Source organism: Yersinia vastinensis, assembly GCF_044905075.1.
In the GTDB taxonomy this organism is placed as follows: Bacteria; Pseudomonadota; Gammaproteobacteria; order Enterobacterales; family Enterobacteriaceae; genus Yersinia; species Yersinia vastinensis.
The window spans coordinates 3,338,442-3,396,112 of record NZ_CP173260.1; the positions used below are offsets into that span (position 1 = coordinate 3,338,442).

Below are 57,671 nucleotides of genomic sequence, written 5' to 3' on the forward strand. Positions count from 1 at the left end.
CCGTTCTCGTGACGAACTTCCGCGATTGCCTGAGCAATAGCCAAAATATGGGCTTCATTAAAACTGTGACGTGCCGCGCTGCCGCGGTGACCTGAAGTGCCAAACTTAACCGCATGGGCTGGGTTTTCAGCCTCAGGTTGCAATACATAATATTGCGATGTGAGCTGAGCAACATTAATCAAATCGCTTTGCTGAGCAGCTTGCCCAGCACGAGGGTGATTAGCCAAAGTCACGACTCCCTATATGCTTGCACTTTTACCCTTGATGGTGCAAAAAACCATCAAAGATAAAAGAGGATAGTTAAATGAAATCAGATAGTTCCGCACACTTTCTCAGCCAAATCCGGCGGGAACTGCATTGTCAGCATAATATGTTGCACCATGCTGCGTTTACGCTCGGTATTGGTATTGGTGATAACCCAGTATGGCGTACCAGGAACGTGTTTGGGCTTAGTATGCGTCCCGTTTTGTAACAAGGTCTGTTGGTCACCGGCAAAATATACCCGAGTACGGCCATGTAATGATTCAGTTGCCTCAGCAAATGCCTGTGCATCCAAGGTATATAATGTTGACAGCACTAACATAAAGCGGTTAACCGCCCTATTTTGCTCCGCATATTCATCAGACAGTAATAATTCGCGAACAGCACGGACCTTATCTCGCGGTGCTGGCGCGGTGACTGTTTTCGCAGCCTCATTATTGGTAGGTAAATTCGGTACCGGCTGACCAGCCGTAAACTTCAGCATGCGCCGTAAAATATCGGACGCGCTCTCACCAATGTGTTGCGTATGGCTGGCAATATAGCGATAAAGTTCTTCGTCGAGTTCAATAGTTTTCATCTTTATCCAGTACGGTTTTCTACTTTCTTATGCATATCTTAGGATTATAAAGTCAAAGCGCGCTGACGAGTACCTTTATCATGGCCTTATTAGGATAAATCCCCCATTGCAGCAGTAATGACGCAATAATCTACATATACCTGACAAGGCAAATAATGATGGAGCAGCACACCGTTGCTCAGTCATGATACCCTAACCAGAATATCTCTCAGTATGAACTTCGCCATGAAATTAAACTTCCGCATACAAAACGCACTTTCTCCCACCCCATCTCTACCCATTATTCTGATTCATGGGTTATTTGGTAATCTTGATAATCTTGGTGTATTAGCGCGTGATTTGCATCAAGACCATAACGTTATTCAAGTGGATTTGCGCGACCACGGTTTATCCCCACGTTCGCCACAGGTAAGTTACCCGGATATGGCGCAAGATGTACTGGAATTAATGGATCAGCTCGCCATAGAAAAAGCGATCATTATCGGTCATTCGATGGGCGGAAAAGTGGCGATGGCGATGACAGCCATAGCACCAAACCGCATTGAAAAGCTGGTCGCCATTGATATCGCGCCAGTGAATTATCAAGTACGCCGCCATGATCAAATTTTTGCTGCAATTAATGCTGTCAGTGTCGCGGGCATCACCCAGCGTCAGCAGGCCGCCCAATTAATGCGCGAGTTAATAAGGGATGAAGGAGTTATTCAGTTCTTATTAAAATCATTTCACAATGGTGAGTGGCGTTTTGATGTACCAGCATTGTGGAATCAATATGAAAATATTGTTGGCTGGCAACCCATCCCCCCTTGGCCACACCCTATTTTGTTTATTCGTGGTGAATTATCACCCTATATTCAAGACGGCTACCGTGATGAAATAGCACGTCAGTTCCCGCAAGCGCGTGCTCATGTAGTAGCGGGGACCGGTCATTGGGTTCATGCGGAAAAACCAGATTCAGTATTGCGCGCGATTCACCGCTTTATTGATAACGATTAAAGAGGCCGCCACTGGGATTGTTTAAAAAAACATCTTCTGGGGAAAAGAAATGTATTACCTGTGGAAAAATTGTGCAAAAAAGAATGAATTAGCCCAATCTAATCACAGTAAAGCATTGTCGTTGCTCGGTTGGCTGAGGTATTATGGCGCGCTATAAATTTGCTGCGGCGTTTAGTGGCAAATACAAATTCAGGCTGCTGGTCTATAGGTAACTCAATGCTCTCTATCTATGTTCTCAACCTGAAACGTGTAAACCGAATCATCAAGCTTTTTGATGTCAATCCCTTGTAGTACCGCTACCTATGGCAAAAGAACAAACGGATCGCACGACGCTGGATCTGTTCGCAGATGAACGCCGTCCGGGGCGCCCGAAAACAAACCCATTATCCCGTGATGAGCAGCTTAGAATTAATAAGCGAAATCAACTACGGCGCGATAAAGTACGTGGCTTACGACGCGTGGAACTGAAGATTAATGCCGATGCCGTCGATGCTCTCAATAGCCTTGCAGAGCAACGTAACATCAGCCGCAGTGAACTGATTGAACAGATGTTGCTTGCTCAATTAGAGCACTCGCAAGAGGGGTTTTAACCTTTTCGGTGACCACGACGGCGTGGCGTAAGTTATTACGCCACGCCGTTATCCCTTAATATCCTATCGACTTAGAATGTTTCCCAATTGGCGTTGCTGTCTACCTTGCTAACAACAGGTGTAGCAGCGAGTACTTTTACCCGAGATTTCACCGCCGGTTTTGCTTGCTCATCATCTGACCGCAGTTTAAACACCGCGACAGCCCGATTTAATTGTGTCGCTTGCTCCTCAAGTGATGTCGCTGCACGGGACGCTTCTTGCACCAGCGCTGCATTTTGCTGAGTCACGCTGTCCATTTCAGCCACCGCCTGCCCAACCTGACTAATACCTTTACTTTGTTCATCAGAAGCAGAGGCAATCTCGCCCATTAAATCTGTCACATTAGTGATAGAACGAACAATCTCATCCATCGTGACACCGGCACTTTCCACCAAAGTAGAACCGCTGCTGACCCGACCGACGGACTCATTAATTAAACCATCAATCTCCTTCGCAGCCTGAGCACTGCGTTGAGCCAAATTACGAACCTCACTGGCAACCACGGCAAAACCGCGACCTTGCTCGCCTGCACGGGCTGCCTCAACTGCCGCATTCAGTGCCAAAATATTGGTCTGGAAAGCAATGCTGTTAATCACCGTCGTAATGTCAGCTATTTTCCGCGAACTGGCTGAAATCTCGTTCATGGTGTTCACCACATCGGCAACCAGCGCCCCTCCCTTTTTCGCTGTTGCAGAAGCATTAGCCGCCAGTTGGCTGGCATGATGCGCATTATCCGCATTATGTTTCACCGTTGCGGTTAGCTGCTCCATGCTGGCTGCCGTTTCTTCAAGAGCAGCTGCCTGCTGTTCGGTACGAGAAGATAAGTCAGTATTACCGGCAGAAATTTCGGCAGCACCATGATAAATCCCATCAGTACTACTGCGAATCGCTTGTACCGTGTTTACCAGACTGGTTTGTACGTCCCGTAATAGTGGGAACAGTTGTCCAACGCAGTTACGACCAAAATCGACGATAGGTTGCCCAAGTTGCCCTGAAGCAATAACCCGGAAATGTGCGCGAATATCGTCCAATGGACGTACCAAATTGGCAACCAGATAACGATCGGTTACCAGCAAAATCACCAGACCCGCAACTAAAGCAGAGATCAATGTAATGCTGCTCACTTTGGTTAACTGAGAGAATTGATCTTTGGCCACACCAATGGCTTTCGAAGCAGCCTGATTAAAGGCTTCAGCCACGGAGCCATACTGGCGACTCAATGCGGGTACTGTTTTTTTCGCTAAATCTTGATAGGTGGCACTATTGTTATCCATTGCCGCCTGATAAAGCGGCATTACACCCTGTTCAATTAATCCACTCCACCCATCAATCACTCCAGTAACTAAAGCAGGATCAATCTGTGCATGATCGATAGCCTTAAACTCTGCGAGTTTTTTCTTCAGATTCTCCAGCGCGACATTGGATGATTTTAGCTCTTTATCTGCGTCTGCAATGTTACCGCTTTGGCGATAATCCACTGCACGGGCGAGACGAGTTACCATTCGGAAGTATTGATCTGTCCCCTGATTGACCAAATTCATGTTTTCAACCAGCACGCTATTGGCGTTAGAGGATTGGGTGAGTTGGTTCAGTGACAGCAACGTATAAGTGGATACGCCGCCCCAAAGCAGACAAAAGGCGCCAAGCACCCAAAGTAATGCAACTCTGATGGTGATATTTTTTAAAAACTGCATGTTCGTTCCCCTTATATATCGGATAGTTACCGATAGAGACTCTGGTGTTATTTGATGACCTAAAAGCAATAAAGGACGTTCCATACAGCTAACGACAACTCCTTTCCCGACAAACTTTCATCTGGCGGTTTTCCCCCTGGCACCGCAAATTGCAACCATTCAGTTACACAAAGGTTATCGGCAATAGCGTTATAAGATTGAGCGGCTCACAAAAATTTAATATCGCATGAACTTGATATGAGCCTGACGGCGTTTTCTGGCATGATGTCGCCCTATGAAATGTGTTATATTGTTGGGCAGCGTGCTCAGTAATTGGCATAACTATTTGAATTTAAAAGGTATTAAGTTATATGGCAACTGTAGGCATTTTCTTTGGCAGCGATACTGGCAATACCGAAAACATTGCCAAGATGATCCAAAAGCAACTGGGCAAAGAGGTTGCTGAGGTTCACGACATTGCCAAAAGTAGTAAAGAAGATTTAGAAGGTTTCGATATCCTGCTGCTTGGTATCCCTACCTGGTACTACGGCGAAGCACAGTGTGACTGGGATGATTTTTTCCCAACACTGGAAGAGATCGATTTCAATGGCAAATTGGTTGCTTTGTTCGGTTGTGGTGATCAGGAAGACTACGCAGAATATTTCTGTGATGCGATGGGGACCGTGCGCGACATCATCGAACCACGCGGTGCCGCAATCGTCGGTCACTGGCCGACTGCGGGTTACCACTTCGAAGCATCTAAAGGTCTGGCTGATGATGATCATTTCATTGGATTAGCTATCGATGAAGACCGCCAGCCAGAATTGACCAATGAACGTGTTGAAGCTTGGGTTAAACAGATCAGTGAAGAGCTGAATCTGGCCGAGATCACTGGCTAAATTTGTCAGATAGGAAACGCTTGGTGGATGATGTACTCCGCTAAGCGTTTCCATAAATTTCAATCCCTTTTGGCGCTCTTTTTTTTGCCCCTCACAGACTCTTAATCTCATTAAGCTCGGCTTATAGTCACAAATTTCACATGGTTTTATTTGTGGTCAGAATGCGCTTTGTTAAGCAGCCCACAGATCAGCATTATCATCTGTGCAAAATGAAAATAAACCGCTACAAATGTGTAACGTTCGGCGTAGCCGCTTTATACTTGAAGCATGCAACAATCCCATTCATCAATACATTGCATGATTAATCTGACAAAGTGTGCAATTATATCTTTGTTAACAACCACGGTTTTCATTTGGGGCTAGCAGTTCTATAATGAGACGCAATTGTAATTATTGCGCCACGGATGTCATAGGCTGAACAGCCTTAATTTGAATCGATAGTAACAGGACTGAATCCGCATGACTGACAACAATAAAGCCTTAAAAAACGCTGGACTTAAAGTAACACTGCCCCGGCTTAAGATTCTGGAAGTGTTGCAGGATCCGGCGTGCCATCACGTCAGCGCGGAAGATCTTTATAAAAAGCTGATCGATATCGGTGAAGAAATTGGTTTAGCCACGGTTTACCGTGTACTCAACCAGTTTGACGATGCCGGTATTGTGACCCGCCACAATTTCGAAGGCGGTAAATCAGTCTTTGAGCTGACGCAGCAGCACCATCATGATCACCTAATTTGCCTTGATTGCGGCAAAGTGATCGAGTTTAGTAATGAATCCATTGAATCGCTTCAACGTGAAATTGCTAAACAGCATGGTATCAAACTGACCAATCACAGTCTGTATTTGTACGGCCACTGTGAGACCGGCGATTGCCGCGAAAATGAGTCTGCGCACGATAAAAGATAAAGTATGTCCATCATCTTTCACACTGCAGGTGTGTTGGCTGCTCTCACTCACCCGAATCACTTACTGATGTAAGCTCATCGGGATTCCATTGATTGCCGCCGTCCTGCAATTTGAAATCTATTGGGCATTATGTTATCGCATTGATTTTATAAAGACTTTAAGCGTTGAAATTTTAAGTACCGAATAATGTTAGGGTTTATTTTTATCCAGAGATTATCTGGTGAACATAAACCCATCAGCAAGATGGCCACCTTTCCCGTTCAATCATCCGAGTTCAGCTCGGCCGGGACTCAGGTGGTCTTTCTTATTGAGACCTCGCCCTCCTTCCCTATCTAATTTTGAACATTTCTGTCTACCTCAAACAATCAAACCGCCCTTACCACCGCCCAAACCGACTGCCCATCACGATATTTCTGGCAAAAAAAGCCCCGGACATGCCGGGGGAAAACCATCAACTCAACTTCACTTAATATTGTTTACCTCAAAAACCAAGCAAACAGGAATAACATCAGACACAGCACTTTGAAAAAACCATCAGATTTTAACCGGTTCCGCACGACTACTGCGTTTACCATCCGGGCTGGTCGAGCGGATAAATACATCACCACTGACTGTAGGTTGTGCTTTGGCATCATACTTCTGCCATTGCTGACCACCATCGGTGGAATACTCAATAATCAAGCCCGGTAAGGAAATATTTGCTTCCAATACACCAGAGACAACTCGTGCGCCGGGTACTGGCAAGCGGTAGGCAATACCGGCTTTATCCAGTTTTGCCAACTCACGCTGGCCCATAATATTGGCAAAACGTTGCCAATCAGTGTGTAACGCTTGGGTATCCACCTGTTGCGTCTCACCACCTTTGTACTCGCGGCCTGCTTTATAATCTTGTTCCCAAGATGCACGGTGCCAAGCGCGCTCCGCCAACGGTAATACGCGAGGAAAAATCATGTACTCCATCTGTTCATCAGTACGCACGGTTTCATTCCACGATTGACCGGAAATTCCGTGTACACCCGGCCAAGGTTTATCACTTTTCGCACTGAAGTAATTACCATCGCGGTCCACAGACGTTTCAGCATTTTGCGGCATGTTATTTGGTGCAAAGCTAAAGACTTTGGCTTCGTCGGTAAAGCGAGTTGCCCAGTAGTAACCGCGTTCATTGGGGTTAACTTCATAGGGCATGTCGAAGTAGACATAATCGGGATTAGAAGCAACCACTTCGTAGCCTTTATTGGCCCAGTCATTGATTGAGTCAGCACCGCCCCAGAAGAGAGTATCCCAGAAGTTAACGCCAACACGTTGAGTGGCGAAGGCTTTCGAATCTTTCGCGTCTTTCAATCCATCTTGCCAAGCCTGCATTTTTTCGATGCCGTGAGCCTTCACTAATTCACTGACTTCAATGGCAAAGTGGCTGGAAAGATGTTCAACATCCTGAACTTTGCCTTGCTTAACCATATCCTGACAAACTTGTGACTTGGCCCAAGGTTTATCTTCAACGCTCTTATCAATAATGCCTTTGCCCGGCTCAATGGTGCCATTTTTATCTTGGAAACCGGCCCCCAGACGAATATTTTTCGCCTCATCACCACCAAAATGCCAAGTGGTCAGCGCCATGCCAGCTTCTTTGTGCATCTGGGCCATTTCGCCAATCACTTTATCAACGAAACGCTTCGATGAATCCAGACATGGGTTCAGATAGCTTTTGCGATCATAGAACTGCACTGAAGTCGTGTTAGAGTCATCTGTCGGGTCAACCAAACGGAATTCGTTGGCCTCTTTCTCTTTGCCCTGCTTCATCAGATTGTTGTAACGCGCTTCCATCGACACCACCGCAGCTCGAGCATGTGCTGGCATGTCAATTTCAGGAATAACATCAATTTGACGAGCTTTCGCGTATTTCAGAATTTCGATGTAATCGTCACGGGTAAAGTGACCAGAACCCAGATTATTGCTCTCCGGGCCTGAACCTAATTGCGGCAGTAAGCAGGTGTTCTCAGTTAAATCGTGGCAACGTTTACTCCCAACATCCGTCAGTTCTGGCAGACCGGGGATCTCAATACGCCAACCTTCATCATCACTCAGGTGGAAGTGGAATTTGTTTAACTTGTAAGCTGCCATCTGATCCAACAGGCGCAGCACCGCATCTTTGGTTTTAAAATTACGCCCAACATCTAGGAAAACACCACGATATTCAAAACGCGGTGCATCTTTCGCATCAAGAGTCGCTATCTTCTTGCTGCCATCCGTCGGGACTAATGAAAGGATCGATTGCAAGCCATAGAAGACGCCTGCGGGATCAAAGCCAATAACTTGCGCGCCTTTCTCACCGATCGTCAGCTCGTAAGCGCCGGAAACCGCTAAATCACCTGCAAAGTGAGTAGGTTGGATCGCTGTTTTAATTGGAAAGCCGGTTGAGTTCTCTGTCAGACCGAGTAACTCGAAACGCTGTTGGGCAACTTGAGCGGCGGGTTTTGACAGTACGCTGAGATCCAGCTTAACCCCTTTACTCAGGTCGGCATCTTGCTGATGAACCGTCACTTGCATTGGCGTTGGGATAATCTGCCCACGCAGATCAGCTGCCGCTAATGTTTTCACCGCCTCATTTTTAGTGAAACGAGACTCTGGCGTCATCAACACATTATTATCGTCTTTGGTCCGCTTCCACTGATCGCCAGTAAACTGTGTCAGATATTCGCTGATATCCTCAGTATCGGTACTTTTCAGTACTTTTGGTTTGGCATCGCCAGAAGTCGCATACCAGCGCGGCATAAAGTCAGTAGCAAACAACTGCCAATATTCACCAATCATCGGGATTTCAACTGACTGGTTAGCTGGGAAACGGGTAAATTTAGCGGTTGGCTCAATTTTATGCAGATCACCCGTCAGATGAGTAATCTTGAATTGGTCGTTATCTACAGCCAGAATCTGACGGATGCTGTGGAAGTAAATGGCCCATTCTTGACCTTTGATCTCATCCCCGGTGTTGGTCAGAGTAATCATTACTTTGTTACATGATGCCCAATCAGCGCCCAACTTGGCACAATCAACACCATTCTCAGCCGCGCGGTTATCCACTATTTTATAGTTAACTTTTAAGGTACTGAGCTGGTCAACAATCTGTTGATTGATGGTGTTCGCGCTGGCGTATCCCATCAAGCCAAAGGTTGCGGTCATTGCCGCTAACGCATTTAATTTGAATTTGTTCATCACTAACCTCATCCGTAATTAATAATTACTGCCAGCATTGTGACTTGAAGTATTGTTGCTGGCAGAATTATTGTTAGTTTCAATTGCTATTGCGTATTGATTTTTACATCCCCGGCAGTATCGCCGGGGATGGCACTCAAAAAATTAGAAAATAGTAAATGGTGCAATAACAATGAACTTAACGTCTTTTTCATCCTGGAATATATTGCCGAAACCACCGCCATAGCTTGGAATATTGGTATGGTTGTCATACAGGGTGTAATGCAGTTTGAATAAGGTGCCCTTCGCCCGGCCTTCTTGCAGTGTATAAAGAATGTCAAAGTTCCATGCAGACTCTTTCAGACGTACATTCTGGTCATAAATTGGGTTGGTACTTGGTTTCGCATCCCAACCATATGCATAGGAAGTTCCGACAGACCAGCCAGCCATATTCCAGTTTTTCAGGTCATACATCACGCCACCGAACAACGCTTTTTCGCCGTTGGCGTTGAAGTCAGAGCGCGAATCCCACCAAACATCCAAGCGGCCATTTGAGGTCGCGTAACCAGGAGTCATACGTTGCAGGAAGTAACCTTGGTTGCCATCAGCCTTGGCCCAAGTCCCCTCTAAACGCCAATCAAATGGGCCGGTGGTGTAGCCCAATGTCAGTGCTTGTAACCAAGCCAGCCCATCATAAACGTCATTAACATCTTTGAAACCGCCGTCAACTTTGTCTTTTGCACCGTAGAACTGGTAGGAAGTACGCAGCTCATTACCCGCAACCGGGAAGGCATAAGATGCCTTAGCAAAGTACTGATCCATATAGTCTTTGGCTTGACCGAAAGCAGCTTCCAATACCAACTTATTTTTAAAGTCGTATTTGGCACCGAATGAATGCAGGTAGCTCACACCGGTTTTACCGTCGGCCTGACGGAAGTTGTACATATTCTGATACCACGGTGCTTTATATTCATCAGTCCACATGTAAGACATGGACAGAGCACCGGCGGTATCGAAATCAAATTTTGCACCACCTTCAGCACCACGATATGTCCCCGGCATGAAGCTCCAATGTGGGGCTAACAAAGTCTGTCCGGTGGGTTGGATATAACCACCTCGAGCCCAGAAATCACCCAATTTGAATTTGGCTGCCGCTTTGTAAACACTGACGCCACTCTTATCGCCAGTCCATTTTTCATCCCAACGGGTTTTAGCATCACTGAAGCCAATTTCATTTGGCGCTGCCGGGCCACTGTTGGTCATCTCAACTGCGCCAAAAGCCGCTAAGTCGATACCGAACATATCTGCGGCATAGCCGGAGGAGAAATCCAGATTGGCGTTAAAGGTGGAGTGATGCAGGTTAGCGACATACTTACCGTATTCAGCACTACCTGGAGTTAAGTCTTTACGGTCACGTTGACGCTGCCAATAGTAAATACCGCCGGTCAGTGACGAATCATCAATAAAACCTTCAGCTTTGGCCTCTGGAGCTACCATAAAGCCAGTTCCTAACAGTGCGCCCGCGACTGCGAGCGCTAACGTTTTACGTTTAGCACCGTGCATAACCATATAAAAAAATTCCTCTTTGACATCACATTTAAAGTGCATTGCCTGTGTTCACCACTGCCCGCAAGCTTTGCCTCAAAAAAACCCTAAGTGGGTAAAATTTTGCTGGGGAGGAAAGCCCCCACCAGCAATTGCTCTTTCGGAAAACAAACTCTTTGAAGATTGCTGCTGGAGTACAGACTATTTTTCGCGACGCGAATTATCAATCAAAAAAGAAGCTAATTATTCAAAGTATGACAACGAGCACATAACTATGAAAAAATATTACAGAGGTCACAAAAGCTTTAAAAACAATGCATAAGGGCAACTCATCAAGTGAAAATAGTCTCTCATTGACATCTTGAATGGTTTCAGCAAACTGAATAAAACATGTCTTTTTGTGGAAAAAATAGCGATATTTATTCAGTTAATTCGTAAAGCGAATATTTAAGAAAGACTTACAGGCAGGTGCTCTCAAGAGAGAACGGAAAACAATCTTTCGAGATTGACCAAGGGGTAAAGCGAAACGAGAGGATAAAAAGAGGGGTAACCATCGGTGTTTAGTAAAAGAAACTATTTCATCAATTCCATAAAAAAGGCGCGGCCTTAGCCACGCCTTTTCTGGAAGCTAAAAATTAATTAGCTGCTTTGAGCGCCCAAGTATCACGCAGGCCTACAGTGCGGTTAAACACCAAAGCCTCTGGACGTGAATAACGGCTATCAGCACAGAAATAGCCTTCACGTTCAAACTGATAGGTTTTTTCTGGCACGGCATCAGCCAAGCTTGGTTCAACAAAGCCATGGCGGATAACCAATGACTCAGGGTTGATGGTCGATAGGAAGTCATCCGCTGCTGCTGGGTTTGGTACGCTAAACAAACGGTCATACAAACGAATTTCCGCAGGCAATGCGTGATTAACAGAAACCCAATGGATAACGCCTTTAACTTTACGTCCATCGGCGGGATCTTTATTCAAGGTTTCTGGGTCATAGCTGCAATAAAGCGTAGTGACATTGCCTTCTGCATCTTTCTCAACACGCTCAGCTTTGAGAACATATGCATTACGCAGGCGCACTTCTTTGCCCAGCACTAAACGCTTGTATTGCTTATTAGCTTCTTCGCGGAAGTCAGCACGATCGATATAAATTTCACTATCGAATGGGACTTGACGGGTACCCATGTCCGGATTATTTGGGTGATTTGGCATGGTCAGCCACTCTTCCCCAGCCGCACGGTTTTCGATAACCACTTTGATTGGGTCGAGAACGGCCATAGCGCGTGGTGCATTTTCGTTCAGATCATCACGAATACAAGATTCCAGTGACATCATCTCAACGTTGTTATCTTGTTTGGTTACACCAATACGACGACAGAATTCACGAATGGAAGCCGCAGTATAACCACGACGGCGTAAGCCTGAAATGGTTGGCATACGCGGGTCATCCCAGCCTTCCACAACCTTCTCGGTCACCAATTGGTTCAGCTTGCGCTTAGACATGATGGTGTATTCAAGATTCAGGCGTGAAAACTCATACTGACGTGGGTGACATTCAATAGAGATATTATCCAGCACCCAATCATACAAGCGACGGTTATCCTGAAACTCCAGAGTACAAAGCGAGTGGGTGATCCCTTCGATCGCATCGGAAATGCAGTGGGTAAAGTCATACATCGGGTAGATGCACCACTTGTTACCAGACTGATGATGCTCGGCAAATTTAATGCGATACAACACCGGGTCACGCATGACGATAAACGGCGACGCCATGTCGATTTTGGCACGCAGACACGCAGTGCCTTCAGCAAAACCACCCGCACGCATTTTTTCAAACAGCGCCAGATTCTCTTCCACACTGCGATCACGGTATGGACTGTTTTTACCCGGTGACGTCAATGTGCCACGGTATTCGCGCATCTGTTCAGCGCTTAACTCATCCACATAGGCCAAGCCCTTGTTAATAAGCTCTACCGCGTACTGGTACAGTTGATCAAAATAGTCTGAGGAGTAACGTATATCACCGCTCCAGGTGAAGCCCAGCCACTCTACGTCGTGTTTAATTGACTCGACAAACTCCACGTCTTCTTTCACGGGGTTAGTGTCGTCAAAACGCAGGTTACATTGACCTTGATAGTCTTGTGCAATACCAAAGTTCAGGCAAATAGACTTCGCGTGGCCGATATGCAGATAACCATTCGGCTCTGGCGGGAAGCGGGTATGAACCGACGTGTGTTTGCCGCTGGCTAAGTCTTCGTCAATAATCTGACGGATAAAATTACTTGGGCGGGCTTCTGCCTCACTCATTGTTCTATTCCTCAATGCAAACGCAACAAATATAACCGCATATAATCCAACAAGCCCGGCCCGGAAACAACCGTTTGTTACAGTAAATAAAACAAAAAAACGGGAAGAGATCGCTCTCTTCCCGTTATATCGATTAAAACTCAGACCGGTTGTTCAGGACATCAGTGCCTTACTTCCCGTGAATTTTAAACAGATTACTTGCCACGCACCTCGAACAGAGGGCTTTGACCAGCAACCACAGTGCCCCCCGCCAAGACGTCGATGCCGGCATAATCATCGATATTACTGACAACAACCGGGCTAATCATGGAGCGCGCATTAGCGTTCAGATAAGCCAGATCCAGTTCCAGAACAGGCTGACCAGCAACCACCGTCGTCCCCTCTTCAACCAGACGAGCGAAGCCCTGACCGTTCAGTTTCACCGTATCAATCCCGATATGAACCACAACTTCTGCGCCGGTTTCAGTTTCCAGACAGAAAGCATGATTAGTATTGAAGATTTTTACGATAGTGCCGTTTGCCGGAGAAACCACCATTTTATCCGTCGGACGGATAGCAACACCCTCACCCACCGCTTTGCTGGCGAATGCTTCATCAGGAACTTGATCCAAAGCCACAACATCACCGGTAATGGGAGAAACTAAGACCAGAGAGGCTGTTTTTGCTGTGTTAATCACCGCCTGAGGTTTGGCCGCAGGTGCAGCCGTGCTTGCTGCCGGAACCGGGCCGCCTGCCAATACATTGCGCATCGCCGAAGCAATCAGTTCTGCACGGGTACCGACAATAATTTGCACACTTTGTTTGTTCAGTCGAATAACACCAGAAGCGCCTAAGCGTTTGGCAACACTGTCATTAACCTGTGCAGAATCTTTCACATTCAAACGCAGACGAGTGATACAAGCATCAATACCCGTCAGGTTATCTGAACCACCGATAGCACCGATGTAGCGACGCGCTAACCCATTAATTTCACTTTCGTTAACTTCTGGATTCTTATCAACGTTGACGTCATAACCATCTTCTTCACTGCCTTCAACAGCCAATTCACGGCCCGGTGTCAGCAAGTTGAATTTTTGGATAGTGAAACGGAAGACCACGTAGTAAATGGCGAAGAACACCAGACCTTGTGGAATCAGCATGTACCAATGTGTAGCCAACGGGTTGCGAGAAGACAGCACCATATCCACCAAACCAGCACTGAAACCAAAGCCCGCAATCCAATGCATACTGGCTGCAATGAACACAGAGATACCGGTCAGCACGGCGTGGATGAAATACAGCACCGGTGCAACGAACATGAAGGAGAACTCAAGTGGTTCAGTGATACCGGTGAAGAAGGCTGCAAATGCACCCGCCAACATGATACCTGCCACTTTTGCTTTATTTTCCGGGCGTGCACAGTGATAAATCGCCAGCGCGGCACCAGGTAAACCGAACATCATAATCGGGAAGAAACCTGCCTGATAACGGCCAGTAATACCGACGATCGCTTTACCGCTATCGATAGACTGTTGGCCACCCAAGAAGTTAGGGATATCGTTGATGCCAGCAACGTCAAACCAGAACACCGAGTTCAAGGCGTGATGCAGGCCAACAGGAATCAGCAAACGGTTGAAGAAAGCATAGATGCCAGCGCCAACAGAACCCATATCTTTAATGTATTCGCCGAAGGTCACTAATGCGTTGTAAATCAGTGGCCAAACGTACATCAGGATGAAAGCCACGACGATCATCAGGAAAGACGTCAGAATCGGAACCAGACGACGACCACTGAAGAAAGAAAGTGCTTTTGGCAGTTCAACACCGCTGAAGCGGTTGTACAACTCAGCTGAGATGATACCGACCAAGATACCCACGAACTGGTTGTTGATTTTGCCGAAGGCCGCTGGAACTTGATCAACCGGAATCTTTTGAATCATCGAGACCGCGGCTGGAGAACACAACGTGGTTAACACCAAGAAGCCCACAAAGCCGGTCAGTGCAGCAGCACCGTCTTTGTCTTTTGACATACCGTAAGCCACACCAATGGCGAACAGCACGGACATGTTATCGATGATGGCAGCACCGGATTTGATAAATAATGCCGCTAGTGCATTATCACCCCCCCAGCTTACTGGGTCTATCCAGTAACCCACCCCCATCAGTATTGCGGCAGCAGGCAGTGTGGCCACTGGGACCATCAAAGCCCGACCTACTTTTTGCAAGTAACTAAGAATATTCACCTTTCCCCCTATTCGTCCGATATCGGACCCTTTAAGTAGTTTATTTAATTGACTCACTACCTTTTAGAAAAACGCATGGCACACTTTTATTTATTCACGGCACGTATTACTCATTGCGGAGTGTAAAAAAATTATTTCGTAACGCAAATTAAAACCCCCTAATATGTGATAAATGTCACCAAAAACCAGTCAAAAAGCACCAATGCACTAGCCATGACACAAAACTTATTTTATCATTCGAAAAATGAACAAAGCATTGTACCAGCGCATCAGTCAAAATCTGGGTTACGCTTAGATGAATGATTCGAACCGCGTAGAGTATAGCCACTATTCGCAATCCAAGAGGTGCAAGATGAGACTTATCCCACTGAAAAACACCACAGAAGTTGGCAAATGGGCAGCACGTCATATCGTTAATCGTATCAACGCCTTTAAACCAACAGCTGACCGCCCATTCGTATTGGGGCTGCCGACTGGCGGCACACCAATGGAAGCGTATAAGCACTTAGTTGCTATGCATAAAGCGGGTGACGTTAGCTTCAAGCATGTTGTTACCTTCAACATGGATGAATATGTCGGCTTGCCGCAGGAACACCCAGAAAGTTACTACACGTTCATGCACACCAATTTCTTCGATCATGTTGATATTCCTGCTGAAAATATCAATCTACTGAATGGCAATGCACCTGACATCGATGCAGAATGCCGTCGCTACGAAGAGAAAATTAAGTCTTACGGCAAGATTCACCTGTTCATGGGTGGCGTGGGCGTTGATGGTCATATCGCATTTAATGAACCAGCGTCTTCTTTAGCTTCTCGTACGCGCATCAAAACGCTGACACAAGAAACCCGTATGGCTAACTCTCGCTTCTTTGGTGGTGATGCAAACCTCGTGCCGAAATATGCACTTACAGTCGGTGTGGGGACATTGCTGGACGCAGAAGAAGTGATGATTCTGGTTACCGGTCATGGCAAAGCACAAGCCTTGCAAGCCGCTGTCGAAGGTAGCATTAACCACATGTGGACCATCAGTTGCCTGCAACTGCATGCCAAAGCCATCATGGTGTGTGATGAACCTTCCACTATGGAATTGAAGGTCAAAACGGTAAAATATTTCCGCGAATTAGAAGCTGAAAACGTCAAAAATCTTTAATAGTTATCAGGGGGCTAAGATGTACGCTTTAACTCACGGCCGTATTTATACCAGCCACGAAGTACTGGATAATCATGCCGTTATCGTGGCTAATGGATTGATCGAACGTATCTGTCCTGTCGATGAACTTCCGGCTGGTATTGAGATACGCGATTTGGGTGGTGCCATTCTGGCCCCCGGTTTTATTGATGTTCAGCTTAATGGCTGCGGCGGCGTGCAATTCAATGATTCTCTTGACGCTATCTCAGAAGAGACATTGGACATCATGCAACGCGCCAATGAAAAATCAGGTTGCACCAGTTTCCTGCCGACACTGATTACATGCAGTGATGAGTTTATGAAGCACGGCGTTAACGTCATGCGTTCATATCTGCAAAAGAAAGAAAATCAACATAAAGCCTTGGGTTTACATCTGGAAGGGCCTTATATCAGCCCACTGAAGAAAGGGACTCACAACCCGGCATTTATCCGTAAACCAAGCGCAGAAATGATTGACTATCTGTGCGCCAATGCTGATGTGATTACCAAACTGACGCTGGCACCAGAAATTGTTGATGCAAAATATATTCGTCAGCTGACGGAGGCAGGTATTCTGGTCTCTGCCGGTCATTCGAATGCAACGTATCAGCAAGCTCGTAAAGGGTTTACTGCCGGCATCCGTTTTTCAACGCATCTTTATAATGCCATGCCATATATTTCCGGTCGTGAACCCGGTTTGATTGGGGCTATTTTTGATACACCAGAAGTCTACACGGGTGTTATTGCTGATGGTCTACATGTCGATTGGGCGAATATTCGTAATGCTAAACGACTGAAAGGTGAAAAGTTAGTACTTGTTACCGATGCCACCGCGCCGGCAGGGGCAGAAATTGATCAATTTATTTTTGCTGGTAAAACAATATACTATCGCGATGGTTTATGTGTAGATGAGAACGGCACCTTAAGCGGTTCAGCACTGACGATGATAGAAGCAGTACAAAACAGTGTTGAACATGTCGGCATCGCGCTGGATGAATCATTGCGTATGGCAACACTTTATGCGGCACGCGCCATTGGCGTGGATAAGCAGTTAGGGAGTATTGAAGTCGGCAAAGTCGCCAACCTAACCGCATTTACCCGCGATTATAAAATCACTAAAACCATCGTTAACGGTGACGAGGTTTTAAAATAAGCGAGTAATTTTATTGATGAGCACTGGCGGACTGTCACAAATTGGTAATGTAGATCTTGTGAAACAACTCAATGGTGCCGTGGTTTATCGGCTGATTGATCAGCAAGGCCCGATTTCGCGCATTCAAATTGCCGACCTCAGCCAGCTAGCCCCCGCCAGTGTCACCAAAATTACCCGTCAACTGTTAGAGCGCGGGCTGATCAAAGAAGTCGATCAGCAAGCCTCTACCGGTGGCCGCCGCGCCATTTCCATCGTCACAGAAAATCGCCAATTTCATACCATCGCTGTCCGTCTGGGCCGCCATGACGCCACCATCACACTGTTTGACATGAGTGGGAAATCGCTCGGTGAAGAGCATTATGCACTACCGGAACGCACCCAAGAGACGCTGGAATACGCTCTCTTTAATGTTATCAGTCAGTTTATCGAAGCCTATCAGCGCAAATTACGTGAGCTGATTGCCATCGCCGTTATTCTTCCGGGCTTGGTTGAACCGAGTAAAGGCATCGTGCGCTATATGCCACATATCAGTGTAAGCAACTGGCCACTGGTCGAAAACCTACAAAACCGCTTCAATGTCACCAGTTTTGTCGGCCACGATATTCGCAGCCTAGCGCTGGCCGAGCACTATTTTGGTGCAACCCGCGACTGTGAAGACTCCATCTTGGTTCGTCTGCATCGCGGTACGGGTGCCGGTATCATCGTTAACAGTCAGATATTCTTAGGCAGTAATGGTAACGTCGGAGAAATCGGCCATATCCAGATTGACCCACTGGGCGAGCGCTGCTATTGCGGCAATTTTGGTTGTCTGGAGACCGTTGCATCTAATGCGGCCATTGAAAACCGCGTACGCCATCTGCTTGCTCAGGGCTATCCCAGCAAATTGACATTGGATGATTGCCACATTAGCGCCATCTGCAAAGCAGCTAACAAAGGTGACTTACTGGCGAGCGAAGTGATTGAGCATGTTGGCCGCTACTTGGGTAAAGCCATTTCTATTGCCATCAACTTATTTAACCCACAAAAAGTGGTGATCGCCGGTGAAATCATCGAAGCAGACAAAATCCTGCTTCCTGCCATCCAAGGGTGTATCAATACACAAGTGTTGAAAAACTTCCGCCAAAATCTGCCCGTCGTCACCTCGCAGCTTGACCACCAATCTGCCATTGGCGCTTTTGCTCTGGCTAAACGCGCCATGCTCAATGGTGTTTTGCTGCAACGGCTGCTGGAAAATCAGAATCCATAGATTTGAAGATGACGGGTATAACCTGCTGATAAGGAAGTTGCATGGTCGATCCCGTGATCGGCCATGTTATAGTGACTCATTGCTGCGGCCGAAAGAGTAATATAAACAATGACAATTAAAAGCGTTATATGTGATATCGACGGCGTATTGTTGCATGACAATAAAGCCATTCCGGGTGCCGATACTTTTCTGGCCCGAATTCAAGAAGCGGGCATGCCGCTGGTCATCTTGACCAACTACCCGTCACAAACCGCTCAGGACTTGGCTAACCGCTTCAGTTCTGCCGGGTTGGAAGTCCCAGAGAGTGCGTTTTATACCTCAGCGATGGCAACTGCCGACTTCCTACGCCGTCAGGAAGGTAAAAAAGCCTATGTGGTTGGTGAAGGTGCGCTGGTTCATGAGTTGTATAAAGCCGGTTTTACCATCACTGATATCAATCCCGATTTTGTTATCGTGGGTGAAACCCGCTCTTATAATTGGGATATGATGCATAAAGCTGCCTATTTTGTTGCCAATGGCGCGCGATTCATTGCAACTAACCCCGATAGCCATGGTCACGGCTTTGCACCTGCTTGTGGTGCATTATGCGCCCCCATCGAGAAGATCTCAGGTCGTAAGCCCTTTTATGTGGGCAAACCTAGCCCGTGGATCATCCGCGCTGCACTGAATAAAATGCAAGCTCACTCGGAAAGTACCGTGATTGTTGGGGATAACCTGAGAACTGATATTTTGGCGGGTTTCCAGGCCGGTCTTGAGACTATCTTAGTGCTGTCTGGTGTGTCGACATTATCTGATATTGAAGCTATGCCATTCCGCCCGAGTCGCGTTTACTCCTCTGTTGCTGAAATCGATATTATCTAAACTCGATTGGCGGTCATGCGTATATGACCGCCACTCTCCTCGTTCGCCACATTCCCTTTTTTGGTGCATTGCACCAAAGTTTCTTGCCATTCCTCCCTGTTTTGGCGCATTTTCTTTTTATGCCCTAAGAACCGCCCCTGCTATAGCAGCAAATCACAGATGCTATAAATTGGCGTGTTTTTTGCATCACTTTCTAACAATTATTCAGATGACTGCATCGTCATGGGGCATAACTTGCATCAATCATAAGCAAGTCTGTAAATAACAGTTCCAGCGATGAACGACTCAAATTCCACATCATCACCGCCAAAGCAGAGAAGTTAGGGAGATTACTATGTGTTCTATTTTCGGGGTCCTCGACCTTAAAACCGACCCCATCGAGTTGCGCAAAAAAGCGCTGGAAATGTCACGTTTAATGCGCCACCGCGGCCCGGACTGGTCTGGTGTGTGGGCAAATGATAAAGCTATTCTCGCCCATGAACGCCTATCGATTGTTGACGTTAATACGGGAGCCCAACCACTGTATAATGCGGCTCATACCCATATTCTGGCGGTAAACGGTGAAATTTATAATCATCAAGCATTACGTCAACAATATGGCGACCGTTATGAATTCCAGACTGGATCTGACTGCGAAGTCATTCTGGCGTTGTATCAGGAGAAAGGCCCAGATTTCCTTGATGACCTGCAAGGCATGTTTGCTTTTGTCTTATACGATACAGAAAAAGACGCCTACCTGATTGGCCGTGATCACTTGGGGATTATTCCGCTCTATATGGGCCACGATGAGCATGGCAACATGTTTGTCGCTTCAGAAATGAAAGCCTTAGTTCCGGTTTGCCGTACCATTAAAGAATTCCCAGCAGGCAGCTATTTATGGAGTAAAGACGGCGAAGTTCGTGAGTATTATCATCGCGACTGGTTTGACTTCGATAACGTAAAAGACAATGTCACCAACAAAATAGAGTTGGCCAACGCATTAGAAGAAGCCGTCAAAAGCCATTTGATGTCTGACGTCCCATACGGCGTGCTGTTGTCTGGTGGACTGGACTCTTCAGTTATTTCGGCTATTACCAAAAAATTTGCGGCTCGTCGGGTAGAAGATGATGAACGCAGTGAGGCTTGGTGGCCACAACTGCACTCTTTCGCTGTCGGCTTAGTCGGCTCCCCAGACTTGCGTGCCGCGAAAGAAGTCGCCAACCATTTAGGCACTGTACACCATGAAATTCATTTCACCGTGCAAGAAGGTCTGGATGCTATCCGCGATGTGATTTACCACATTGAGACCTATGATGTCACCACCATCCGAGCCTCAACACCTATGTACCTGATGTCACGTAAAATCAAGGCGATGGGGATTAAAATGGTGCTGTCGGGTGAAGGTTCTGACGAAGTCTTTGGTGGCTATCTCTACTTCCACAAAGCGCCAAACGCCAAAGAATTGCATGAAGAAACCGTGCGTAAGCTGTTAGCGCTGCATATGTATGACTGTGCTCGTGCTAACAAAGCAATGTCTGCTTGGGGTGTTGAAGCTCGCGTGCCCTTCTTGGATAAAAACTTCCTCGATGTGGCAATGCGTATCAACCCGCAGGATAAAATGTGCGGCAATGGCAAAATGGAAAAACACGTTCTGCGTGAATGTTTTGAATCTTATCTGCCGCACAGCGTTGCATGGCGGCAGAAAGAGCAATTCTCTGATGGTGTGGGCTACAGCTGGATTGACACATTAAAAGAGAAAGCTGCCGAACAAGTCACAGACCAACAGATGGAGACAGCGCACTTCCGTTTCCCATACAACACGCCATCCTCTAAAGAAGGCTACCTGTATCGCGAAATCTTTGAAGAGCTGTTCCCACTACCAAGTGCCGCTGAATGTGTTCCTGGCGGCCCGTCAGTCGCATGTTCATCAGCTAAAGCTATCGAGTGGGACGAAGCATTCAAAAACATGGATGACCCATCAGGCCGTGCGGTTGGTGTACATCAGGACGCCTATAAGTAATCAAGCTTTCATAACTTATTCTGATACTGAGGTCGCCTACGGGCGGCCTTATTTTTTATATGGTATTAACCACTCCAAGAGACAAAGCTCAAGGAGCGCATATCATTATGCTGCAACCCCACCAGTGGAGAGATACATTCCTTTTGCGGGCAAATTCAACAATTAATCAGTATAATTGCTGCTTTAATCGCCAGACTGTTCACAAGCCAAACAAACGAACCCTTTCAGCGCTTTTTTGGGAAAAAATTAGTTGACGCAATTCGGCCATATACGCATAATGCGCCCCGCAACGCCGATGAAGGTAATGCGAAAAAAGATGGCTACGTAGCTCAGCTGGTTAGAGCACAGCACTCATAATGCTGGGGTCACAGGTTCGATTCCCGTCGTAGCCACCATCTTTTTGCGGGAGTGGCGAAATTGGTAGACGCACTAGATTTAGGTTCTAGCGCCGCAAGGTGTGCGAGTTCAAGTCTCGCCTCCCGCACCATTATTCGTTCATCGGTTTGTCACAGCGGATGGGATATCGCCAAGCGGTAAGGCACCAGGTTTTGATCCTGGCATTCCCAGGTTCGAATCCTGGTATCCCAGCCATCTTTTTTACCGGATGGTAGCTGTAAGGCGGCAAAGATGTGCTGTAGTAGTTCTGCATCAGAAAAGAATTGTATTTCAGTTGGGATATCGCCAAGCGGTAAGGCACCAGGTTTTGATCCTGGCATTCCCAGGTTCGAATCCTGGTATCCCAGCCATACAATTTCTTAGCATAAAGATTTTAAGATGGCTACGTAGCTCAGCTGGTTAGAGCACAGCACTCATAATGCTGGGGTCACAGGTTCGATTCCCGTCGTAGCCACCATCTTTTGGGGTATCGCCAAGCGGTAAGGCACTGGATTCTGATTCCAGCATTCCGAGGTTCGAATCCTCGTACCCCAGCCAAATTTAGAAAAGCTCGCTTCGGCGGGCTTTTTGCTTTTCTGAATTTCGTTTTCTTAATTAATCACTGAAGAATTGCAGATTCAGCAGCCTGTAAGCAGAACCAATATCTGTCTACAGGCCAGAATGGGAGTTGTAAGCCTACAGCCCCAATGCATATTTCAGCGCATGTTCTTTAAGCTTACCTGCCCGTTGCGCGGTCATCAGTGCCAGATTACGCACAAATTTTACGGCTGGCAGGTTGTTACTAAATGCCGTGTAAAACACATCCATACCACTTTGCATAATTAAATTATCGGTGCGGCGGCGGCGTTGATAACGCTGCAATACTGGCTCACTGTGCCAAAGTTCAGCTTGTCCACGTGCCTGATTCAATACATCTAGCAGCGCATCGACATCTCGGTAACCCAGATTAACCCCTTGTCCGGCTAATGGATTGATGGTGTGGGCAGCATCCCCCAGTAGAACCAACCCCGGCTGCACATATTGCTGTGCATGGCGACGAACCAACGGGAAAGACCCCGCAGCAATCGCCTTAACCGCCCCCAGACGTGACGGAAAAGCCGCAGCGACTTCCTGACTCAATTGAGGCATCGGCATGGCCTGAAGCTGGCGTATACGCTGTGGACTGTCGTACCAGACCAAGGATGCCCAGTTATCAAACAATGGCAGGAAAGCACGTGGCCCCGTTGGGAAGAATTGCTGCCAGGTCGTATCTTGCTGGGCGGTATCAGTTTCAACGGTGATTAGCATGCATGACTGGCGATACTGCCATCCACTGGTCCCAATACCGGCTAAACGCCGCACCAGAGAGTTGGCACCATCCGCGCCTATCACTAAACGGCCCTGTATCTCTTGCTGTGCATCTAAAGTGACTTTCCAGTGCTCATCTACTCTAACCATGCTTTGTAGCCGTGATGGGCACAGTAGCGTCAAATTTGGGCATTCCTCCATCTGTTGCCACAACGCCAACTGCAAAACTCGGTTCTCGACCATAAAACCCAGTTCAGGTAACGCAAGTGATGTTGCATCAAAAATAACCTGAGAACCCGGTTGCTCCCACGTTTCTAAACGACGGTAAGGGGCATAACGCATCTGTTGAACTCGGGGCCAGACCTGTAACTGCTTTAGTAACGCCACAGAGGCGCAACCAATAGCCGAAACCCGTAAATCCGGTGCACTATTGGTATCAAACGCTGTGGGAGCCTCATGTTCCAGTAATGCCACGGACCAGCCTGTTTGAGCCAATCCCAGCGCAGCAGCGGCACCCACCATGCCGCCCCCCACCACCACAACATCATAATTTGGTTGCGATTTATTCATTTTGGCCATGCTTTTAAAGTGAAAAATAACACCTACACTGGTAAGTGTCTTGTTTGCCCCAAGTGTACCGGATTTTTCACCGCCCATCAGAATAAGTAAGCCGTTATGCGGTGGTCATCGCAGTGGCAAATGACTACAATACCCCTATCACCACGGAGCCTTTGTGCTACCCACTATTCTATTACGGAGCACGGCACGGAGTACCACACCGCGCGATGTGACTTTTAAGATGAATAATTCAATGACTAAAAAACTGCACATCAAAACTTGGGGTTGCCAGATGAATGAGTATGATTCATCAAAAATGGCTGATTTGCTGGCCAGCACCCATGGTTATCAGTTGACCGAAATCCCTGAGGAAGCTGATTTACTGCTTCTCAATACCTGCTCTATTCGCGAAAAAGCGCAAGAAAAAGTCTTCAGCTTGCTAGGCCACTGGAAGTTACTCAAAGAGAAAAACCCAGAGCTGATTATCGGCGTCGGCGGCTGTGTTGCCTCGCAAGAAGGTGAACATCTGCGCCAGCGCGCCCCTTGTGTCGATGTGATTTTTGGGCCGCAAACCCTACATCGTTTGCCAGAAATGATTAACCATGTACAAGGGACAAATAGCCCAGTCGTAGATATTAGTTTTCCTGAAATTGAAAAATTTGACCGGCTGCCGGAACCGCGTGCCGAAGGCCCTACCGCCTTTGTCTCCATCATGGAAGGCTGCAATAAATATTGCACATTCTGTGTGGTGCCCTACACCCGTGGTGAGGAAGTCAGTCGACCAAGCGACGATATCTTGTTCGAAATCGCGCAGTTAGCTGCTCAAGGTGTGCGAGAAGTGAATCTACTCGGCCAAAATGTAAATGCTTATCGTGGAGCCACCTATGATGGCGACATCTGTAGTTTTGCCGAGTTATTGCGCTTAGTTGCTGCTATTGATGGTATTGACCGCGTGCGCTTTACCACCAGCCATCCAATTGAATTTACTGACGATATCATTGATGTTTATCGTGATACGCCAGAATTGGTGAGCTTCCTGCATCTGCCAGTACAAAGTGGCTCTGATCGTATTTTGACGATGATGAAGCGCGCCCATACTGCGCTGGAGTACAAAGCAATTATTCGCAAGCTGCGTCAGGCACGGCCTGATATTCAGATTAGCTCTGATTTTATTATCGGTTTCCCTGGTGAAACTCAGCAAGATTTCGAGCAGACCATGAAACTGGTTACAGACATTCATTTTGATACCAGTTACAGCTTTATTTACTCCTCGCGCCCCGGTACACCGGCGGCAGATCTACCCGATGATGTGTCCGAAGAAGAGAAAAAACAGCGGCTACACATCTTGCAACAGCGAATTACTCAACAAGCGATGGAAATCAGCCGCCGGATGGTGGGTTCCGTGCAAAGGGTTCTGGTAGAGGGCACCTCGCGTAAAAACGTGATGGAGCTGGCGGGTCGCACTGAGAATAACCGTGTCGTGAACTTTGAGGGCACTCCGGAGATGATCGGTAAATTCGTTGATGTGGAAATTGTCGACGTTTATGCCAGTTCACTGCGTGGCATCTTGCTACGTACCGAAGACCAAATGGACCTGCGAGTTCATGAATCACCGCAATCGGTCATTGCGCGCACTCGCAAAGAGAATGAAATCGGTGTTGGCCTATATCAACCTTAATTTAGAGCCACTTCGCAAGAACAGGCACTGCATTGTCAGTGCCTGTTTTATTTTGGCGCGATGTCACGCAGACTCTGACTTTTCAAGTTGCACCAACAGGCCGTCGCTATTTGAATAAAGGCCGAAGAGATGAATTGGTAAGCCGCAAACTTGCGTCAGCGCCCTGCACCATGAATAATTCAGAAATGACATGTATGATTAGCATCATATCCATTAATGATATATTCAACGTTATTAGAGATGTACTCAGGCTTCACACTAAACTGGCCCTAAGTGACCCAGAGGAACGCAGTGACTCAGAGAAATAGTTTGCACGTAGTGACACAAGAAATCTTGCTGGAACCCGCGGATAATCAGCGCCTGCTGAGTTTATGCGGCCCTTTTGATGACAACATTAAACAGTTGGAACGCCGATTAGGTATTGAAATTAATCGTCGTGATAATCGTTTTAAACTAGTCGGTAAGAATATCTGCGTTGTTGCAGCGGCAGATATCCTGCGCCACCTGTATGTGGATACCGCCCCTATTCGTGGCGTCATCCCCGATATTGATCCTGAGGATATCCACCTTGCGGTCAAAGAGAGCCGCGTATTGGAACAAACCGCCGAGAGCGTACCTGACTACGGGAAAGCAGTAAATATCCGTACCAAACGCGGGATGGTGAAGCCACGCACACCTAATCAGGCACAATACATCGCCAATATTCTCGATCACGACATCACTTTCGGGGTTGGCCCGGCCGGGACCGGTAAAACCTATCTGGCGGTAGCCGCGGCAGTTGATGCCCTAGAGCGCCAGAATGTGCGGCGTATTTTGCTAACGCGTCCAGCTGTCGAAGCGGGCGAAAAACTGGGTTTCTTACCCGGCGACCTCAGCCAAAAAGTCGACCCTTACCTGCGTCCACTCTATGATGCACTGTTTGAAATGTTGGGTTTTGAACGCGTTGAAAAACTGATTGAACGCAATGTGATTGAGGTTGCCCCATTGGCATACATGCGTGGTCGTACCCTGAATGATGCGTTTATCATTTTAGATGAAAGCCAAAACACCACCATTGAGCAGATGAAAATGTTCTTAACCCGCATTGGTTTCAATTCCAAAGCAGTGATTACCGGCGATATCACGCAAACTGACTTACCGCGCCACCAAAAGTCAGGTTTAAGACACGCCATTGAGGTGTTATCTGAGGTGGAAGAGCTGAGTTTTAACTTCTTCCATAGTGAAGATGTGGTACGCCACCCTGTGGTTGCCCGTGTAGTCATTGCTTATGAAGCTTGGGAAGCCGCGGAACAAAAACGTAAAGATGCTATTGCCGAACAACGTAAGCGGGAAAGCCATACCCCGTCTGAGCAGGAGGCTCCGTGAGCCAAGTTATTCTCGATTTACAAATTGCCTGCGCTGATAGCCATGGCTTACCTACCGAAGCAGATTTTCAACGTTGGCTGGAAGCGGTACTCCCCCAATTTCAGGAAGTCTCTGAAGTGACTATTCGCTTGGTTGATGAAGCTGAAAGCCATGAACTCAATCTGACTTATCGTGGTAAAGATAAATCGACCAATGTCTTGTCTTTTCCTTTTGAGGCCCCACCTGAAATTGAACTGCCATTATTGGGTGATTTAATCATTTGCCGTCAGGTTGTTGAGCAAGAAGCCATTGAGCAAGAGAAAGCACTATTGGCACATTGGGCGCATATGGTTGTTCACGGCAGCCTCCATCTGCTAGGGTATGACCACATCGTTGACGATGAAGCTGAAGAAATGGAGTCTATTGAGACTGAAATTATGCAAAGTCTGGGCTACCCAGACCCGTATATTTCAGAGAAGGACTCCGAATAATCCCGCCAAAGCGGGTGTACTAATACCCTATTGATCGGGTAAAAATAAAAAGTGATGTCGGCGGTGTGAGTCCACCACTGCCGATAATAATATAATTTGATATAGGTAAACTTAACTAAAACGCCATGAGCGACGACCACTCACAAAACAGCGATAGCCCCAGTCCCAAGAAAGGGTTCTTTACTCTCATTCTTAACCAGTTATTCCACGGTGAGCCTAAAAACCGTGGTGATCTGGTAGAGCTTATCCGTGATTCTGAGCAAAACGATCTGATCGATCCCGATACCCGCGACATGCTGGAAGGCGTGATGGATATCGCCGAGCAGCGCGTTCGGGATATCATGATCCCCCGTTCTCAGATGGTTACATTAAAGCGTAATCAAACGCTGGATGAGTGTCTGGATGTCATCATTGAATCTGCTCACTCCCGCTTTCCGGTGATCAGCGAAGATAAAGATCATATTGAAGGCATTCTGATGGCCAAAGACCTGTTGCCGTTTATGCGCACAGATTCCGAGCCATTCAGCATTGATAAAGTCTTACGGACGGCAGTTGTAGTGCCTGAAAGTAAGCGCGTTGATCGGATGCTAAAAGAGTTCCGCTCCCAGCGCTATCACATGGCCATTGTCATTGATGAGTTTGGTGGCGTTTCAGGCTTGGTGACCATTGAGGATATTCTTGAGCTGATCGTTGGCGAAATCGAAGATGAGTATGACGATGAAGAAGACAGAGATGTTCGTCAGCTTAGTCGGCACACTTATACCATTCGCGCGCTGACACAGATTGAAGATTTTAACGAAGTTTTCAATACCCATTTCAGCGATGATGAAGTAGACACAATCGGTGGTTTAGTGATGCAGGCCTTTGGCCATCTACCTGCGCGCGGTGAAACCATTGAAATTGAAGGTTACTTATTTAAAGTTGCCATGGCGGATAGCCGACGTATTATTCAGGTTCATGTAAAAATCCCGGATGATGCTCCGCAACCAAAATTGGAAGAATAAATCCTCGATGCCTATCGCTTCATACCTCCAACGCCAGTGGGTTCGCGCCCTACTGGCGCTATTTTTTGGCGCCTGCGGGACGCTGGCCTACTCGCCATTTGACCACTGGCCTGCGGCCATTGTTTCACTATTTGGCTTACTCAGCCTGACATTGAACCGTAGTACCAAACAAGCTGCGTTCATTGGCTTCTGTTGGGGTATGGGGCAATTTGGCAGTGGTATCAATTGGGTATACGTCAGCATCTCCGAATTTGGCGGGATGCCGACGGCTATCAACATCTTCCTGGTGGTATTACTGGCCGCCTATCTTTCGCTCTACACCATGCTGTTTGCTGGTGTATTAGCACGATTATGCCCGAGAGTAAGCTGGTGGCGGCTAGCAATTGCCGCTCCGGTGGTGTGGCAACTGACTGAGTTCCTGCGCGGTTGGGTACTGACAGGGTTCCCATGGCTACAATTCGGTTATAGCCAAGTTAATGGCCCACTTCGCGGCATTGCCCCTATTCTTGGGGTTGATGGCATCACCTTTATATTGATGTCTATCAGTGGGTTATTGGTCTATGCCTGCTATCAGCGTCGTATTACTGCGGCGGTTATTGCCATTGCGATGTTACTGTTACCTTGGCCGCTACGCCAATTGCACTGGTTCACCCCTGAACCTGAACGTGCTGTAAATATCGCTATGGTGCAAGGTAATATCGCCCAATCAATGAAGTGGGATCCCAAAGTCCTGCTCAGTACATTACAAATTTATCTGGATGAGACTCGCCCATTTATGGGGAGAGCACCAATTATTATCTGGCCAGAATCAGCAATTCCTGACATCGAAACCGACCAAACGACTTTCCTTACGATGGTCGATGGCCTCATGCGGGCAAACCACAGCAGTCTGATTACCGGTATTGTTGACGCACAGCGTCGGCCAGAGGGTAAAGGTTATCACTTCTTTAACAGTATCATTGTGTTAGGGGATAAAGAGCCATATCAGTACCCAACCCATAACCGCTATAGCAAACACCACTTAGTTCCATTTGGTGAATTTGTACCGCTGGAATCATTACTACGCCCACTGGCCCCATTCTTTGATCTGCCGATGTCATCATTCAGCCGGGGCAGTTATGTGCAACCACAGCTCAATGTCGCAGGCTTTAATCTGACAGCGGCCATTTGTTATGAAATCGTCTTAGGGCAGCAGGTTCGCGATAACTTCAGCCCGGATACTAATTTCTTACTGACTATCTCCAATGATGCTTGGTTTGGGCACTCTATCGGGCCATGGCAACATTTCCAGATGGCACGTATGCGCGCACTGGAGTTGGGCCGCCCTCTACTGCGCTCAACCAATAATGGTATTACCGCGGCTATCGGCCCAAGTGGGGAAGTCTTGGCACAAATTCCACAGTTCACCCAGCAAGTGCTGGAGGTTAAAGTGACACCAACCACGGGTCTTACTCCTTATGCTCGTTTTGGTTCGTGGCCAATGTGGATTATCACCTTGGTTCTTGGAGCGTTGACGCTGTACCGTGCTATCCGTTGTCGTTCAGATAAAAAATAAACTATATCACGGGCATGTCGTTGATATGCCCGCCCTCCCTTGAACTCCCTCATTATCAGTATTGTGAATCGTTATCACTGCTGTTATCTTGCCGCCTAGTACAAATAATTAGCATGATTTGCAATTTGAGAGCCTTATGTCACTGAATCCTGAATTTATTCTCACCACCGAAGCACAATTAAGTGAGCATTACGCCTCCCCTAATCAGAATGTGTTGAAAAAACAGATAGATCATATTGATGATTACGCCAAACAACTGATCGCAGCCGCGCCTTTTGCTGTTTTGGGAACATTGGGCGCCAATGGAATAGACTGTTCGCCAAAAGGTGGGGAGCCAGGTTTCATTCATGTGCAGGACAGTAAAACCCTGATGTTGCCAGACAGGCCCGGCAATAACCGTTTGGATGGTATCCGCAATTTGCTGCATAACCCTTTTATCGGTATTTTGTTCCTGATCCCTGGCTGGACTGAAGGTTTCCGCGTTAATGGCCGAGCAAAAATCTCTGTTGACCCAGAACTCTGCGAACGTTTTAGCCAAAACGGCCAACCAGCACGCAGTGTGCTAGTCATTGAAGTGGATGAGGTCTTTATTCACTGTGGCCGTGCGATTACTTTTGCTGATTTGTGGAATCCAGAGAAACACGCAGCAAAAGAGGCTGTTCCTACCGCGTTGGAAGTCTTTAAAGCTCATCTGGCTATCAACAACCAACAGCTAAGCTAGTCTCCATCAACTGGCAACAGTTAAGCAAACCAGTAGTTTCATGCCTGCTGGTTGGTTTTTGATGAAATAGAACTCCCCTCGAAGACGCCTATAGCCCTCAATTCATGGGGCTATTGCCCTCGTTTTTTCTGTTACTGGCACAAACATTGCATTGTTTGTAACCAAATGGTGTTAGTCATTAGCCATTGTTTTGTCAGTGATGAGTATCACCGCCGCAGGTATGCAAAGCTCAGTTTACATGGGGGAATTGCCACTATTTCCTCGCACATTTATAGGGCATAGCGCGCACCAAGGTAGTGCATTGCTGTTTTATTGCCTCTATTTGGTGCGATTTGCGTCTCAAAAAACAAACATTTATTCATCATTTACATAACAATTGGCTATTTTTTAAAGATAATCTGATACAAGTAACAGCGAAAATAGCGTGTTAACCAACAAATATCTGTGGTTACGCCTATACCACAAAATAAGACGATTTTTCACTTTTCACGTTTTTAACATGACTACATTTTAAGTATCACAACATCGAGCAAGAAAACATTAGGTAAAAAACAACAGCAAAGGAGTTAGACCATGCATATGCGTAAATTGGCGTTAGCGCTACTGTTAGCTGGGATGGCAAGTGGCGTAGCCCAAGCAGAAGAAGCAGCAGCAAAACCAGAGCAAGCCGCAGCAGCTTCAGCTGACACACTGAAGAAGATTAAAGATAACGGCGTTATCGTGGTCGGTCATCGTGAATCTTCCGTTCCATTCTCTTATTATGATAATCAGCAGAAAGTGGTCGGTTATTCGCAAGATTATTCCAATCTGATTGTCGATGCGATCAAGAAAAAACTTAACGCACCGGACTTACAGGTAAAACTGATCCCAATCACTTCTCAGAACCGTATCCCATTGCTGCAAAATGGCACTTTTGATTTCGAGTGTGGTTCAACCACGAATAATCTGGAACGTCAAAAACAAGCTGCGTTCTCTAATACCATTTTTGTTGTTGGTACCCGTTTACTGACCAAAAAAGGTTCAGAAGTTAAAGACTTCAAAGATTTAGCGGGTAAAGCAGTGGTGGTAACCTCCGGAACAACCTCTGAAGTGCTGCTCAATAAACTGAATGAAAAAGATAAAATGAACATGCGCATCATCAGCGCTAAAGACCACGGTGATTCTTTCCGCACATTGGAAAGTGGTCGTGCAGTGGCCTTTATGATGGATGATGCTCTGCTTGCCGGCGAACGTGCTAAAGCGAAGAAACCGGATCAGTGGGAAATTGTAGGCACACCGCAATCTCAAGAAGCTTACGGTTGCATGCTGCGTAAAGACGATCCAGCCTTTAAAGCCCTGCTGGATGAAACCATCGCCACCGCACAAACTGGCGGCGTTGCTGAAAAATCCTTTGATCGTTGGTTCAAAAACCCAATTCCACCGAAAAACCTTAACCTGAATTTCTCTCTGTCTGATGAGATGAAGGCGCTGTTCAAAGCCCCTAACGATAAAGCATTGAACTAACAATAATAATCAGGGTAGGCAATGCTTGCCCTACAGATTGATGATGGACCGATGGCAGGTAAGGACAGGATGCGGGGTGGCCGTTCCCCACTCCGCATTTTTTTGTTAGCCCTCGGGAGGCCGCAACGCATTGAATCATCAGTCATCAGGATGGTTTACCCATCCTTTTAAGGGAGTTTTTTATGTCAATAGACTGGAACTGGGGCATTTTCCTGCAACCTGCCCCTTTCGGTAATACCACCTATCTCGGCTGGATCTGGTCTGGCTTTCAGGTCACGGTCGCATTATCACTATGCGCTTGGGTGATCGCTTTCTTCGTCGGCTCATTGTTCGGTATTTTACGAACCGTACCCAATCGAATCTTGTCAGGGATAGGGACCTGTTACGTTGAGTTGTTTCGCAACGTACCGCTGATTGTACAATTTTTTACCTGGTATCTGGTGGTGCCTGAATTATTACCGACGGATATCGGTATGTGGTTTAAAAGTGAGCTGGACCCGAATATCCAATTCTTCCTCTCATCAATGATTTGTCTTGGCTTATTTACAGCAGCCCGAGTCTGCGAACAGGTTCGTGCGGGAATTCAATCACTGCCTCGCGGTCAGAAAGCGGCAGGTCTGGCTATGGGGTTAACCCTGCCACAGACTTATCGCTATGTTTTGCTACCAAATGCTTACCGGGTGATCATTCCCCCGATGACCTCAGAAATGCTCAACTTGGTAAAAAACTCAGCCATCGCGTCAACAATCGGGCTGGTCGATATGGCGGCACAGGCCGGTAAGCTGTTGGATTACTCAGCTCACGCCTATGAGTCATTCACCGCCATCACCCTTGGTTATGTACTGATCAACGCCGTGATCATGCTGTTGATGCGATTAGTTGAAAAGAAAGTGCAGTTACCCGGCAATCTGGGGAGTAAATAATGTACGAATTTGATTGGAGCTCCATCGCCCCTGCCCTGCCATATCTGCTACAAGGCTTGGCGGTTACCGCCAAAATAACCCTCATCGCCATTGTGTTCGGCATTATTTGGGGCACGGTTCTGGCCGTCATGCGTCTGTCGCCGATAAAAGCCATCAGTTGGTTCGCCACCGCCTATGTCAACGTGTTCCGCTCTATTCCGTTGGTGATGGTGTTGCTATGGTTTTATCTGGTGGTTCCGAGCTTATTACAAAATGTGCTGGGCTTATCACCAAAAACTGATATTCGCCTAATCTCTGCCATGGTAGCCTTTTCACTATTTGAAGCGGCTTATTATTCAGAAATTATTCGTGCCGGGATCCAAAGTATCTCTCGTGGGCAATCCTCTGCCGCCTTAGCGTTAGGCATGACTCAAGGCCAATCAATGAGATTGGTTATCCTGCCGCAAGCTTTCCGCGCAATGGTGCCATTGCTGTTAACTCAAGGGATTGTGTTATTTCAGGATACATCATTGGTGTATGTCCTTAGTCTGGCCGATTTCTTCCGTACCGCCACTACCATTGGCGAGCGGGACGGGACTCAGGTTGAAATGGTGCTGTTTGCCGGTTTTGTGTATTTCGTTATCAGTTTTGCCGCGTCGATGCTGGTTAACTATTTGAAGAAAAGGACTGTTTGATGATTTCCCTGAAAAATGTTTCTAAGTGGTACGGTCAGTTTCAGGTGCTGGCTGACTGCACCACCGAAGTTAAAAAAGGTGAGGTCGTGGTGGTCTGCGGCCCTTCAGGCTCAGGCAAATCAACCTTAATCAAAACCGTTAATGGGCTAGAACCTATCCAAAAAGGCAGCATTACGGTTAATGGTATTGGTGTGAATGATAAGGGAACCAATTTGGCGCAATTGCGTTCCAAAGTGGGCATGGTATTCCAACATTTCGAACTGTTCCCTCACCTGTCTATTATTGAAAACCTGACACTGGCGCAAATCAAAGTATTGAAACGCGATAAAGCGGCAGCACGGGAAAAAGGTCTGAAACTGTTAGACCGCGTCGGTCTTTCTACTCACGCCGATAAGTTCCCTTCTCAGCTATCGGGTGGCCAGCAGCAGCGTGTCGCTATTGCCCGGGCGCTGTGCATGGATCCCATCGCTATGCTGTTTGATGAACCTACCTCCGCTCTTGATCCCGAAATGATTAATGAAGTGCTGGACGTGATGGTCAAACTGGCGTTAGAAGGTATGACCATGATGGTGGTCACTCATGAGATGGGCTTCGCCCGCAAAGTGGCTAACCGGGTGATTTTTATGGATGAGGGGAAAATCGTCGAAGACAGTAACAAAGACGATTTCTTTAACAATCCTAAATCTGATCGTGCCAAAGACTTCTTGGCAAAAATCCTGCACTAGCGCTCTCCTCCTCCCCGCCTTTATCGGGGAGGAAAATATCGAACGTATTCAACAGCATTGAACACAGGGTCGGTATGGAAACCCGTGGCACATGCACTCAACGCATGACTGTGGTCAATGATTGCAAGCTCATGACACTCCGCACGCACGGAGTGTCTCTCTTTATCCCAAACTGATTTTAAGGCTGGAATGGCCGACGATTAAACTGGTCATGCCCACATTTAGGGCACAAAGGCAGCACCTCTGGGGTATAGAAAGCCAAATGGTAATGGCATTTTTCACACACTAGATTCCCCAATCCAACCACCTCACCGCTGTGATAAACCCCATGATGGCTGACATCTTTAAACACCTCGCGCCACTCTAACTGTGTTTTATCCGTAATATCAGCCAGTTCTTGCCACAAACTCTCTTTGATAACTCGCATAAATACACTGTCGGTGAACTCATCTTTGCTTTCTTCATAACTGCGAGCAAACTCTTCCAAATCACGGCGTACTGCCTGAATGATTTGCTCAACTTCATGCCGAGTTAAGTCTTCTACAGCATTCAACCGCTGTTCGGCGCTGTCCACTAGCTTATCGATATCACGTTCACCATTTTTCAAGCGTTCCGTCAGTGATGCCACTAACTCACGATAATATTGAGCGACCTTGTTCATACAATCTCCTCGATCCACGGTTGTGATAAAGCAAAAGTTGTGACAAAGAAAATAGGGGCAATCGACTTCTTTCGGCTGATTTTTGTTACCTCGTTGCTGTTATCGGGAAGTCTTCATGCAGATTCTATTGCCTATGATATTAAAGCTAACGTTAATTATTTTAGTCGTAAATGACTGAAGTCACGTCATCATTAGGTTGTTCCTCCCCCACTTTAGTTATTTCTGCCATCCACTGCGCAGAAAAAGCCCTCCACAAGACGCAGAGTGTTGTTGCGGCTGCCGCTTATCAGCTATGCTATGCGGATCTCTCTTTATGATATGAAACAGATGATGCTACAGGCGTAGCTGTTTTTCACTATAGGACCACCGGCCGCCATGCAAGAGCAATACCGCCCAGAAGATATCGAAACGCAAGTACAGCTTCACTGGCAAGAGAAGCAAACTTTTAAAGTCACTGAAGACACCAGCAAAGAAAAATATTACTGCCTATCTATGCTGCCGTACCCTTCAGGGCGCCTACATATGGGGCACGTTCGTAACTATACCATTGGTGATGTTATCTCCCGTTACCAGCGTATGCTGGGCAAAAACGTATTACAGCCAATCGGTTGGGATGCATTTGGCTTGCCTGCTGAAGGTGCTGCGGTAAAAAACAATACCGCGCCAGCGCCTTGGACTTACGACAACATCGAATACATGAAGAACCAGTTGAAACTACTGGGCTTCGGCTACGACTGGGATCGCGAGATTGCCACCTGTAAACCAGATTACTATCGTTGGGAACAGTGGTTCTTCACCAAGCTGTATGAAAAAGGCATGGTCTACAAAAAGACCTCCGCAGTTAACTGGTGCCCGCACGATCAAACCGTATTAGCTAACGAACAAGTGATCGAGGGCTGTTGCTGGCGCTGTGACACGCCGGTTGAACGCAAAGAAATTCCACAGTGGTTTATCAAAATCACTGATTACGCTGACCAATTGTTAAACGATCTGGACACGCTTGAAAGCTGGCCGGAGCAAGTGAAGACGATGCAGCGTAACTGGATTGGCCGCTCTGAAGGGGTTGATATCGTTTTCAATGTCGCTGATAGCGACGATAAACTCTCAGTCTATACCACCCGTCCAGATACCTTTATGGGTGTGACTTACGTTGCGGTTGCTGCGAGTCATCCTCTGTCATTGCAAGCGGCAGCCACTAATCCAGCGTTGGCTGATTTTGTTGCTGAATGCCGTAATACCAAGGTTGCCGAAGCTGAAATGGCCACCATGGAGAAAAAAGGCATGGCAACCGGTCTGTATGCCATCCACCCTTTGAGTGGTGAGAAATTACCAATTTGGGCGGCGAACTTCGTCTTGATGGATTACGGTACTGGCGCGGTGATGGCGGTTCCTGGCCACGATGCTCGCGACTATGAATTTGCATCCAAATATAACCTACCAATTAAGCCCGTTATTTTAGCGGCTGATGGCAGTGAGCCAGATTTGAGTCAGGAGGCAATGACCGAGAAAGGCACATTGTTTAACTCTGGCGAGTTTGATGGTCTGAATTATGAAGATGCCTTTAATGCCATTGCCGATAAATTGGTTGCTCTGGGTGTTGGTCAGCGGAAAGTGAATTACCGTCTGCGTGACTGGGGTGTGTCTCGTCAACGTTACTGGGGTGCGCCAATTCCAATGGTGACACTGGAAGATGGTACTGTCGTCCCAACACCAGAAGATCAATTGCCCGTTATTCTGCCTGAAGATGTGGTGATGGACGGTATTTCTAGCCCGATTAAGGCTGATCCTGAGTGGGCTAAAACTACCGTTAACGGGATCCCGGGCCTGCGTGAAACAGATACTTTCGATACCTTTATGGAATCGTCTTGGTATTACGCACGCTACACCTGCCCACAATTTGACGAAGGCATGCTGGATCCAGCCGCAGCAAACTACTGGCTGCCAGTCGATCAGTATGTGGGGGGGATTGAGCATGCCATCATGCACCTGATGTATTTCCGTTTCTTCCACAAACTGCTGCGTGATGCTGGTTTGGTTGATTCTGATGAGCCGGCTAAACGCCTGCTGTGTCAGGGGATGGTGCTGGCTGATGCCTTCTACTACACCGGCCCTAACGGTGAACGTATCTGGGTTTCACCGGTTGACGCCATTGTAGAGCGTGATGAGAAAGGCCGTATTGTTAAGGCCAGTGATGCCGAAGGCCATGAACTGGTTTACGCTGGTATGAGCAAAATGTCGAAATCGAAAAATAACGGTATCGACCCGCAAGTCATGGTAGAAAAATACGGTGCCGATACCGTACGTCTCTTTATGATGTTTGCCTCACCCGCAGAAATGACCTTGGAATGGCAGGAGTCTGGCGTTGAAGGAGCTAACCGCTTCCTGAAACGTGTTTGGCGTCTGGCCTTTGATCACACCGCAAAAGGAGCTACCGCACCACTGGATATTGCCAGCCTAACGGAAGAGCAGAAATCCTTACGTCGTGATCTACACAAAACAATCGCCAAAGTCACTGATGACGTGGGCCGCCGTCAAACCTTCAACACCGCTATCGCTGCAGTGATGGAGTTGATGAATAAACTGGGTCGCGCGCCACAGGAAACCGAGCAAGACCGTGCTCTGCTGCAAGAAGCATTACTGGCAGTGGTTCGTATGCTTTATCCATTCACCCCTCATGTGTGCTTCAGCTTGTGGCAAGCACTGGGTGGCGAAGGTGATATCGATACCGCCCCATGGCCAGTGGCTGATGAGCAAGCGATGATCGAAGACTCTAAATTAGTGGTCGTACAGGTTAATGGTAAAGTGCGTGGACGAATTACTGTGCCAGCCGATGCCACTGAGCAACAAGTGCGTGAACGTGCTGCTCAAGAGCACCTGGTGGCTAAATACCTAGATGGGGTTACCGTGCGTAAAGTAATCTATGTCCCTGGCAAACTGCTTAACCTGGTAGTGGGTTAAGACGAGGAGGAGTTGTGCGACATCGTATTCTGACGCTGTTGCTGGGGTTAGCGGTGCTGGTCACCGCTGGCTGTGGCTTTAATTTGCGGGGCACCACTCAGGTGCCACCTGAACTGCAAAAACTGTTGCTGGAAAGTGGTGACCCCTACGGTCCACTAACCCGTGCGGTGCGCCAACAGCTACGCTTAAGCAACGTCACCATTGTTGATGACCCAATGCGTAAAGATTTACCAGCGCTACGGATTCTCGGCTCTACTGAAAATAAGACCACTGTGTCAATCTTCCAAAACGGTGTTACGGCTGAATATCAGTTGGTGCTGCATGTAAATGCTCAGGTATTAATTCCTGGACATGATATTTATCCACTGCGGGTTAATGTCTTCCGTAGCTTCTTCGATAACCCGTTAACCGCACTTGCGAAAACGGCAGAAGCCGATGTTCTCCGTCAGGAAATGCGTGATCAAGCAGCTCAACAGTTAGTTCGTCAACTCCTGACAGTACATGCTGCGGAAGTCAAAAACGCACAGGAAGAAGGGAGTACGGCTGTCACTACAGGTAGTGCTAAAACGGCCGATGTCAAAGAAATCAACATTGGCAAACCTGCAGTCAGTACCTCAGCCAAATGATTCGTATTTATCCTGAACAACTTGTCGCGCAGCTCCATGAAGGGCTGCGCGCTTGCTATTTGTTGTGCGGTAATGAACCTCTATTACTACAGGAAAGTCAGGATCACATTCGTCGAATCGCGGCTCAGCATGATTTCAGCGAACACTTCAGTTTTGCACTGGATGCCCACACTGAATGGGACAACATCTTTAGTCTATGTCAGGCTCTGAGCCTATTTGCCAGCCGCCAGACACTGCTATTGAGCTTCCCTGAAAGTGGCTTGACGGCACCGATGAATGAGCAATTAGTCAAATTATCGAGCCTACTACACCCTGATATCTTACTGATACTACGGGCAAACAAACTGACCAAAGCACAAGAAAACAGCGTCTGGTTTAAAGCTCTTAGCAAGAACGGTGTCTTTGTCAGTTGCCAAACACCCGAACAAGCTCAACTCCCCCGCTGGGTCAGTGCACGTGCCAAAAGTCTTAATTTGGACGTTGATGACGCGGCCATTCAACTGCTGTGCTATTGCTACGAAGGTAATCTGCTGGCGTTATCGCAGGCACTGGAGCGGCTATCACTGCTTTATCCTGACGGTAAGCTGACATTGCCCAAAGTTGAACAAGCCGTCAACGATGCTGCGCATTTCACACCTTATCACTGGCTTGATGCTTTATTAGCAGGGAAAAGCAAACGCGCTTGGCATATTCTGCAACAATTACAACAGGAAGACAGCGAGCCAGTTATTTTGCTGCGTACCCTGCAACGTGAATTATTGCAGTTATTAACGCTCAAACGCCGGATGGAACAGGTGCCACTGCGCACGTTATTTGACCAATTCAAAGTCTGGCAGAATCGCCGCCCAATGATGACTCAGGCGCTACAACGTCTTTCTATGCGGCAACTACAACAAGCCGTTCATTTGTTGGCACAGATGGAAGTCCGCCTTAAGCAGGATTACGGCCAATCAATCTGGCCTGAGTTAGAAACGCTATCTATGCTGATCTGTGGAAAAACATTACCCGAGAGCTTTTTTGATGCCCAATAACTCCCCGACTCGCGCCCTTCATGCCCTGTTCGGCGGTACATTTGACCCCATCCATTATGGTCATTTAAAGCCGGTTGAAGCATTGGCTCAGGAAGTTGGTTTACAACGCATTATTTTATTGCCCAATAATGTCCCGCCCCATCGCCCTCAACCCGAGGCCAATGCACAACAACGGCTGAAGATGGTCGAACTGGCAGTGACAGGCAACCCATTGTTCAGCGTCGATTCACGCGAGTTATTACGCGATAGCCCATCATTCACTATCGATACACTGGAATCACTGCGTAAAGAACGTGGTGCTGAACAGCCTTTGGCATTTATCATTGGGCAGGACTCATTATTGTCACTGCATAAATGGCATCGTTGGGAATCGCTATTGGATATGTGCCATCTGTTGGTGTGCGCCCGCCCCGGTTATTCACAAACATTGGACACAGTAGAATTGCAGCACTGGCTTGAAGCCCATCAGGTCTTTGATCCACAGGTGTTGAGCACACGATCACATGGGGCTATCTATCTGGCAAATACGCCTTTATTGGATATTTCTGCTACCGATATTCGCCATCGGCGTCATCAAGGTGAGAGCTGTGATGATCTGCTGCCGCGAGCTGTCCAGCGATATATTGAGTTACAAGGTTTATATCGAGGCTGAGGGTTTATATCGCGACGCATTGACCCATGTTATACTCCGCCGCTAAATTTCAGGTATTCGCTGAAAACCCCTGTGAAATAACATAAAACAGTTGGCTTTCAGCGGCATCCTGCCGATAAATCAATCATAACCGTTCACTGCCGGTCACTCTCGACGGGTTTTCCCGTGAGACAGTACCTGAGAGCGTTATGGACAGAAACCACCTGAGGGGGAACCTTTGCAAGGTAAAGCACTCCAAGAGTTTGTTATCGACAAACTCGATGATTTAAAAGGCCAAGACATCGTTGCTATTGATGTTCAGGGTAAATCCAGCATCACTGATTGCATGATCATCTGTACCGGGACCTCCACTCGCCATGTTATGGCGTTGGCTGATAATCTGGTTCAGGAATCCCGCAAGGCAGGCATGATACCTTTGGGTATCGAAGGTCAGGGTGTATCTGACTGGATCGTTGTCGATTTGGGTGAAGTAATTGTGCATGTTATGCAAGAAGAAAGCCGCCGTATGTATGAACTGGAAAAACTCTGGAGCTAAGCGGTGAAACTGCAACTGGTAGCCGTCGGTACCAAAATGCCAGACTGGGTGCAGACAGGTTTTATGGATTACCTGCGCCGCTTTCCCAAAGATATGCCCTTTGAGCTGGTAGAAATACCCGCAGGGAAAAGGGGCAAAAATGCGGATATCAAACGTATTTTGGAAAAAGAAGGCGAACTAATGCTGGCGGCGGTTGGTAAGAACAACCGCATTGTCACACTGGATATCCCAGGTACACCTTGGGAGACTCCGCAGTTAGCTCAACAATTAGAGCGCTGGAAGCAGGATGGCCGTGATGTCAGCCTGTTGATTGGCGGGCCGGAGGGGTTAGCCCCGGCCTGTAAAGCTGCAGCAGAGCAGAGCTGGTCGCTCTCTCCGTTGACGCTACCACACCCTTTAGTGCGCGTTTTAGTGGCTGAAAGCCTTTACCGTGCCTGGAGCATTACGACCAATCACCCTTATCATCGGGAATAAGCGGGCGATGAATTTGAGTAACATGATGACCCTGAATAGAATGAAGTAAGCTGCGGGATGAAAAAAGAACCTAACCCTTTTCGCGACTATTCGGCTGAATCGGCCCTGTTTGTCCGCCGTGCCCTTGTGGCTTTCCTCGGTATCCTGCTGTTAAGCGGGATATTGGTCGCAAACATGTACAATTTGCAGATAGTCCGTTTCGAAGACTATCGCACCCGTTCCAATGAAAACCGCATTAAACTGGTACCTATCGCCCCTAGCCGTGGCATGATTTTTGACCGCAACGGCACCCCTCTGGCGATGAACCGAACTATCTATCAGCTAGAGCTGATGCCCGAAAAAATCGAAAACCTTTCTGCGACCCTCAATGCACTGCGCCCGATAGTCGATTTGACGGATGAGGATATCGCCAATTTTGAAAAAGAGCGTAAACGCTCACGCCGCTTCACCTCTATTGCGGTAAAAACACCGCTCACCGAGGTGCAAGTCGCCCGTTTTGCCGTAAATCAATTCCGCTTCCCCGGCATTGAAGTCAAAGGTTATCAACGCCGCTTCTACCCCTATGGCTCTGCACTAACCCATGTTATCGGCTACGTCTCCAAAATTAACGATAAAGATGTGGAGCGGTTGGATAAAGAAGGTATCTTGGCTAACTATGCTGCCACTCACGATATCGGCAAGCTGGGTATTGAGCGCTATTATGAATCTGTCTTACACGGCAAAACCGGTTATGAAGAAGTTGAAGTCAACAACCGTGGCCGAGTCATTCGCCAATTGCATGAGCAACCACCTCAGGCCGGTAAAGATATTTACCTGACACTTGATTTGCATTTGCAAACTTATATCGAGCAACTTCTCAGTGGCAGCCGCGCCGCAGTGGTGGTTACGGATCCGCGTACCGGCGGAATATTAGCCTTGGTGTCAAACCCAAGTTATGACCCTAACCTGTTCGTTGATGGCATATCTAATAAAGATTATCAGGGGTTATTGAACGACCCAAATCGCCCACTGATTAACCGCGCGACTCAAGGTGTTTACCCCCCTGCTTCGACGGTAAAACCTTATATTGCCGTTTCTGCGCTCAGTGCTGGCGTGATCAATAAAAACACCAGCTTGTTTGATCCCGGTTGGTGGCAATTGCCAGGCTCCGAAAAGCGCTTCCGTGACTGGAAAAAGTGGGGCCATGGCCGGTTGAATGTCACCAAGGCGCTAGAAGAATCGGCGGATACCTTCTTCTACCAAGTAGCCTATGATATGGGGATTGATCGCTTATCCTCATGGATGAGCAAGTTTGGTTACGGTGAATATACTGGTATCGATTTATCCGAAGAGCGGGCGGGTCTCATGCCAACCCGTGAATGGAAACAAAAGCGCCATAAAAAACCTTGGTATCAAGGGGATACAATCCCAGTGGGTATCGGTCAGGGATATTGGACGGCAACGCCTATCCAGATGGCAAAAGCGTTGATGACACTAATTAATGATGGGGCCGTTAAAACACCTCATTTGCTGCAAAGCACGCGCATTGATGGCGCATTAGTCCCTTATAAACAAGAAGATACAACCCAGATAGGGGATATCCATTCGGGTTACTGGGAAATTGCTAAAGATGGCATGTATGGTGTAGCCAACCGTCCAAACGGAACCGGTCGTAAATTCTTTGAGGGGACTCCCTATAAGGCGGCAGCTAAATCGGGTACCGCGCAGGTTTACAGCTACGAGACCTATAATGCCCATAAAGTGGCGGAACATTTGCGTGACCATAAGTTGATGGTCGCGTTTGCACCTTACGAAAACCCGACCGTCTCAGTCGCCATGATTTTAGAAAACGGCGGTGCAGGGCCAGCGGTGGGGACGATTACCCGCCAAATTCTCGACCACATTTTGTTGGGCGATAACAATACTGAATTGCCGGATGCCACCCCCCTGCCTCCGGGCGTCGAAGCCGACTAGTTGAAGCGGATTAAGGTAACTCATGACTGATAATCAACAAAAGGGTTCGTTGTGGTACAAAATGCACATCGACCTGCCGTTTCTGATTTGCGTACTGGCTCTGCTGGCTTATAGCGCTTTTGTCATGTGGAGTGCCAGTGGGCAAGACATAGGTATGATGGAGCGCAAGGTTGGTCAAATTGCCATGGGCCTGGTTGTTATGCTGGTGATGGCGCAGATACCGCCTCGCGTCTATGAAAGCTGGGCGCCTTATCTCTATTTTGTGTGCGTCATCTTACTGGTGTTGGTTGATGCATTTGGGCAAATAAGTAAAGGGGCACAACGCTGGTTAGATCTGGGTTTTATTCGTTTCCAGCCCTCTGAGATTGCTAAAATTGCAGTTCCGCTGATGGTCGCACGCTTTATGAACCGTGATGTCTGTCCGCCCTCATTGAAAAATACGGGTATTGCGCTGATTTTAATCTTTATGCCTACCTTACTGGTTGCGGCTCAACCCGATCTTGGCACCTCTATCCTGATTGCCGCTTCTGGTCTGTTTGTATTATTCCTTTCAGGTATGAGTTGGCGTTTAATTGCCATTGCTGCTGTGCTCGTTGCTGGATTTATTCCTATTCTCTGGTTCTTCCTGATGCACGGCTACCAACGGGATCGTGTAATGATGCTGCTGGATCCAGAGAGTGACCCACTTGGGGCCGGTTATCATATTATTCAGTCGAAAATAGCCATCGGTTCGGGTGGGTTATCAGGTAAAGGCTGGTTGCACGGAACACAATCACAGTTGGAATTTTTGCCAGAGCGTCATACTGACTTTATCTTTGCTGTACTGGCAGAAGAGTTGGGGTTAATTGGTGTACTGGTGCTGCTGGCACTTTATCTCTGTCTTATCATGCGTGGTTTGGTGATTGCTGCCCATGCGCAGACGACCTTTGGCCGGGTGATGGTCGGCGGATTAATGCTGATACTCTTTGTATATGTGTTTGTTAACATAGGTATGGTCAGTGGAATTTTACCTGTAGTTGGCGTACCTTTGCCTTTGGTCAGCTACGGAGGCTCGGCGCTGATAGTCCTGATGGCCGGGTTTGGTATCGTGATGTCGATACATACTCATCGAAAAATGTTATCTAAGAATTTATAGAGGTGAGCAATGCGTAAGGAATGGCTTTGGGCAGGCATCGCAGGCGTGCTGCTATCAGCATGTACCAATCAGCCCCCGGCACCGCAGCAACAAGTGCAGCAGACATACAATGGCCCAGTTGAAGAAATTGGTGGTGCGGAACCCCGCTACGAGCCTTTTAATCCTAATTTTAATCAGGATTACAAAGCGAATGGTCAGTCATACACCATCGTCAAGGATCCACAAAACTTCACTCAAATTGGCTTGGCTGCTTGGTATGGTGAAGAAGCGAATGGCAATTCCACCGCGACTGGCGAAATTTTTGATCCCAATGCGCTGACCGCTGCCCACCCAACCCTGCCTATTCCAAGCTATGTGCGCGTCACTAACATCAGCAATGGCCGCCAAATTGTCGTCCGCGTAAATGACCGTGGCCCTTATACTCCGGGCCGGGTCATTGATTTGTCCAAAGCCGCTGCCGACCGTTTAAATATCTCAAATAATACCAAGGTAAAAATTGATTTTATCAATGTGGCACCCGATGGTTCATTATCTGGTCCCGGCATGGTCGGCACGACTATTGCCAAGCAAAGTTATGCGTTACCTAGCCGCCCGGATCTGACCTCCGGTGGCATGGGAACCCCTATTCAGCAAGATGCTCCGGCAGTGAGTGCGCCAGTGCGTCCGATCGATAACAGCAATTTGTCAGGTGCTGATGCCACACAACCCGTTGCCCCACAAAGTAGCGGTTTCCTACGCGCCTCAACACCGGTACCGGCTGGGGTGCTGGAAAGTTCAGAACCGGCGCTGAGTAGCGCCACTCCCACACTGAATTCTGACCCCGTCAGGCCACCAGTCGTTGCTAATCCAGGCCCTGTGACCTCATCAGCGGCGACCACCCCATCAGCAGCCACAGCAACATCTGGCAGCTATGGGTATGTGGTGCAAGTGGGGGCATTGAGTGATGCACAGCGCGCACAGACCTGGCAACAGAGTTTGAGTCAGCGTTTTGGTGTGCCGGGGAAGGTTGCGACCAATGGTAGCGTACATCGTGTCCAGCTTGGGCCGTTCAGTACTCGCCAGCAAGCTGTGGCGCTTCAACAACGCCTGTCGAGTGAAGCACAACAGCAATCATTTGTCGTCGCGGCGCCATAAATGATGTTCCAAGGTATAGACATACCTTGTAGCAATTTAAGGTCGGTCTGGTAGAAATAACCGTAACTCTCTGTACAAACAGAATGTTACGGTTGAAAACATAATCATAACCGCGTAGAGAAATCTGCCGGTAAAAATGCATAAACGCCACATGGGTGTATATCCAAATTTATTGATGCTGCGGGGAGGTGAAAGCTGCGCCCTGCAATATCAATGAAGAAGGGTATGTTATAGTGTGGCATGTTCTTAACTTACTCCCACGGATGTTGTTGTCCTGATCATGAAATATGTAACTACTTCTCGCATTATCAAGAGCCTGGCGCTCGGCACTGTTATTGTTATGAGCGCAGCGTCTGCTGCAAACGCTGATGACGTCAATCTGAAAACCATGATCCCCGGCGTTCCACAAATCGATGCGGAAGCCTACATTCTGATTGATTACAACTCCGGTAAAGTTTTGGCTGAAATGAACGCAGATACGCGTCGCAACCCAGCCAGTCTGACTAAAATGATGACCAGCTATGTTATTGGCCAGGCCATCAAAGCAGGTAAAATCGGGCCGGAAGACATGGTTACCGTGGGCAAAGATGCATGGGCGACCGGCAATCCTGAGTTCAAAGGTTCCTCGTTGATGTTCCTAAAGCCCGGCGACCGTGTGCCCGTGTCTAAGCTGACCCGCGGCATCAACCTGCAGTCAGGTAATGATGCTTGTGTTGCGATGGCCGACTACGTGGCGGGTAGCCAAGATTCATTCGTTAATCTGATGAACAACTACGTTAACGCTTTAGGCCTGAAAAACACGCATTTCAAAACGGTTCACGGTTTAGATGCTGACGGCCAGTTCAGTTCTGCCCGTGATATGGCGCTGATTGGTCAGGCACTCATTCGTGATGTGCCCGATGAATATGCCATTTATAAAGAGAAAGAATTTACGTTCAACAATATCCGCCAGACCAACCGCAATGGTTTACTGTGGGATACTAGCTTAAACGTTGATGGCATTAAAACTGGCCACACCGAAGCTGCGGGCTACAATTTGGTGGCATCAGCAACTGATGGGCAAATGCGTTTGATTTCAGCCGTACTGGGTGGTCATACCTTTAAAGGCCGTGAAACTGAAAGCAAAAAACTGCTGACTTGGGGTTTCCGTTTCTTTGAAACTGTTGCACCGCTGAAAGTGGGTAAAGAATTTGCCTCTGAGCCGGTCTGGTTCGGCGACAGTGATCGTGTGCAGTTAGGGGTGGATAAAGACGTTTACCTGACTATCCCTCGTGGCCGAATGAAAGACCTGAAAGCCAGCTATGTACTCAATACACCTGAAATTCATGCCCCTCTGGCGAAGAATCAGGTTGTCGGAACAATTAACTTCCAGTTGGATGGCAAAACCATCGATCAACGCCCATTAGTGGTGATGAACGAAGTGAAAGAAGGCGGCATCTTTAGCCGCATGGTTGACTACATCAAGCTGATGTTCCACCGCTGGTTCGGTTAGTCCTCTGATTTCACCCTATAGATTTCAAGAGTACAACTCACTTGAAAGATGATGGGGATACTTGAAAATCAGCAAGCCAGCCCCATATTAAAAATAATATGAAACTCCCGCTCTGGCGGGAGTTATAATTTTAGAGTCGGATGCTTTAATCCTAATCTGGTCCGGCGACAACCCAGGAGCGCACATGAAAACTAAACTGAACGAACTGCTTGAGTTCCCTTGTTCTTTTACCTACAAGGTAATGGGCATTGCTGAACCTCAGCTGGTTAACCAGGTGGTTGAAGTGGTACAGCGCCATGCTCCGGGCGATTATACCCCGCAGGTAAAACCGAGCAGCAAAGGCAACTATCACTCTGTTTCCATCACCATCACAGCAACTCATATTGATCAAGTGGAAACGCTGTATGAAGAATTGGGCAATCTGGAATTAGTGCGGATGGTGCTGTAATTTAGCCCATTTGGCCTGCTGACAAAATATCCCATCAATTCAACACCGCCTCATATAATGGCCTGGACAGCAACGCTCTCTGGGCCTTATTTTTGTCTTTTTCCTTTTAAACAATATCGTTATCCCTGCGAATTAAGCGGTAGATTTGTGTTTAAAATATCAAACTGATTTTTAAAATGTCAAAATAGTGGCCCCACACTGCTGGGCTGGTATACTGACGCCACCATTTCTGTAACCAGATGATGCCTCGCTTGCAACAACACAAGATCATTTTACGCCAGCTCGGGTTACAACCCTATGCCCCCGTATCTCAAGCCATGCATAACTTCACTGAGTTTCGCACTGCTGCCAGCGCGGATGAAATCTGGCTGGTTGAACATCAGAAAGTCTTTACTCAGGGTCAGGCCGGAAAAGCCGAACACGTATTAATGCCCGGTGATATACCGGTCATCCAAAGTGACCGCGGTGGGCAAGTCACCTACCATGGCCCCGGCCAGCAAGTCATGTACATCATGATTGATCTCAAACGCGCCAAATTGGGTGTGCGGCAGTTAGTCACCGCCATTGAGAATACCGTGATACAAACGCTTGCCCATTTGGGTATTGAGTCGCAAGCTCGTCCGGATGCGCCTGGTGTCTATGTCGGCCAGCAGAAGATATGCTCGCTTGGATTGCGCATCCGTCGGGGATGTTCATTTCATGGTCTGGCATTAAACATTGCGATGGATCTGGAACCCTTCCAGCGCATTAATCCCTGTGGCTATGCCGGTATGCAGATGACTCAGGTCAGCGCATTGAAAATAGGTACCACTGTTGCTGATATCCAGCCGATATTGGTGCATGAATTTACCCGTCAGCTAGATTATCCCGAGGCAGAACAACAGCCTTGGTCGCTGGCGGACTATGTATCATCCGACACAAAATAAATGCCCCAACCACAGCCACTAACACTTACAAAATTGGGGGCTGAATGACGTGGGGCAAAGATGATATAATTTTTAAACAATTTTCAAATATTTTTTAACGAACGCCACATCCCGTTGAATTTAATGAAAAATCTCAAATTGAGAGATTCAGAACTGGAACCAGCACGATTATGAGTAAACCGATTCAGATGGAACGCGGCGTCAAATACCGTGACGCAGATAAAATGGCGTTAATCCCGATTAAAACCGTGGTTACCGAACGTCAAGAGCTGCTACGTAAACCCGAATGGATGAAAATCAAACTCCCTGCTGACTCCAGCCGTATTCAGGGTATCAAGGCAGCAATGCGTAAAAATGGTCTGCACTCGGTTTGCGAAGAAGCATCCTGCCCTAACCTGTCGGAGTGTTTTAACCACGGTACCGCGACCTTTATGATCCTTGGCGCGATCTGTACCCGTCGTTGTCCATTCTGTGACGTCGCCCATGGTCGTCCGGTGACACCAGATGCCAATGAGCCGGAGAAACTGGCCCAGACCATTAAAGATATGGGGCTGCGTTATGTGGTTATCACCTCTGTTGACCGTGATGACCTGCGCGACGGCGGTGCCCAGCATTTTGCCGATTGCATCTCCGCGATACGTGCCAAAAATCCAACCATTAAAATTGAAACACTCGTGCCTGACTTCCGTGGTCGTATGGATCGTGCACTAGATATTTTGACCGTGACCCCACCAGATGTGTTTAACCACAATTTGGAAAACGTTCCTCGGGTATATCGACAGGTTCGTCCAGGGGCTAACTATGAGTGGTCGCTTAAATTATTAGAGCGCTTTAAAGAAGCGCATCCTGAGATTCCAACCAAATCGGGTTTGATGGTTGGTTTAGGTGAGACCAATGCCGAGATAGTAGAAGTGATGCGTGATTTACGCCGCCACGGAGTGACCATGTTAACGCTGGGGCAGTACTTGCAACCTAGCCGTCACCATCTACCGGTACAGCGTTATGTCAGCCCAGCAGAGTTTGATGAGATGAAAGCTGAAGCTATGGCTATGGGCTTTACCCATGCCGCTTGTGGCCCGTTCGTTCGCTCCTCTTATCATGCCGATCTGCAAGCAAAAGGATTGGAAGTCAAATAAGCAAATCGGGTCTGAATAGACGTTTTGACCTGAGTAACTGAAATAATTTATTACACCTTAGACAACCAATAAATAAAAACGGATTTCCAGTGGAGATCCGTTTTTTTGTTATCCGCTATTATGCCGTGGCATGATAATACGCGAATCAAAAGATGATGAGTCTACCGGGATAACCGAAATAGAGGCCCTCTCCGTGAGTACAATCAGTCTTTATGCTCGTTTGGCGGTGTTATTTTGGTATCGATTGCTGCTTTAGATTCAGCCGTCGTACTCGCCGATGGCGCATCATCATTGCCCATGGCCTTTTTAAAGCCTTTCAGAGCGGCACCTAAGTCTGCCCCAAGCGTACGTAATTTGCTGGTACCAAACAACAATACGATTAATATGCCGACGACCAGCAATTTGGTAATACTGATACCTTCCATACTCACCTTCTTGGTTAGCACTGTTCATTTAATCATGGGCTATTTACGAATAAATCACCGATTAAAACAACAGTAATATGTAACAGATTTAGTTAGTGAACTATGATTTATTCAAGAGTCTATGCATCCTGATTTTTGACTCATTCCGGATGAGACATTGCCGTTAACATCCCCCTAAAGCAGAAAAAACGAGGGAACCGCCAATTGCCTTATTCAACGAGAATAAATACCCGCCGATCAGGATTAAGTTTTGCTAAAAGGACTTATTTACCACGAGCATTTGGCTTAGGCATTGGTATGTTTTGTGTCGGCTCAGTACTCTACACACAAAATGCTTCATTATGGTTATGGCTCGCACTCGCTACTAATGGATTGATCTGGCCACATATTGCTTTTTTGCTAGCCTTGCGCTCAGAACAACCGTTCGAACAAGAAATAATAAATATGAAAATAGACTCGGCACTGGGTGGTGTCTGGGTCGCAATAATGTCATTCAATGCTCTACCATCGGTCGTTATTCTCTCAATGATGAGTATGAATAATATAGCTTCTGGCGGGAAAAACGTTTTTTGCAAAGGACTGGCATTACAAATTGCCTGTAGTTTACTGACTGCATGGATATTTAATTTACCCTTTAAGCCAGAGACCTCGCCGCTCCAAGTTTATGCCTGCTTACCCATGATAATTATTTACCCTTCCCTGCTTGGATTAGTAACCTATAGAACAGCAAAACGTTTGGCCGAAAATAAAGAAGAGCTTTTACGCATTAGTGTAAGAGATGGATTAACGGGCTTGTACAACCGCAGACATTGGGAACATCAGCTACATAATCAATTTGATAGTTGTCGTCGTTACCAACACGGTGCCACACTGATTTTACTTGATATCGATAACTTTAAGTCTATCAACGATACTTTTGGTCATGCCGTCGGCGATGAAGCCATTACCGTTCTTGCAGAAGAGTTATTATTAGGACTGCGAGCCATTGATATTGTTGGTCGCTATGGTGGGGATGAGTTTGGTGCTATTTTGCCAAATACGACGGCGGAGCAAACGCGGGAAGTATTAATTAGGATTCAAGAAAAACTAGCAGATTTAGTTTTTACCCAAGCCCCTCCATTGCAACTTAGAGTCAGCGCTGGTATTGCCGACTACCGGCACGACATGATTAACTATCAACAATGGCTGAAAGCGGCTGACTCTGCGCTGTATGTGGCAAAAGATAATGGCCGAAACCGTATTGAATTGGCGAGCTGAACAAGGCACTTAATACAGGTGCCAATAAAAATAGGTATTTATGTTTAATACATTAATTGCAGTATTTATTGGTGGGGGCATGGGTAGCGTTGCCCGTTGGCTGGTCAGCATGAAGTTAAACAGCTTATCAAGCAATCTTCCGGTGGGGACACTCATTGTAAACCTACTTGGCGCTTTTATTATTGGCCTAACATTAGCGCTATTTACCCGTATTGCGCACATTGATCCCGTTTGGAAGTTATTAATTACTACTGGATTTTGTGGGGGGCTGACTACATTTTCAACTTTCTCAGTTGAAGTTGTTTATTTAATTCAGGATGGGAAATTGGCATGGGCGGCTGGCACTATTTTACTTAATCTGGCCGGCTCACTCGCCATGACGATGCTGGCTTTTATGCTGGTTAATTCTTTTGTCAGTCAATGAATTTGCTGAGAGTCGTGTCTTAATGTTTTCTTAATCTTCGCATCGGATACTGGTCACCAGAACAGTTGGTCAATGGGGCAACTGATGCGCAGGATAAGATTTATGTTTAGTTTACCCAAAACAAGGGTTGAATGGTTGACAGTGATTTTTTGTCTGTTTATCACCACTGCTTTCTTGAAAATATATCTCTTTTAATTGCAGATCTTTCTGGTTGCGTCCCAACGCCACAAATAAAAACCCGCCTATTGAGGCGGGTTTTAAGAGATATGGGCTACTTAGATAGCGATAACATTAGCAGCAGATGGCCCTTTGGCACCGCTTGTGATTTCAAATTCTACACGCTGGCCTTCAGCAAGAGTTTTGAAACCGTTGCTTGCGATGGCTGAGAAATGAACGAAAACGTCCTTGCTGCCATCTTCTGGGGTGATGAAACCAAAGCCTTTAGCTTCATTGAACCACTTAACGCTACCTTTAATCTTAGACATCAAACTTACCTTTACGTGAATGTTGGACACAAAGTGTGTGTCAGATACAGTACAGCAATAGAACCGTTTTTTGTCCACGGCAGGGATCACAAAAAACAGAGAAAAAGTGAAAAGCCGCCTTTTTTTGCTCAATTTATAGCACAGAAATCCATATTTTTTTCTTTTACGACTCACCTTCACTGCTGTCCAAAAGCACCGTTAAACCACCAGACTGTATCTGAAAGCGATTCACCTGTATTATACTTACCCATTGGATACGCTAATATGAGATGCATGATGAACGGTAGAATAACAACTTTTTTTGAAGATAAAGGTTTTGGTTTTATCACCGATGAGAACGGAGATAACCGTTATTTTCACGTTATTAAAGTTGCTAATCCCGAGATGATCAAAAAAGGCGCAGAAGTGACTTTTGAGCCAACAACCAACACTAAAGGTTTATCTGCTTATGCGGTGAAAGTGGCTATTGAGAGTAAATATATATTCATAGCCAATGAGAGAATCAAACTCACTAGCATCAAATCATTCAATACCTTCACCAAAGAAGTTCCTGCGCAGGCTGAAGTTGATAAAGCCAACACCATCCTCTCAGTCAATTTACTGATGAATAAGATCCGGCCGCAGGAAGAAGATATTTCAGAAAAAACGGTACCACTAAGAATGTTGTCGATAACCACATTCCAAAATATAACTTATACATTTTCTGAACATGAAGTTGATATCGACAGTACGATTGCTAAGTTGAAGTGCATTTAATATTGGATACGGTTTTTACTGAAACCGCTTGAAATCATAACCAACCAACAGCCCCAAATATCATAATACTGGGGCTGCCCGGGTCCCTCCCCCGGGAATCTGATGCTGGCATCCCTGCCTGCAAGCATAAGAAAATCCCTTTGGTATTCTCTGGTGTTGACGGCAAAAGTAACTAAAAATCCAGTCCATTCTTCATACTAACTATTTGAACATAAACATTTTAATTAACTCTACATCAGTACGAGCACCCAACTTTTTCATCGCAGACCTTTTTTGCCCACTGACTGTCTTTTCACTCTTTTTCAAAATTCTGGCAATATCACCGCCCGAAAAACCCTCGTTAAACAACTTCAACACAATATTTTCATTCGGTGTTAAATATTGCCGCTCTGCTGATTCCAGACTTAGTACTTTGGTCACTTTGCGCTCAGTAAAATTATCTTTAATACCACGGAGCCTACGTTTAAGCACAGTAGTAATCTTGTTAGTCGCTGTATCGACAGAATCTTCTCGGAAGATCATAGTGACATTGCTAAATCTTGGGATACCCTGCAAAAAGCTATTCAATCTGGCATCACAAATCAAAAACACATCAGCTTCTGATGGTGCCTTATCCAGACGTTTTAACGCTTCAAAAAAACTAAACTCATCAACCCCAATAAAAATGACATCAGCAGAATAAAATGCTTTCCGATAGAATTTAATCTCTTTTTTAAATCCTAATGATGTGAATATCTTTTTTACGATAGCTACCATACCTAAAGTTTGATATTTATCGTTATCAACTATCATACAACTTATCATATTGGCCACACCCGTTAGTGCTTCAGCACCCTATGAATTGGTAACTCACATCTGTTTGTGATGTAATCAAATAGCATTACAAATTATAAAGATAGCCTAGTTCATACCCTACTTTTGAGTAGACCATAGGGGGGGTGGAAGATATATAGGATGTCAACACCGGAGAGTGTAGGAAACGTCTTTTTCTCTAAGAAATATTTCCTGATGCTTTATTTAAAATTAAGTTTCCATTACGTGACAGAATTGGGATTATATGTAAAAATACAAGAATATTAGTAGCCTAAATAGGATGGTTTAGATGCTAGACCTAAGCCCTATGAAGCTGAACATCTCATCTAACCCTATTCTAAGTCAGACTACTTTATGAGAAACGTAGGTTTACATGCCCTAAAAACGTTAAGCTGTTTTTCTGCTGTGACTTTTTATTCTGCCAGCAAGACTTGTACAGACCAGTGTTTTTTAGGTGGCGAAGTGATGGCCGTACTGTATTTTTTATCGATCATCGCCACTCCTCTATTTTTTATGATTATTGGTTACATCGACTCAAATGATGAGATAGATCAACAAGATATCCTGAGAAAATTAAAATCTATAATCAGTATTATTATCTTCTGGAACGTACTTTTCTACTTTATCAATGAAGATGGTTTTAAGCGAGGATACTTCTTACAAAGCTGGCTTTTATTCAGCATTGCCATTATTTACCTTATTAACCCAATAATTTCAAAAGTGTTAAAAAGTAACAGAACGGCAATAATAACCCTTTCTTGTTTGGTTATATTCTCCATTTCTATTGACCTCATCAGTGCTTTCAGTGAAAGACCTTACCTGATTGATTTTCCACAATACTTTAGATTGTGGACCTGGATTTTCTATTATATGACGGGTAGATTCCTCTGGTCGAAGGTCTGCCAAAAAATAACAAAAATGCCGCGGGTACTGCTTACAGCTAAAATACTCCTTATCCCGACAGCAATCTCGATGTATTACTATGAAAGTTTTATGTCGATACATGTATATAAAACAGTGAATGCAGGGTACTTCCTCGATAACTTGCATGTTTTAATACTGAGTTTATGTTTATTTGTCATATTTGATAACTTTGATACCCAATATGAATGGATAAAGAAAACATTAGCTTATATCAGCCCATCCATGATCGGAGTTTATATTCTGCATGATGGGATTTTCTACTTTATTGCCAGCGCATATAACTTATCGGATGTGACACTGAGATTCACTCTGCTGTTATCCGTATTCGCAGCATCGGTATTGTTATCGCGGATTTTATTACTCAATAAGTATACATCGCGCTTTATCTCATTTTGATTGATACGACCTCTGCTCACATCACAAGATGTGTCATATCATCAAAACAGAGAAAATGGGCTAATCCTATACAAACTCATTGAGGTAATAATGGCCGTCACTGTTAACAGCGAAAAATAACATACAGGCTTCCCGTCACAGATTTAATATCGAAAAGTGAAGGTGTTAAGTTAAAGCAATACCTTTATTGCAGAAATCAACTCATGGATGACAACAGCCCTATTCACTGAATTTGAATTAGGGTCAGTGTGTTACCAAATACAGCCCCAGTGTCAATATAGAGCTGATTTTTAAATAGTGATGGTGTGACCAGAGGCGTATGACCGAAAATAAATTTATCCGCCCCCACAATTTCCTGACTCTCCCCTTTCATCGCCGCATTCAAGCGCTTACGGTTCCATACAACTAATTGTTCGCTAACTGGTTTACCGTAAACATATTCATCAGCGGGGTAATCTGCATGAGCAATAACATATTTCCCACTGTCAGTATTTACTTCGATCACTAATGGCAATTCTTCCGCCCGTTTAATCAAGCGCTCTGCCTGATGTTTCTGGCTCTCCTCCAATAAGAAAAACCACCGCCCGCCATTTGCAATCCAAGTATCCGGTTCTCCACCTGCTAGCACATCAAGGGCCATTTGCTCATGATTTCCGCGAACTGCGCGGAACCAATAGGCGTTGAGCAGCTCATAGCATTCAATATTCTGCGCGCCACGGTCGGCAAGATCTCCGACTGAAACGACAAGATCTGACGCTCGCTCAAATTGCACACTGTCTAAAGCATTCATCAGTTTTTTATAACAACCATGAATATCTCCGACGATAAAGATACGTCGGTATTCGCTGCCATTAATTTTCTGGTACATAACAGGCTCCACAGTCAGTGCATTGCCTAATATTAACCTTAGTTGAATTGCATGCTTTATGAGCAAGTAGCGCGAGAGTTCAGCAAAAAATAGGGGCAAGATTGTGACCATCAGCACATGTACATACTTTTATCCACTTCAAGGGTGTCATGCCTGTACTCCCATCGGCGCATTTGGTCAAATGAAGTGTCGAGTGAAAGCCCTACGGCCTCACTTCAATCTGGCATGACGATGAGGAAACACGATGTCTATCTCCGCACGAAATCAGTTAGCTGGAACAGTACATTCCATTATTGAAGGCTCGGTCAATGATGAGGTCGTTCTCTCTTTAGAAGGAGGAGAAAAGCTAACCACCGTAATAACCAAAACCAGCTGTAAAGCATTAGGTTTGGCTGTAGGTAAACCTGCAATTGCCTTGATCAAGGCACCTTGGGTTATTTTAGCGTCGCTGGATTGCGGTTTGAATTTTTCTGCTCGCAACCAATTTACCGGCAAAGTTCAAACCGTCACTAAAGGGGCCGTAAACTCAACGGTTCATGTCGTTACCGCTAATGGGTTAGAGCTTATTTCAGTGATTACTAATGAAAGTCTGACAGAGATGGCTTTATCTGTCGGAAGTGAAGTCACTGCGCTATTTAAAGCATCAAGCGTGATTCTTGCGACTCAAAAATCTTGAACATTTTTGTCTTTTTTTCATGAATAAGGCGCCCTCAGGCGGCCTATTCATGGCTGATGTATCGAACGCAATGCAATTACAAAGGGCGATAAATATCTCTGTAATGCGCTAACCTTTCACGGAAAAAACTGCATTCCTCAGGCGAAAGTTTTGCTTCAATCTCACCAACATTAATTTTCTTTTTTTGGTTTTCCATAAATGCAACCGTGGATGCCACAAAGTCCAGGCTGGTATGACAATATGTGGAAACAAGCTTCTCAAGTGCTGACATGATAACCCCCTTATGCGGCCTAGCACGTGGTCAAATTTAACACAAATAATTATATTAAAACCGTGACCATGATCAATTTAAAAAGATTGCACACCGCTAAAATCCCAAGATTGGTGCTTTGATTGGTTTAATTGGATTTAAACTGAGCTTGGGTATTTTGTAGCGGATCGCTGTTTTTTCACTGATTTTCCGTTATCTTCTTGGGTATCCCACCGACTACCAACAATCTATGACTAGAACGGAACTGAAATGCGAAAAACAACGATGATTATGATTGCCATAGCTCTGGCTGTATTTGCGTATACTCACTTTACTGGTACCTAAGGCGGCCGAATCGTGCCGCCTTAAATGCCTATAACCGTCATCACAAAGCGAGTTCTTCCTCTTCATGATATTGATTTTGCCACATGGCTGAATATTGGCCATTGTTAAGCAACAACGTCTCGTGCCGCCCACGTTCAACAATTTCACCGGCCTCCATCACAATGATTTCATCTGCGTCAATGATGGTGGATAAACGGTGAGCGATAACTAACGTGGTGTGGTCACGGCTAACGTCGCGCAAGTGAGCCTGAATCTCGCGTTCAGTGTGGGTATCCAATGCGCTGGTTGCTTCATCAAAAATCAAAATCGCTGGATTTTTAAGGATTGTACGCGCAATCGCCACCCGCTGTTTCTCACCACCGGATAGCTTAAGTCCGCGTTCCCCCACTCGGGTATCATATCCAT

52 protein-coding genes and 6 tRNA genes (2 of these 58 cut by a window edge) are annotated in these 57,671 nt (G+C 46.6%); 43 read left to right on the forward strand and 15 right to left on the reverse strand.

The genetic code is table 11. From position 1 onward, the window contains the following. On the reverse strand, window positions 1-227 hold the 5' end (the start) of the coding sequence (gene pgm, locus ACIOG0_RS15545; RefSeq protein ID WP_128451510.1) for a phosphoglucomutase (alpha-D-glucose-1,6-bisphosphate-dependent). 1,414 nt of this gene lie to the left of the window's left edge; only the first 227 of its 1,641 coding nucleotides appear in the window; it begins with the start codon at window positions 225-227; the stop codon falls past the left edge of the window. 83 nt (window positions 228-310) lie between these two features. After that, the gene (seqA, locus tag ACIOG0_RS15550; protein WP_050098906.1) at window positions 311-838 is read right to left on the reverse strand and encodes a replication initiation negative regulator SeqA; all 528 of its coding nucleotides are present in this window, start codon (window positions 836-838) and stop codon (window positions 311-313) included. Between the two features lie 225 nt (window positions 839-1,063). Here seqA and ybfF point away from each other — a divergent pair, with 225 nt between their 5' ends. Both ybfF and ybfE read left to right on the forward strand, forming a co-directional pair. Continuing rightward, on the forward strand, window positions 1,064-1,831 hold the full coding sequence (ybfF, locus tag ACIOG0_RS15555) for an esterase (protein ID WP_050098908.1): 768 nt from the start codon (window positions 1,064-1,066) through the stop codon (window positions 1,829-1,831). A gap of 302 nt (window positions 1,832-2,133) precedes the next feature. Next, complete coding sequence (gene ybfE / locus ACIOG0_RS15560; RefSeq protein WP_004715753.1) at window positions 2,134-2,421, forward strand: LexA regulated protein; 288 nt, start codon at window positions 2,134-2,136, stop codon at window positions 2,419-2,421. Between the two features lie 71 nt (window positions 2,422-2,492). On the opposite strand, the gene ACIOG0_RS15565 is transcribed toward ybfE, so the two are convergent. Next, on the reverse strand, window positions 2,493-4,154 hold the full coding sequence (locus tag ACIOG0_RS15565; protein ID WP_050098911.1) for a methyl-accepting chemotaxis protein: 1,662 nt from the start codon (window positions 4,152-4,154) through the stop codon (window positions 2,493-2,495). Window positions 4,155-4,504: 350 nt separating this feature from the next. Here ACIOG0_RS15565 and fldA point away from each other — a divergent pair, with 350 nt between their 5' ends. Together fldA and fur are read left to right on the forward strand one after the other, a co-directional pair. Next, complete coding sequence (gene fldA, locus ACIOG0_RS15570) at window positions 4,505-5,032, forward strand: flavodoxin FldA (RefSeq protein ID WP_050098913.1); 528 nt, start codon at window positions 4,505-4,507, stop codon at window positions 5,030-5,032. 459 nt (window positions 5,033-5,491) lie between these two features. Beyond that, window positions 5,492-5,938 (forward strand): ferric iron uptake transcriptional regulator, encoded by a 447-nt coding sequence (fur, locus tag ACIOG0_RS15575; RefSeq protein WP_050098914.1) that lies wholly within the window; start codon window positions 5,492-5,494, stop codon window positions 5,936-5,938. A 534-nt stretch (window positions 5,939-6,472) separates the two neighbouring features. Here the strand turns inward: fur and ACIOG0_RS15580 are convergent. The 4 genes from ACIOG0_RS15580 to nagE all read right to left on the reverse strand — a co-directional run bounded on the left by ACIOG0_RS15580 (window position 6,473) and on the right by nagE (window position 15,197). Continuing rightward, a complete protein-coding gene (locus ACIOG0_RS15580) occupies window positions 6,473-9,148 on the reverse strand; it encodes a beta-N-acetylhexosaminidase (protein WP_128451509.1) in 2,676 nt (891 codons plus the stop codon). 144 nt (window positions 9,149-9,292) lie between these two features. Further along, the gene (locus tag ACIOG0_RS15585; RefSeq protein ID WP_050099235.1) at window positions 9,293-10,696 is read right to left on the reverse strand and encodes a chitoporin ChiP; all 1,404 of its coding nucleotides are present in this window, start codon (window positions 10,694-10,696) and stop codon (window positions 9,293-9,295) included. A 611-nt stretch (window positions 10,697-11,307) separates the two neighbouring features. Beyond that, a complete protein-coding gene (gene glnS / locus ACIOG0_RS15590) occupies window positions 11,308-12,975 on the reverse strand; it encodes a glutamine--tRNA ligase (RefSeq protein WP_050098917.1) in 1,668 nt (555 codons plus the stop codon). A gap of 194 nt (window positions 12,976-13,169) precedes the next feature. Next, on the reverse strand, window positions 13,170-15,197 hold the full coding sequence (nagE, locus tag ACIOG0_RS15595) for an N-acetylglucosamine-specific PTS transporter subunit IIBC (RefSeq protein WP_050139829.1): 2,028 nt from the start codon (window positions 15,195-15,197) through the stop codon (window positions 13,170-13,172). Between the two features lie 352 nt (window positions 15,198-15,549). Here nagE and nagB point away from each other — a divergent pair, with 352 nt between their 5' ends. The 11 genes from nagB to ACIOG0_RS15650 all read left to right on the forward strand — a co-directional run bounded on the left by nagB (window position 15,550) and on the right by ACIOG0_RS15650 (window position 22,560). Then, complete coding sequence (gene nagB / locus ACIOG0_RS15600; protein ID WP_050098921.1) at window positions 15,550-16,350, forward strand: glucosamine-6-phosphate deaminase; 801 nt, start codon at window positions 15,550-15,552, stop codon at window positions 16,348-16,350. Between the two features lie 19 nt (window positions 16,351-16,369). Further along, window positions 16,370-17,521, forward strand: a complete 1,152-nt coding sequence (gene nagA / locus ACIOG0_RS15605; protein ID WP_050098922.1) for an N-acetylglucosamine-6-phosphate deacetylase — start codon at window positions 16,370-16,372, stop codon at window positions 17,519-17,521. Window positions 17,522-17,537: 16 nt separating this feature from the next. Continuing rightward, a complete protein-coding gene (locus ACIOG0_RS15610) occupies window positions 17,538-18,767 on the forward strand; it encodes an N-acetylglucosamine repressor (protein WP_050098924.1) in 1,230 nt (409 codons plus the stop codon). Between the two features lie 108 nt (window positions 18,768-18,875). After that, a complete protein-coding gene (locus ACIOG0_RS15615) occupies window positions 18,876-19,628 on the forward strand; it encodes an HAD-IIA family hydrolase (RefSeq protein WP_050098925.1) in 753 nt (250 codons plus the stop codon). Window positions 19,629-19,962: 334 nt separating this feature from the next. Then, complete coding sequence (asnB, locus tag ACIOG0_RS15620) at window positions 19,963-21,627, forward strand: asparagine synthase B (RefSeq protein WP_050098927.1); 1,665 nt, start codon at window positions 19,963-19,965, stop codon at window positions 21,625-21,627. 318 nt (window positions 21,628-21,945) lie between these two features. Further along, a tRNA-Met gene (locus ACIOG0_RS15625) sits at window positions 21,946-22,022 on the forward strand. Between the two features lie 7 nt (window positions 22,023-22,029). Next, window positions 22,030-22,114: transfer RNA gene (locus ACIOG0_RS15630), tRNA-Leu, on the forward strand. Between the two features lie 29 nt (window positions 22,115-22,143). Next, window positions 22,144-22,218, forward strand: a tRNA-Gln gene (locus ACIOG0_RS15635). A gap of 80 nt (window positions 22,219-22,298) precedes the next feature. After that, window positions 22,299-22,373 (forward strand) — tRNA-Gln (locus ACIOG0_RS15640). Between the two features lie 30 nt (window positions 22,374-22,403). Next, window positions 22,404-22,480, forward strand: a tRNA-Met gene (locus tag ACIOG0_RS15645). 5 nt (window positions 22,481-22,485) lie between these two features. Then, window positions 22,486-22,560: transfer RNA gene (locus ACIOG0_RS15650), tRNA-Gln, on the forward strand. A gap of 138 nt (window positions 22,561-22,698) precedes the next feature. Here the strand turns inward: ACIOG0_RS15650 and ubiF are convergent. Next, window positions 22,699-23,880 (reverse strand): 3-demethoxyubiquinol 3-hydroxylase, encoded by a 1,182-nt coding sequence (gene ubiF / locus ACIOG0_RS15655; protein ID WP_128451507.1) that lies wholly within the window; start codon window positions 23,878-23,880, stop codon window positions 22,699-22,701. Between the two features lie 241 nt (window positions 23,881-24,121). On the opposite strand from ubiF, the gene miaB reads away from it, so the two are divergent. The 10 genes from miaB to ACIOG0_RS15705 all read left to right on the forward strand — a co-directional run bounded on the left by miaB (window position 24,122) and on the right by ACIOG0_RS15705 (window position 34,486). Continuing rightward, window positions 24,122-25,546 (forward strand): tRNA (N6-isopentenyl adenosine(37)-C2)-methylthiotransferase MiaB, encoded by a 1,425-nt coding sequence (gene miaB, locus ACIOG0_RS15660; RefSeq protein WP_050099239.1) that lies wholly within the window; start codon window positions 24,122-24,124, stop codon window positions 25,544-25,546. Window positions 25,547-25,837: 291 nt separating this feature from the next. Then, on the forward strand, window positions 25,838-26,911 hold the full coding sequence (locus tag ACIOG0_RS15665; RefSeq protein WP_174846825.1) for a PhoH family protein: 1,074 nt from the start codon (window positions 25,838-25,840) through the stop codon (window positions 26,909-26,911). Continuing rightward, a complete protein-coding gene (ybeY, locus tag ACIOG0_RS15670; protein WP_050098932.1) occupies window positions 26,908-27,381 on the forward strand; it encodes an rRNA maturation RNase YbeY in 474 nt (157 codons plus the stop codon). Before ACIOG0_RS15665 ends, ybeY begins: the two co-directional genes overlap by 4 nt. Window positions 27,382-27,506: 125 nt before the next feature. Further along, a complete protein-coding gene (gene corC, locus ACIOG0_RS15675) occupies window positions 27,507-28,385 on the forward strand; it encodes a CNNM family magnesium/cobalt transport protein CorC (protein ID WP_050098935.1) in 879 nt (292 codons plus the stop codon). Between the two features lie 7 nt (window positions 28,386-28,392). Then, window positions 28,393-29,940 carry an apolipoprotein N-acyltransferase gene (gene lnt / locus ACIOG0_RS15680; RefSeq protein ID WP_050098937.1) on the forward strand — a complete coding sequence of 516 codons (1,548 nt, stop codon included), beginning with the start codon at window positions 28,393-28,395 and terminating at the stop codon, window positions 29,938-29,940. 136 nt (window positions 29,941-30,076) lie between these two features. Continuing rightward, window positions 30,077-30,661: an MSMEG_1061 family FMN-dependent PPOX-type flavoprotein gene (locus tag ACIOG0_RS15685; protein WP_050098939.1), complete on the forward strand. Its 585-nt coding sequence runs from the start codon at window positions 30,077-30,079 to the stop codon at window positions 30,659-30,661. 573 nt (window positions 30,662-31,234) lie between these two features. Further along, window positions 31,235-32,164 carry an amino acid ABC transporter substrate-binding protein gene (locus ACIOG0_RS15690; protein WP_050139830.1) on the forward strand — a complete coding sequence of 310 codons (930 nt, stop codon included), beginning with the start codon at window positions 31,235-31,237 and terminating at the stop codon, window positions 32,162-32,164. A 182-nt stretch (window positions 32,165-32,346) separates the two neighbouring features. Next, window positions 32,347-33,087, forward strand: a complete 741-nt coding sequence (locus ACIOG0_RS15695; RefSeq protein WP_050098942.1) for an amino acid ABC transporter permease — start codon at window positions 32,347-32,349, stop codon at window positions 33,085-33,087. Continuing rightward, complete coding sequence (gltK, locus tag ACIOG0_RS15700; protein ID WP_050098944.1) at window positions 33,087-33,761, forward strand: glutamate/aspartate ABC transporter permease GltK; 675 nt, start codon at window positions 33,087-33,089, stop codon at window positions 33,759-33,761. The genes ACIOG0_RS15695 and gltK overlap by 1 nt, the downstream gene beginning before the upstream one ends. Continuing rightward, the gene (locus ACIOG0_RS15705; RefSeq protein WP_050098945.1) at window positions 33,761-34,486 is read left to right on the forward strand and encodes an amino acid ABC transporter ATP-binding protein; all 726 of its coding nucleotides are present in this window, start codon (window positions 33,761-33,763) and stop codon (window positions 34,484-34,486) included. The genes gltK and ACIOG0_RS15705 overlap by 1 nt, the downstream gene beginning before the upstream one ends. A 178-nt stretch (window positions 34,487-34,664) precedes the next feature. Here ACIOG0_RS15705 and ACIOG0_RS15710 read toward each other — a convergent pair whose 3' ends face one another. After that, the gene (locus ACIOG0_RS15710; RefSeq protein ID WP_050098947.1) at window positions 34,665-35,147 is read right to left on the reverse strand and encodes a zinc ribbon-containing protein; all 483 of its coding nucleotides are present in this window, start codon (window positions 35,145-35,147) and stop codon (window positions 34,665-34,667) included. 375 nt (window positions 35,148-35,522) lie between these two features. Between ACIOG0_RS15710 and leuS the strand changes: the two genes are divergently transcribed. The 13 genes from leuS to lipA all read left to right on the forward strand — a co-directional run bounded on the left by leuS (window position 35,523) and on the right by lipA (window position 49,647). Then, window positions 35,523-38,105: a leucine--tRNA ligase gene (gene leuS, locus ACIOG0_RS15715; protein WP_050098949.1), complete on the forward strand. Its 2,583-nt coding sequence runs from the start codon at window positions 35,523-35,525 to the stop codon at window positions 38,103-38,105. Window positions 38,106-38,119: 14 nt separating this feature from the next. Beyond that, a complete protein-coding gene (lptE, locus tag ACIOG0_RS15720; RefSeq protein WP_050098951.1) occupies window positions 38,120-38,731 on the forward strand; it encodes an LPS assembly lipoprotein LptE in 612 nt (203 codons plus the stop codon). Continuing rightward, window positions 38,728-39,762: a DNA polymerase III subunit delta gene (holA, locus tag ACIOG0_RS15725; protein ID WP_050295422.1), complete on the forward strand. Its 1,035-nt coding sequence runs from the start codon at window positions 38,728-38,730 to the stop codon at window positions 39,760-39,762. Before lptE ends, holA begins: the two co-directional genes overlap by 4 nt. Beyond that, window positions 39,752-40,414 (forward strand): nicotinate-nucleotide adenylyltransferase, encoded by a 663-nt coding sequence (gene nadD, locus ACIOG0_RS15730; RefSeq protein ID WP_050098954.1) that lies wholly within the window; start codon window positions 39,752-39,754, stop codon window positions 40,412-40,414. Before holA ends, nadD begins: the two co-directional genes overlap by 11 nt. 217 nt (window positions 40,415-40,631) lie before the next feature. Next, window positions 40,632-40,949 carry a ribosome silencing factor gene (gene rsfS, locus ACIOG0_RS15735; protein ID WP_050098957.1) on the forward strand — a complete coding sequence of 106 codons (318 nt, stop codon included), beginning with the start codon at window positions 40,632-40,634 and terminating at the stop codon, window positions 40,947-40,949. A gap of 3 nt (window positions 40,950-40,952) precedes the next feature. Next, window positions 40,953-41,423 carry a 23S rRNA (pseudouridine(1915)-N(3))-methyltransferase RlmH gene (gene rlmH / locus ACIOG0_RS15740; protein WP_050098959.1) on the forward strand — a complete coding sequence of 157 codons (471 nt, stop codon included), beginning with the start codon at window positions 40,953-40,955 and terminating at the stop codon, window positions 41,421-41,423. A gap of 57 nt (window positions 41,424-41,480) precedes the next feature. Beyond that, the gene (mrdA, locus tag ACIOG0_RS15745; RefSeq protein ID WP_050098961.1) at window positions 41,481-43,376 is read left to right on the forward strand and encodes a peptidoglycan DD-transpeptidase MrdA; all 1,896 of its coding nucleotides are present in this window, start codon (window positions 41,481-41,483) and stop codon (window positions 43,374-43,376) included. Between the two features lie 22 nt (window positions 43,377-43,398). After that, window positions 43,399-44,511, forward strand: a complete 1,113-nt coding sequence (gene mrdB / locus ACIOG0_RS15750; RefSeq protein ID WP_050098963.1) for a peptidoglycan glycosyltransferase MrdB — start codon at window positions 43,399-43,401, stop codon at window positions 44,509-44,511. Between the two features lie 9 nt (window positions 44,512-44,520). Next, window positions 44,521-45,645, forward strand: coding sequence for an endolytic peptidoglycan transglycosylase RlpA (gene rlpA / locus ACIOG0_RS15755; protein WP_145582046.1), 1,125 nt, complete (start codon window positions 44,521-44,523; stop codon window positions 45,643-45,645). A 280-nt stretch (window positions 45,646-45,925) separates the two neighbouring features. After that, window positions 45,926-47,137 carry a D-alanyl-D-alanine carboxypeptidase DacA gene (gene dacA, locus ACIOG0_RS15760; protein WP_050098967.1) on the forward strand — a complete coding sequence of 404 codons (1,212 nt, stop codon included), beginning with the start codon at window positions 45,926-45,928 and terminating at the stop codon, window positions 47,135-47,137. A 184-nt stretch (window positions 47,138-47,321) separates the two neighbouring features. After that, window positions 47,322-47,585 carry a DUF493 family protein YbeD gene (gene ybeD / locus ACIOG0_RS15765; RefSeq protein ID WP_032818005.1) on the forward strand — a complete coding sequence of 88 codons (264 nt, stop codon included), beginning with the start codon at window positions 47,322-47,324 and terminating at the stop codon, window positions 47,583-47,585. A 239-nt stretch (window positions 47,586-47,824) separates the two neighbouring features. Continuing rightward, a complete protein-coding gene (gene lipB, locus ACIOG0_RS15770) occupies window positions 47,825-48,511 on the forward strand; it encodes a lipoyl(octanoyl) transferase LipB (RefSeq protein WP_072086587.1) in 687 nt (228 codons plus the stop codon). Between the two features lie 170 nt (window positions 48,512-48,681). After that, window positions 48,682-49,647, forward strand: a complete 966-nt coding sequence (lipA, locus tag ACIOG0_RS15775; protein ID WP_050098973.1) for a lipoyl synthase — start codon at window positions 48,682-48,684, stop codon at window positions 49,645-49,647. Between the two features lie 203 nt (window positions 49,648-49,850). On the opposite strand, the gene tatA is transcribed toward lipA, so the two are convergent. After that, window positions 49,851-50,072: a Sec-independent protein translocase subunit TatA gene (gene tatA, locus ACIOG0_RS15780; protein WP_050098975.1), complete on the reverse strand. Its 222-nt coding sequence runs from the start codon at window positions 50,070-50,072 to the stop codon at window positions 49,851-49,853. Between the two features lie 204 nt (window positions 50,073-50,276). Between tatA and ACIOG0_RS15785 the strand changes: the two genes are divergently transcribed. Further along, window positions 50,277-51,329, forward strand: a complete 1,053-nt coding sequence (locus ACIOG0_RS15785; RefSeq protein WP_050295419.1) for a diguanylate cyclase — start codon at window positions 50,277-50,279, stop codon at window positions 51,327-51,329. 40 nt (window positions 51,330-51,369) lie between these two features. After that, window positions 51,370-51,753, forward strand: a complete 384-nt coding sequence (gene crcB / locus ACIOG0_RS15790) for a fluoride efflux transporter CrcB (protein WP_050098979.1) — start codon at window positions 51,370-51,372, stop codon at window positions 51,751-51,753. A gap of 275 nt (window positions 51,754-52,028) precedes the next feature. Here crcB and cspE read toward each other — a convergent pair whose 3' ends face one another. Then, window positions 52,029-52,238, reverse strand: a complete 210-nt coding sequence (cspE, locus tag ACIOG0_RS15795) for a transcription antiterminator/RNA stability regulator CspE (RefSeq protein WP_004716300.1) — start codon at window positions 52,236-52,238, stop codon at window positions 52,029-52,031. 276 nt (window positions 52,239-52,514) lie between these two features. Here cspE and ACIOG0_RS15800 point away from each other — a divergent pair, with 276 nt between their 5' ends. Then, a complete protein-coding gene (locus ACIOG0_RS15800; RefSeq protein WP_050098980.1) occupies window positions 52,515-52,994 on the forward strand; it encodes a cold-shock protein in 480 nt (159 codons plus the stop codon). Between the two features lie 201 nt (window positions 52,995-53,195). Here the strand turns inward: ACIOG0_RS15800 and ACIOG0_RS15805 are convergent, their stop codons facing one another. Then, complete coding sequence (locus ACIOG0_RS15805) at window positions 53,196-53,786, reverse strand: LuxR family transcriptional regulator (RefSeq protein ID WP_050098982.1); 591 nt, start codon at window positions 53,784-53,786, stop codon at window positions 53,196-53,198. A 375-nt stretch (window positions 53,787-54,161) separates the two neighbouring features. On the opposite strand from ACIOG0_RS15805, the gene ACIOG0_RS15810 reads away from it, so the two are divergent. Then, window positions 54,162-55,127: an acyltransferase family protein gene (locus tag ACIOG0_RS15810; protein WP_050098984.1), complete on the forward strand. Its 966-nt coding sequence runs from the start codon at window positions 54,162-54,164 to the stop codon at window positions 55,125-55,127. Between the two features lie 223 nt (window positions 55,128-55,350). Here ACIOG0_RS15810 and ACIOG0_RS15815 read toward each other — a convergent pair whose 3' ends face one another. Then, window positions 55,351-55,995 (reverse strand): metallophosphoesterase, encoded by a 645-nt coding sequence (locus ACIOG0_RS15815; protein ID WP_050098985.1) that lies wholly within the window; start codon window positions 55,993-55,995, stop codon window positions 55,351-55,353. A 244-nt stretch (window positions 55,996-56,239) separates the two neighbouring features. On the opposite strand from ACIOG0_RS15815, the gene ACIOG0_RS15820 reads away from it, so the two are divergent. After that, window positions 56,240-56,671 (forward strand): molybdopterin-binding protein, encoded by a 432-nt coding sequence (locus tag ACIOG0_RS15820; protein WP_050295418.1) that lies wholly within the window; start codon window positions 56,240-56,242, stop codon window positions 56,669-56,671. A 76-nt stretch (window positions 56,672-56,747) separates the two neighbouring features. Here the strand turns inward: ACIOG0_RS15820 and ACIOG0_RS15825 are convergent, their stop codons facing one another. Both ACIOG0_RS15825 and ACIOG0_RS15830 read right to left on the reverse strand, forming a co-directional pair. Next, on the reverse strand, window positions 56,748-56,942 hold the full coding sequence (locus ACIOG0_RS15825) for a glycogen synthase (protein ID WP_050098989.1): 195 nt from the start codon (window positions 56,940-56,942) through the stop codon (window positions 56,748-56,750). Window positions 56,943-57,306: 364 nt separating this feature from the next. Further along, window positions 57,307-57,671: the 3' portion of an ABC transporter ATP-binding protein/permease gene (locus tag ACIOG0_RS15830; RefSeq protein ID WP_050098991.1), read on the reverse strand. The gene runs 1,408 nt beyond the window's last position; the window shows 365 of its 1,773 coding nt (coding positions 1,409-1,773); its start codon lies beyond the right edge, outside the window; the stop codon is at window positions 57,307-57,309.

What these genes read in the sequence shown, in the direction of transcription:
- mrdB (WP_050098963.1), top strand. Translation starts at nt 43,399, where the DNA reads ATGACTGATAATCAACAAAAGGGTTCGTTGTGGTACAAAATGCACATC.
- ubiF (WP_128451507.1), bottom strand. Translation starts at nt 23,880, where the DNA reads ATGAATAAATCGCAACCAAATTATGATGTTGTGGTGGTGGGGGGCGGC.
- asnB (WP_050098927.1), top strand. Translation starts at nt 19,963, where the DNA reads ATGTGTTCTATTTTCGGGGTCCTCGACCTTAAAACCGACCCCATCGAG.
- ACIOG0_RS15610 (WP_050098924.1), top strand. Translation starts at nt 17,538, where the DNA reads ATGAGCACTGGCGGACTGTCACAAATTGGTAATGTAGATCTTGTGAAA.
- ACIOG0_RS15585 (WP_050099235.1), bottom strand. Translation starts at nt 10,696, where the DNA reads ATGGTTATGCACGGTGCTAAACGTAAAACGTTAGCGCTCGCAGTCGCG.
- ACIOG0_RS15565 (WP_050098911.1), bottom strand. Translation starts at nt 4,154, where the DNA reads ATGCAGTTTTTAAAAAATATCACCATCAGAGTTGCATTACTTTGGGTG.
- ACIOG0_RS15685 (WP_050098939.1), top strand. Translation starts at nt 30,077, where the DNA reads ATGTCACTGAATCCTGAATTTATTCTCACCACCGAAGCACAATTAAGT.
- ACIOG0_RS15615 (WP_050098925.1), top strand. Translation starts at nt 18,876, where the DNA reads ATGACAATTAAAAGCGTTATATGTGATATCGACGGCGTATTGTTGCAT.
- fldA (WP_050098913.1), top strand. Translation starts at nt 4,505, where the DNA reads ATGGCAACTGTAGGCATTTTCTTTGGCAGCGATACTGGCAATACCGAA.
- cspE (WP_004716300.1), bottom strand. Translation starts at nt 52,238, where the DNA reads ATGTCTAAGATTAAAGGTAGCGTTAAGTGGTTCAATGAAGCTAAAGGC.
- lnt (WP_050098937.1), top strand. Translation starts at nt 28,393, where the DNA reads ATGCCTATCGCTTCATACCTCCAACGCCAGTGGGTTCGCGCCCTACTG.
- ybfE (WP_004715753.1), top strand. Translation starts at nt 2,134, where the DNA reads ATGGCAAAAGAACAAACGGATCGCACGACGCTGGATCTGTTCGCAGAT.
- ACIOG0_RS15710 (WP_050098947.1), bottom strand. Translation starts at nt 35,147, where the DNA reads ATGAACAAGGTCGCTCAATATTATCGTGAGTTAGTGGCATCACTGACG.
- gltK (WP_050098944.1), top strand. Translation starts at nt 33,087, where the DNA reads ATGTACGAATTTGATTGGAGCTCCATCGCCCCTGCCCTGCCATATCTG.
- ACIOG0_RS15820 (WP_050295418.1), top strand. Translation starts at nt 56,240, where the DNA reads ATGTCTATCTCCGCACGAAATCAGTTAGCTGGAACAGTACATTCCATT.
- ybeD (WP_032818005.1), top strand. Translation starts at nt 47,322, where the DNA reads ATGAAAACTAAACTGAACGAACTGCTTGAGTTCCCTTGTTCTTTTACC.
- lipB (WP_072086587.1), top strand. Translation starts at nt 47,825, where the DNA reads ATGATGCCTCGCTTGCAACAACACAAGATCATTTTACGCCAGCTCGGG.
- nagB (WP_050098921.1), top strand. Translation starts at nt 15,550, where the DNA reads ATGAGACTTATCCCACTGAAAAACACCACAGAAGTTGGCAAATGGGCA.
- ACIOG0_RS15815 (WP_050098985.1), bottom strand. Translation starts at nt 55,995, where the DNA reads ATGTACCAGAAAATTAATGGCAGCGAATACCGACGTATCTTTATCGTC.
- ACIOG0_RS15580 (WP_128451509.1), bottom strand. Translation starts at nt 9,148, where the DNA reads ATGAACAAATTCAAATTAAATGCGTTAGCGGCAATGACCGCAACCTTT.
- ACIOG0_RS15695 (WP_050098942.1), top strand. Translation starts at nt 32,347, where the DNA reads ATGTCAATAGACTGGAACTGGGGCATTTTCCTGCAACCTGCCCCTTTC.
- rlpA (WP_145582046.1), top strand. Translation starts at nt 44,521, where the DNA reads ATGCGTAAGGAATGGCTTTGGGCAGGCATCGCAGGCGTGCTGCTATCA.
- miaB (WP_050099239.1), top strand. Translation starts at nt 24,122, where the DNA reads ATGACTAAAAAACTGCACATCAAAACTTGGGGTTGCCAGATGAATGAG.
- tatA (WP_050098975.1), bottom strand. Translation starts at nt 50,072, where the DNA reads ATGGAAGGTATCAGTATTACCAAATTGCTGGTCGTCGGCATATTAATC.
- glnS (WP_050098917.1), bottom strand. Translation starts at nt 12,975, where the DNA reads ATGAGTGAGGCAGAAGCCCGCCCAAGTAATTTTATCCGTCAGATTATT.
- ybfF (WP_050098908.1), top strand. Translation starts at nt 1,064, where the DNA reads ATGAAATTAAACTTCCGCATACAAAACGCACTTTCTCCCACCCCATCT.
- dacA (WP_050098967.1), top strand. Translation starts at nt 45,926, where the DNA reads ATGAAATATGTAACTACTTCTCGCATTATCAAGAGCCTGGCGCTCGGC.
- nagA (WP_050098922.1), top strand. Translation starts at nt 16,370, where the DNA reads ATGTACGCTTTAACTCACGGCCGTATTTATACCAGCCACGAAGTACTG.
- nadD (WP_050098954.1), top strand. Translation starts at nt 39,752, where the DNA reads ATGCCCAATAACTCCCCGACTCGCGCCCTTCATGCCCTGTTCGGCGGT.
- ACIOG0_RS15805 (WP_050098982.1), bottom strand. Translation starts at nt 53,786, where the DNA reads ATGATAGTTGATAACGATAAATATCAAACTTTAGGTATGGTAGCTATC.
- fur (WP_050098914.1), top strand. Translation starts at nt 5,492, where the DNA reads ATGACTGACAACAATAAAGCCTTAAAAAACGCTGGACTTAAAGTAACA.
- ACIOG0_RS15810 (WP_050098984.1), top strand. Translation starts at nt 54,162, where the DNA reads ATGAGAAACGTAGGTTTACATGCCCTAAAAACGTTAAGCTGTTTTTCT.
- leuS (WP_050098949.1), top strand. Translation starts at nt 35,523, where the DNA reads ATGCAAGAGCAATACCGCCCAGAAGATATCGAAACGCAAGTACAGCTT.
- holA (WP_050295422.1), top strand. Translation starts at nt 38,728, where the DNA reads ATGATTCGTATTTATCCTGAACAACTTGTCGCGCAGCTCCATGAAGGG.
- crcB (WP_050098979.1), top strand. Translation starts at nt 51,370, where the DNA reads ATGTTTAATACATTAATTGCAGTATTTATTGGTGGGGGCATGGGTAGC.
- ACIOG0_RS15690 (WP_050139830.1), top strand. Translation starts at nt 31,235, where the DNA reads ATGCATATGCGTAAATTGGCGTTAGCGCTACTGTTAGCTGGGATGGCA.
- ACIOG0_RS15800 (WP_050098980.1), top strand. Translation starts at nt 52,515, where the DNA reads ATGAACGGTAGAATAACAACTTTTTTTGAAGATAAAGGTTTTGGTTTT.
- ACIOG0_RS15825 (WP_050098989.1), bottom strand. Translation starts at nt 56,942, where the DNA reads ATGTCAGCACTTGAGAAGCTTGTTTCCACATATTGTCATACCAGCCTG.
- lipA (WP_050098973.1), top strand. Translation starts at nt 48,682, where the DNA reads ATGAGTAAACCGATTCAGATGGAACGCGGCGTCAAATACCGTGACGCA.
- seqA (WP_050098906.1), bottom strand. Translation starts at nt 838, where the DNA reads ATGAAAACTATTGAACTCGACGAAGAACTTTATCGCTATATTGCCAGC.
- ACIOG0_RS15705 (WP_050098945.1), top strand. Translation starts at nt 33,761, where the DNA reads ATGATTTCCCTGAAAAATGTTTCTAAGTGGTACGGTCAGTTTCAGGTG.
- mrdA (WP_050098961.1), top strand. Translation starts at nt 41,481, where the DNA reads ATGAAAAAAGAACCTAACCCTTTTCGCGACTATTCGGCTGAATCGGCC.
- corC (WP_050098935.1), top strand. Translation starts at nt 27,507, where the DNA reads ATGAGCGACGACCACTCACAAAACAGCGATAGCCCCAGTCCCAAGAAA.